Consider the following 57671-nt stretch of genomic DNA (forward strand, 5'->3'; position numbering starts at 1 on the left):
GCACCTGTAGAGTGTGAAGAAGAGGCGCGTGATTTTTATGGGAATAAGATTGGTATGGTAGAAATTCCAAAGCCAGAAGAGTTGAAAAAACGAGGTGGATGTTGGTTTAAATGTGGAAATCAAGAAATCCATATTGGTGTCGAGCGGAACTTTACACCAGCTAAAAAGGCTCATCCAGCTTTTTATGTGAATGAAATTAATGAATTTAAGCAAACACTTATAGAGCAAGGTGTAAAAGTGATTGATGATTATGCACGGCCAGATGTAATTCGATTTTACGTATCAGACCCGTTTGGAAACAGAATTGAATTTATGCAAAATAAAGACTAGGTGTATTCCCACCTAGTCTTTAGCTTCTTCTGAAAAGTCCTAACACTTCTACAGTTTCTGTAATATTAACGAATGCATTCGGGTCAATTTCAGAAATTGTAAGTTTCATACTTGCTAATTCTTCACGAGAAACGACCGTCATAAGTACACGCTTTTTCTCGCTTGAATAAGCGCCTTCGCCATCAAGTAACGTTATTCCACGTACAACAGTTGAAAGAAGCTGTTTTTTCATTTTTTCTGCTTCATTTGTTACAATCATAAGTGTAACTTTACGATGTTTTGTATGAACAGCATCAATTACTTTACCAGTTACATAAATTGAAAGTAAGCTTGTAAGTGCAACATCCCAGGTGAAGAAGAATCCTGCGATTATTACAACGACTGCATTTAAAATAATAAGGAATCCGCCAAGTTTAATGTCTCGCTTGCGGGATAAAAGCATACCGATAATATCAAATCCACCAGTGGATCCATTACAGTTAAAAACAAGACCAATACCAGCTCCGGCGATGACACCTCCGAAGATAGAAGATAACAATGGATCTGTTGCTACGACTTTTACTGGAACGTAGTATAATGCAACAGATAATACAACTACAGAGACAACTGTGTTAAAAATTACTTTTTTTCCAAGACCTATGTACCCTAAAATAAGGATAGGTAAGTTTAATACAAAGTTAATAATGCCTGTGTTTACAGGGGTTACAATCCCTAAAATAATAGCAATTCCGCCAATTCCACTACTTAAAATTTTGTGGGGGATAAGGAAAAGATTAAAGGCAACCGCAATAATAATAGAACCGATAATAACACCAAGGAATCTGACCATTTCTTTCCCGTCCTTCACTGAAAAATTCATATTATTTCAAGATTATATATGATATTGAAAGTTTTGGGTAAAAACAGTTTATTTTGGTAAATTAGATTAATCGAAAGAATTTGAGTATTTTATCATTTGAAAGGGGATACAGTTGTGAAGATAAAAACATATCAACAGAAAAGCCCGTTGAAGCAAGAATGTGAGGATTCTTATTTTTGTAATAAAGATAAAAAGATTTATGGTGTATGTGACGGTGCAACACCACTTGTCCCGTTTCGTGATGAAAATGGACATAATGGAGCATACATCGCTTCGCATTTATTTGCAAATTATTTTACTGCATTAAGAGAGAATCATAGTTTACAATTTGCAGTTGCCAAAGCAAATGAAGCATTACAAAGCAAAATGTTAGAATATGAAGTAGACACGAGAAAAAAAGAGCATTTGTGGTGCACATGTATCGCGGCAGTTCAAATAGTTGGTGAGAAAATTGAATATGCGCAGCTTGGGGACTGTATGATTGTCGCAACTTTTCAAAATGGAACGATGCAAGTATTAACGAAAGACACAGTTGAAGGAATTAGTAAACGAGCAAAAAGGAAGAGGGAAGAAGATCGTAAGAAAGGTTTATCTGTGCCGGAAGAACCTGTTTTTCAAGATGTTCGAGAACAATTAAAGTACAATCGTTATCTTGCAAATATGCCAAATGGTTACTCAGTTGCAAATGGAATGAAAGAAGCGATACATTATTTACAACATGGTGAATTACATATAGATGAAGTGAGTGGAATTTTTATTTGTTCAGACGGGTTATTCCACCCAGATTGGTCATTAGAACAAACTGTTGCATATATAAGAAAGAATAGTATAAACGAATATGTAGCAATCATTGAAAAGCTGGAAGGGGAAAAGAGAATAAAACCAGATGATAAAACGATTATTATGATTGATTTTTAAGAGGAGGCAGTTCAAATGGAAATTAAATATGTCAATCTAACATTTCAAGATGAATTAGTTCCTTTAGAAAAAGTAAATCAACTGATTATCCACCATACAGCTGAAGATGGATGGGACGTGTATAAAACACATGAATTTCATCAAACTGTAAGAGGGTGGAGCGGGATTGGTTACAACTATTTTATCGAAAAGGACGGAACTGTAGTGGAAGGGCGAGGTTTACATATTGGAGCGCACGCGAAAGACCATAACCGTCATACAATTGGAATATGTATGACGGGAAATTTCGATAAATACGATCCAACTCCTGCACAAGTGAATGCATTATATTCTTTATGCAAAATGTTTATGAAGCAATTTGCTATAAAGAAAGAAAATATACTAGGTCATAGAGAGTTAGAAGGAGTTACAAAAAGCTGTCCTGGTAATCGTTTTTCTATGGTAGAGTTAAGGAAGATATTATCTTAAATATAGAGGAGTAACAACGATGATGAATATAAAAATACCAAATGATAAAAAAGAAGAGCTTGTAGCGCAAATTCAGCAATTTTTCGTTGAAGAAGATTTAGATGAAATTGGACGTTTCCAAGCAGAGCGTTTAATAGAAGAAATGGTTAAATTAGTTGGACCATTTGCATACAATCAAGCAATTGGAGATGCAAGAAAGCTTGTAAGTGAGAAATTAACGAATATCGAAGAAGATTTATACGTGTTAGAGAAGAATGAAGGAAAATAAAAAAAGAGCCCATCGGCTCTTTTTTTATTTGATTGATAGCAAAAAAACATAGGGAAAACACGGAAAAGACATTGAAAATACACCTTTTATTTTTAGAATATTCTTAGTTTTAAAATACTTCAGAAAGGAAGATTGTAATGAGATTAACGCCAAGAGAAATTGATAAACTGCTAGTAGTTGTTGCGGCTGATTTAGCTTATCGACGAAAGGAGAGGGGGCTTAAGTTAAACTATCCAGAAAGTATCGCTATTATTACGTATGAAATTTTGGAAGGAGCAAGAGATGGTAAAAATGTAGCGGAATTAATGGAACTTGGAAAAACCATTTTAAGTGCTGAAGATGTTATGGATGGTATTGCAGACATGATATCAGATATTCAAGTTGAGGCAACTTTTCCTGATGGAACAAAATTAGTAACTATTCATCAGCCAATTCATTAAAGGAAGTGAATGTTATGATTCCAGGGCAATATATCCTTGCGAAAGAAGACATAGTATGTAATGGAAATAAAAAAGCAATGAAAGTCAAAGTGATAAATCAGGGAGATAGACCCATTCAAATTGGATCTCATTACCACTTTTATGAAGTGAATGAGGCGTTAAAATTCAATCGCAGTGTAGCAATTGGACAACATTTAAATATTCCAGCAGGTACAGCGGTAAGATTTGAGCCTGGAGATGAAAAAACGATTGAACTAGTTCCATATTCAGGGGAACAAGAAGTATATGGATTTAAAAATAAAGTGGATGGCGATATTCAATCTTACACAAAAAGAGGGAGATAGCATGAGTTTTAAGATGTCACGTAAACAATATGCTGATTTATATGGTCCAACTACAGGAGATTCTATTCGTTTAGCGGATACACAATTATTCGCACATGTTGATCGAAATGCCACTGTATATGGTGATGAAGCTGTCTTTGGTGGAGGAAAATCAATTAGGGATGGTATGGGACAAAATTCACAACTTACAAGAGAACAGGGGGTTGTGGATGTTGTTATTACGAATGCAATTATTATTGATTATACGGGAGTATATAAAGCGGATATTGGTATAAAAGATGGGAAGATTTCAGCAATTGGTAAGAGTGGTAATCCTTCAGTTATGGATAATATTGATATCATCATTGGAACATCAACGGAAGTAATTTCTGGTGAGCGGAAAATCGTTACAGCTGGAGGTATTGATACACATGTGCATTTCATATCCCCACAACAAATTGATACGGCATTGGCTTCAGGTATAACAACTTTAATTGGTGGGGGAACAGGACCGGCAGAAGGGACTAAGGCAACTACAATAACACCTGGATCTTGGAATTTAAGAAAAATGCTAGAAGCAGCAGAAGCTTTTCCTATAAATCTTGGGTTTTTAGGGAAAGGAAATAGTTCAAGTTTACCTGCCCTGGAAGAACAAATATTTGCAGGGGCTATCGGATTGAAAATCCATGAAGATTGGGGAGCAACTTCGTCAGCAATTAATCACTCGTTACAGATTGCTGATAAATATGATATTCAAGTCGCTATTCATACGGATACGTTAAACGAATGTGGTTTTGTGGAAGAAACGATAAAAGCTATTGATAATCGTGTTATTCATACGTACCACACTGAAGGAGCTGGAGGTGGGCATGCACCAGATATTATAAAGATTGCTGCGCTGAATAATATTTTACCATCATCAACGAACCCGACCTTGCCATATACAGTGAATACGCTGGATGAACATTTAGATATGCTCATGGTATGTCATCATTTAAAAGCGAATATTCCAGAAGATGTAATGTTTGCAGATTCAAGGATTCGAAAAGAAACAATCGCGGCAGAGGATATTTTGCAAGATTTAGGGGTTTTCAGCATGATTAGCTCTGACTCACAGGCGATGGGAAGGGTTGGAGAGGTTATTATTCGCAATTGGCAAACCGCCGATAAAATGAAAAAGCAGATTGGTAGTTTAGAGGGAGATAAAGAATATAACGATAATAATAGAATTCAACGTTATATAGCTAAGTATACAATTAATCCAGCTATTACACATGGGATTTCAGAATACGTGGGCTCTATTGAAATAGGAAAGTATGCAGACCTTGTAATATGGGATCCACAATTTTTCGGTGTTAAGCCAGATATGGTTTTGAAAAACGGAATGGTAGTGATGGCATTAATGGGAGACGAGAATGCTTCAATTCCTACCCCACAACCATATTATGAAAAAAAGATGTTTGGTGCATATGGAAAAGCAGTACAGTCAAGTTCGATTACATTTGTATCGAAAGTAGCTTATGAGAATAATATTAAAGAAAAATTAGGTTTAAATAAAGTTGTATTACCTGTTAAAAATACGAGAGAGATTTCGAAGCAAGATATGAAGCTAAATAATGCAACACCAGAAATTGAAGTAGATCCGCAGACATATGAAGTTAAAGTTGATGGACAAGTAATCACATGTGAAGCAGTAGATGTACTACCTATGGCTCAAAGATATTTTTTATTTTGATATAACGGGGGAGATAAAATGATTATTGAAAAAATTAATAACAACGTATGCAATATGAATGATTTCTCAAACACAAAAAAGCATCTTGATAAGATATTAATTTCTAGTGAGCTTTTACTGAAGAGAGTTCAGAAATTATATTCAGAATCTGGTTTTGAAATTGGGGTGTCTTTAGATAGTGGAGAAACATTAAAGAACGGTGATATTTTATATGAAGATGAAAATCGAATTGTGTATATTGAAGTATTACCAGAAGAGGTAATTGTAATTACTCCAACATCAATAAAAGAAATGGGAATTATTGCTCATAACTTAGGGAATAGACATTTACCAGCACAATTCGATGAAGGGTGCATGATTTTGGCGAACGACTACTTAGTAGAAGATTTACTTAAAAAGGAAGGTGTTCCTTATCAAAAAGAAAATAGAGTATTACCAAAACCGTTCAAGCATGCTTCGCACAAACATATTTAACCTACTTAACCTACTCCAAATTAGTGATTCGAACTTCCCAACAGGAAGTTTTAGTCACTCTTTTGGATTAGAAACATTTATTCAAGAGGGACAAGTTACAAATAAAGACGGGTTTTTCAAATGGGTTAATCGATATGTAAAAGTCCAATTAACATACACGGACGGCTTAATTTGCAAATATACTTACGAAGCCATTAAGAATAATGAGGGAGAACAAATTACATTTTTAGATGATTTAATAACAGCACAAACATTGCCTTTTGAATGTAGAAAAGCAAATAGAATGATTAGTAAAAGTACTTCTAAATTATTGTGTGAATTGTTCTCGTTTGTAAATTTAAATATATATAAAGAAAATATTATGGGTAATAAATTACAAGGTCATCCGAGTATTGTATACGGAATATTAGGGGCGGAATTGAAAATGACAATAGAAGAAACGCTCTTAGTTTTCTTATACTCAAGTGTTGGAAGTATAATTCAAAACGGTGTGAGAGCCATTCCTCTTGGACAAACAGATGGTCAAAAACTATTACAAGAATGCCATGAATTAATCTGCGAATCTATTGATAGAATTCAAATACTTTCATTAGAAGATTTTGGATTGAATGATCCTGAATTCGAAATAAATCAAATGCAACATGAAGATGTAAATGTAAGGGTCTTCATGTCATAGGGAGGAAGAATAAAATGATAAAGCCTATTAAAATTGGTATCGGTGGCCCCGTAGGTGCTGGGAAAACCATGTTAGTTGAAAAGTTAACAAAACATCTAAATACAGATTATGAAATTGCAGCAATTACAAACGATATTTATACGAAAGAAGATGCAAAGATTTTATTGAAAACAGGTGTTTTATCAGAAGATAGAATTATTGGTGTAGAGACAGGGGGGTGCCCGCATACAGCAATTCGAGAGGACGCTTCTATGAATTTTGAAGCAATTGAAGAACTCATGATTAGACATAATAATTTAGATATTATTTTTATTGAAAGCGGGGGTGATAATTTAGCTGCCACATTTAGTCCGGAGCTAGTGGATTTTTCAATTTATATTATTGATGTGGCACAGGGAGAAAAGATTCCGCGTAAAGGTGGACAAGGAATGATCAAATCTGATGTATTTGTAATTAATAAAACGGATTTGGCACCTTATGTAGGAGCTAATCTTGGAGTTATGGAGCAGGATACGAAAAATTACCGACATAATAAACCATACTTTTTTACAAATTTGAAGGATGAGGAAGGTTTACAAGAATTAATAAATTGGATGAGACAGAACATTATGTTAGAAGGACTGAAAAAATGAAATCCCCTACAGGTGTCTTAAACATTGATATGATGGAAAAGAGACATAAAACCGTACCTATTAAGGTTTATCATAAAGATGCCTTAAAAGTAACGCAGCCAATATATTTGGATGAGTATGGTAGAGCATATTACTATATTATGAATTCTGGTGGAGGCTATTTAAAAGGAGATTTCTATTCTATAAATATAAATGTTGGTAAAGATGCGAAAACATATATAACAAGCCAATCAGCAACGAAAGTTTACAAGACTCCAAATAGTTATGCTTTGCAAGAATTGAATTTTTATATTGGTGAGAATGCTGTTATGGAGTATTTACCAGACCCGTTAATTATGTACAAGGATGCAGCATATAAGCAAAAAACAAATATATATATGCAAAATAATTCTACATTGATTTTATGCGATTCAGTTACGCCTGGTTGGTCGCCAAATATGGAGAAGTTCACATACCAATATTTTGATTCGTTAACAAAAATATATATGGAAAATAAACTTGTAGTATACGATCATTTATTGCTAAACCCTTTCAAAGAGTCGTTAGATCAAATGGGAATATTAAATCAATATTCCCATTATGGTACTTTCATAGTTATTAATGAGAACATTACAAATGATTTAATTGCAACATTGAAAACATCACTTTCTAACACTAACAATATGAAAATTGGAATATCTTCTACACCATGTAAAGGCTTTGTCATTCGCATACTTAGTCATAATACTGAGGATATGGAGTCTATATTTTTTCAGTGTCATCGTTTTGTTAGAGAGAATTGTCTACATGAAGAATTAACATCCTATCGAAAATATTAAGTAGGAGAAGGGGATACTATGACTAATGTGGGATTATTGTTTGTCGGTGCAGTTCTATTTATGAATTCACTAGCAGCTTTTAAACTTATTGATAGCAAAAGTGTAGGATACTTTAATTTATTTGTAGGGGCATTACAAACTTTGACACCATTATATTTATTATTTACAGGAAGTCAATCCGATGAGTGGACTATCCTATCTAATGGAACTATTTTTTTATTTGGTTTTACTTATTTATATGTTGGTCTTACGAATATATTAAAACTTGATTCTTCAGGTGTAGGTTACTATTCTCTTTGGGTTGCTATCATTGCAACGGTTATGGGAATTGTGAATCAATTACATGAGAGTGGTAGTTTGCAAAGTACAATAATTTGGTTCTTTTGGGCATTCCTTTGGTTTTTATTTTTCCTACAAGATGGATTGAAAAAGAAGATTCATATTTATGTAGGTATTGTTTGCTTCATTGAATCTTGGATTACTGCAACAGTACCAGCTCTGTTAACACTTACAAATCATACCGACGTGTTAAATAATTTTGTAATTATTTTAGCGACTATTATAACGATTTTAGTTTTTATTATGGCACTTTTCTTTTTCAAGAGTATTCAATTTAAAGTAGAAAGGGTTAGTAACTATGTGGAAAAGTGAACTGAAAAAGGCAACCAACTTTTTTGTTATTATTATATTTCTTCATGTGCTTGGAATTTTATTATTATTACCGGCGCTATATAAAGGTAATAGCATAATCGGAATGGCTATTATTGCATATTCTTTAGGGTTGCGTCATGCGTTTGATAGTGATCATATTGTCGCAATTGATAATACTGTTCGGAAATTAATTGAAAAAGGTAAAAACTCACAGGGGGTGGGATTTTACTTCTCATTAGGACACTCTACGGTAGTATTTGCGATGATTGTATTAATTGCTTTAATTGGAAAAACGGCAAAACATGGAATGGAGAGCTTTTCAACTATAGGCGGTATTATCGGTACAATCGTTTCTAGTACATTCCTTATCATTATTGGTCTTACCAATCTGTTGTACCTTATTAAAGTGTTGAGAAGCCACGAGGACAAACAGCCAGAAAATTTAGGGTTTATATATCGTTTCACACAGCGCTTATTTACGTTTATTGATAGTCAGAAGCAATTGTATATAATCGGTTTTTTATTTGGACTTGGTTTTGATACAGCGAGTGAAATTGGATTAATTGCTCTTTCTACAGTAACTGCAACAAGTCAATCTATTCCACTTGTAAGTATATTTGCTTTCCCCGTTTTGTTTGCTGCCGGAATGTCATTGATGGATACATTAGATAGTACATTCATGAATACGAATTATAAGTGGGCAATGGAAAATAGTCGAATAAGAAATTCATATAATGTATTAATTACCTCAATATCTGTTATTACGGCTTTTTTAATAGGGGGATATCAACTATTATCTTTGCTTATTGAAAGCTATAATTTACAGGGCCCGTTTTGGAATCTCATACAAGTAGTTAATTTTGATTATCTGGGTATATGTCTTGTTGCATTCTTTATTATTTCTCTTATTGTTTTTGTTGTATGGAATAGAAATGCCTTTAAAGAACCGCTTACAAAGAGCATAGAGAAATAAAAATATATCATATGTCATTTGGTTCATTATGTATATAAAGTAAAATAAAAAACACGTTAGATGAAAATTCATCCAACGTGTTTTTTATTATTTATGTTCCTTATATTCATGTACTTTTTCTTTCACATTACCAACTGTATCTTTAGCAGTGCCTTTCACCTTATCCCATTTTCCTTCAGCTTGTAATTTCTTATTGTCAGTTACTTTCCCGACAACTTCTTTTACTTCACCTTTTACCTTATCAATGGCACCTTCTACTTTTTCTTTTAAACCATGATCATGTTTAGTCATACATTTCTCCTCCTTGTAGTTTGATTAGAATTCTCTTTTCATAGTGCAAGTTGAATGATGTATCTAGTAATAGCGTAACAAATCTAGTTGGAATATTCAAATGATTAATAGGATAGAAAAGGAATTGTCATAAAATGTTTAAAAATGTAACGGAAGGAGAAAGAAAGTAAATTATAATATGTCTTTTGCGGTCCATATTGATTTTGTATAAGCAATTTTCATGTGGGCACGTTCCATGTTATTTTGACTGCCGCTACCAAAGCGGGCTTGGCCAACTATTAAATGACAATTTGTCGCTATAGCTTTTTCTATTCTTTTTTGAATTAATGCAGTATGACAGCCGTTACGTTGAAATTCTGGCAAAGTAGCAGAAGCAGCTAATGATGCGACACCCTTATTTATATACAGGACACCAATACTAGCAGGGATATTTTGAACTTCAGCTATGAAAAAATGCCATCCTGGTTCATTGTAAAGAATTTCATTATTTTGGCGCACACCATCTGTTGTAAAGGATGGCATATTAAATCCACGTACATAAATGTCTGCAAAAATATCAAAATCATTTTCTTTTAGTTTTCGTATTGTAATATTAGAAGGAAGAAGTGATGAACCCTCTCTCGGTATACTATACAAAGCAGTATGGAAGCTAGATTGATAAAACCCTTTTTGAGATAAGTATTGAAATAATTCAGTTGTACCTTGTGCTGGGGTAATTTCAAAACGACAAGTGATTTGTAGTGATTGATAATAAGAGATAATTTCATCTAACTCATCTGTATTTGTAAATGTAATACCTTTTACCGTATTAAAAGCAGGACCAGCAATTATTTTTGATGAAAAGGCAGTGGCACTACCGAATTTTTTCATTTGCACTTGCATTGGGTTTCCGCTCATTGTTTGTAGTCTCTCTAATTTAGAAGAGAGCATATCAATTTCTGCATTTTCAATTTCTGTTGCCATATCGAGTGTCATAACAGTAGTCATAAAATTCCTCCGTTAATAAATATATTTCATAGTACATATACGATTTTTGTTTTGAGATTCCTGTTGAAATGTGAGAGAATAAGAGGTTTTTTGGAAGGGAAATGGAAGTGAACTGTCGAAGGGAGTAGAAATAGATTAAAGGTGGTGCTCTCATGAAACAAAAAGCCGTGCAGACATGCTCTAATTGTGGTTCTCAAAATATAGGAGAAGGTGAGTTTGTCGGATATGCACAAATACGGAAAAAGGAAACGATGTTCACATCTTCGCCGGTGGATGCTTATATTTGTACAGATTGTGGGAATATCCTTTTATTAAAGGTAAGGAATTATGAAAGGTTTAAACAGAAACCGTTATGATTATTGAGAAGTGGTCATATCCAACTTTGTATACGAAACGACTTATGTTAAGGAAAATGAATATGAGTGATAGTTTACATATATATGAGTATGCTACAGATAAAGAGATGACAACTTTTACTGTATGGGATGCTCATCGATCGTTATGTGACACATATAACTATATAGAAGAAATTGTGGGTCAGTACAATGGAGGGCAAGTAGCACCTCTTGGAATTGTATTAAAAGAGGAAAAAAACTTATAGGCACGTGTGGATTTATAAAATATGATTTGGTCACACATACAGCAGAAATTGCATACGCCTTATCTCGAAAATATTGGGGAAGAGGATTAGCTACGGAGGCTGTGTTAGCTTTTTTCTACTATGGTTTTCATGAATTGCATCTTAATAGTATTGAAGCGGGATGTGATTCAGAAAATGAAGCATCTGAAAAATTAATGAAACGTTTGAATATGGAGTACAAATATACAATTCAGAAGGATATGTTTATTAAAGGTAAGAATCGTGATACAAAAAGGTATTTTATATCTAGAGAAAGATATATGAATCAATGAAATATCTTACATTGAAAACTCCTTTAAATGAATTAAGGAGTTTTTTTATTTTGATAACAACAAATGGACTATTAGGAAGCGCTATTTTTATTAACGTTCTAAGTATAGAAAAAAAACGCTATATAACACAATCGCAACCGCAAGTTGACAAAGTGCAACCGCAGGAAGATAGAGATAAGGGCAATGTTTACATACAATTTAGGTAAGAAAACAAAGGGGGACACACATATGGGATTTGGTGAAAAGCTTTTTAGATTAAGAAAGGAAAAGGGCCTTTCTCAAGAAGCATTAGCTGAAAAATTAAATACCACAAGGCAAGCAGTTAGTAAATGGGAAAACGGTCAAGGTTTTCCTGAAACTGAAAAATTAATAATGATTGGAAATGTATTTGAAGTATCACTCGACTATTTATTAAAAGAAACTGCAGAGCAAAGTAACGAAAAGGAAAATGGTTACTATGTAAGTAAGGAAATGGCAGAAGGGTATGTAGTGTATGGACAAAAAATTTCTAAATATATTGCGTTAGGATTTAGTTTGCTTATTTTATCTACAATACCGTACTTATTATTTAAAGAAAATGCGACAATGTCTACGTTTCTTGTCATTATCATTGCAGTGCTTGGGATTGGAGCAATGATGGCATCTGTAACGATAGAAGAGAGTCGATACAATGTATTGAAAAAGGAAGAACTACTATTTGATCAAAATTTTCTAAAAGAATTGACCAAAAGATATGCGACTATTAAGAAGAAGTATACGGCAGTAGTGATCGTTGGATTTTGTTTTATTGCAGCAGGAGCGATACCGTTTTTATTTGAGAAAAAACGAATTACCTCAGGAGAACTCGTACAGTATTATCCTTATTGTGTTGTACTTATTGCTATCGGAGTTTATCTTTTTGTTCGTGTGTTAGGGGTGTTAGAGACGTATCGGATTTTAGTAGAAAATAAGGAATACAGTAATCGTTTTATTTTTAAATTGAAAAAGAAAGTAAGGAAAAAGGTAGATAGTTTATAAAAAATAAAAAACATGTTTCGAATCAATGTATTCAAAACATGTTTTTTATCGTTCTGAATTATTTCCAAAGAAATAATTCAGAAAATACAGAAAAATATCGTAATCATTTGTAGAAGTCTGTTATAATAAACGGAAAATGAAAACGTTTTAAAGGGGGACATAACCAATATGATGATGAATGTACCGCTAACAATTAGTTCTATGATGGAAAGAGCAGAGAAACTGTTTTCGAAGAAAGAAATTGTTTCACGGACGCATGATACAGTTACAACGTTAACGTATAAGCAATTAGGGGAAAGGACGAGAAGACTTTCCAGTGCGTTGAAAAGGCTTGGAATTAAAGTAGGTGAACGTGTAGGAACATTAGCGTGGAACCATCATCGGCATGTGGAAGCGTATTTTGCTATTCCAGGTATTGCTTCTGTTTTGCACACAATTAACATTCGTTTATCTCCTCAACATATTTCATACATTATTCAGCACGCAGAAGACCGAATTCTACTTATAGATGAAGATCTCGTACCGCTTGTTGAAAATATTCAATCACAATTATCAACTGTACAAGCTTACATTATTATGACTGATAAAGATGAACTCCCAAATACTACGCTGAAGCCTGTATATCATTATGAAAAGCTATTAGAAGAAGGCGATCCAAATTTCCAATTTGTAAAAGATATTGATGAAAATACACCAGCTGGTATGTGTTATACGTCAGCGACTACAGGAAATCCGAAAGGTGTTGTATATACGCATCGTAGTACTGTATTACACTGTATGGCACTCGGTTTAGCTGATACAGCTGCTTTATCGGAAAGTGATGCAGCAATGGCAATCGTCCCGATGTTTCATGTGAACGCTTGGGGACTTCCTTTTGCGGCTACTTGGTTTGGATCAAAACAAGTTCTTCCTGGACCGATGTTTACTCCGAAAATTTTATTAGAAATGATTCAATCAGAAAAAGTGACGTTAGCTGCGGGTGTGCCGACAATTTGGCTCGGCGTATTACAAGAGTTAGAAAATAATAGTTACGATTTATCTAGTATGACGAGAATACTATGCGGAGGTGCAGCGGCGCCGAAAAGTGTTATTAAAGCATTTGAACAGAAACATAATGTTCCGTTCATACATGCATATGGTATGACTGAAACGAGTCCACTCGTAACACTTGCACGTTTAAAAAGTTATGAAACGGAATTATCGTATGAAGAGCAACTAGAAATTCGCTCCAAACAAGGATATCTTGTACCTGGTGTCGAGATGAAAGTAGTCGGTACAAATGGTGAAGTGAAGTGGGATGGTACTGAGATGGGAGAATTATGTTTACGAGCACCTTGGATCGCTGAAAGCTATTATAACGATGATCGTACTGTTGAAGGTTTTCGCGATGGATGGTTATATACTGGTGATGTTGTCACAGTGGATGAGGAAGGTTGCGTGAAAATTGTTGACCGTACGAAGGATGTTATTAAAAGCGGGGGAGAATGGATTTCTTCGGTCGATCTTGAAAATGCTTTAATGGCACATGATGCTATATTTGAAGCGGCTGTCGTTGCAGTTCCTCACCCTCAGTGGCAAGAGCGACCAATTGCCTGCGTTGTTCAAAAGAAAAATAGTACGGTTACAAAAGAAGAAATATATGAGTTTTTAAAACCACAGTTTGCGAAGTGGTGGTTGCCAGACGATATTGTCTTTATGGAAGAAATACCGAAAACATCTGTTGGGAAGTTTTTAAAACAGGCGCTTCGGAAAGAACTGGAGCATTTGCATAGAGAGAAATAAGTGAACTCCTATTTGTAAACTCTAATACGTTAACGGTTGACAAAAGAGGAGTGGAAAGATAATATAATTTTTATGATATGTTACCTAAAAGTAATTTTAAGTTTACAAATAGGAGAAGCAAATATGAATACAAAAAATTTAGTTTTCGTCGCTTTATTTAGTTCTATTATGGGAGTGTTAGGGTTAATACCTCCGATTGCTCTTTCTATTACACCAGTTCCGATTACATTGCAATCACTCGGTGTTATGCTTGCGGGTGGGTTGTTAGGGTCACGCCTTGGTGCATTAAGTCAGCTTATTTTCTTACTTATTGTAGGAGTTGGAGCACCATTACTTGCTGGTGGCCGCGGTGGCCTTGGTGTATTTGTTGGGCCAAGTGCAGGATATTTACTTGGTTACATCATTGGAGCGTTTGTTATTGGTTATTTAATTGAGCGTTTACGTGAAGTTTCTATTATAAAAGTATTATGTATTAATATAATTGGTGGTATTTTCGTAGTTTATGTATTTGGTATTATTGTACAAGCGTTTTTAATGGATGTTTCTGTATGGGAGACAATGAAAGTGAGTGCTGTGTTTTTACCAGGGGATTGTATAAAAGCAATTATTGCGGCAGTTCTCGTAACAAAATTACATCGTTCATTGAAACATATTATTACACCCGCTTTAAAGAATGGAAAATATACAAATGCGGGATGATAAAGGGAAGAAACACGTACATTGCGTGTTTCTTTTTATTATTTTTGTAAAGAAAGGACGTCTCATATGGGTGTTACAAAAAAATACAAAAAGCAAGCCTCTTTACAACCAAATAAAATAGCGATAAAGGAAAATGATAGAGTTTTAACATATAAAGAGTGGTTCGAATCAGTTTGTAAAGTAGCCAACTGGTTGCATGCAACAGAATCAAAAAATAAAACAATAGCAATCCTATTAGAAAATCATATAGAGTTTTTACAACTATTTGCTGGTGCTGCTATGGCCGGGTGGGTTTGTGTTCCGTTAGATATAAAGTGGAAACAAGATGAGCTCAGAGAAAGAATTGAAATCAGTAATCCGGATATGATTGTGACAGAAAGATATAAGGTAAATGATTTACCGCATGAAGAAGGAAGAGTAATTGAAATTGATGAGTGGAAAAGAATGATGGAGAAATATCTTCCTACACATTCCACTGTAGAAAGTTTACGAAATGCTCCCTTTTATATGGGATTTACATCAGGATCAACTGGAAAAGCAAAAGCATTTTTACGCGCACAGCAATCGTGGGTTCATAGTTTTGATTGTAATGTACATGATTTTCATATGAAAATGGAGGATTCAATTTTAATAGCTGGGACGCTCGTTCATTCTCTTTTCTTATACGGGGCAATAAGTGCATTATATGTAGGACAAACGGTGCACATTATGAGAAAGTTCATTCCGAATCAAGTATTAGATAAGTTAGAAACTGAAAATATATCGGTTATGTATACAGTTCCGACAATGCTTGAATCTTTATATAAAGAAAATAGATTAATAGAAAATAAAATGAAAATTATTTCATCAGGAGCGAAATGGGAAGCTGAAGCGAAAGAAAAAATAAAGAATATATTTCCTTATGCGAAAAGATATGAATTTTATGGTGCATCAGAGTTAAGTTTTGTAACAGCACTAGTCGATGCAGAAAGCGAAAGAAGGCTAAATTCAGTAGGAAAACCTTGTCATAATGTGCAAGTTCGAATATGTAATGAAGCAGGCGAAGAAGTACAAAAAGGCGAGATAGGAACTGTTTATGTGAAAAGTGATCAGTTTTTTATGGGATACATAATAGATGGGGTTTTAACACAGGAGTTGAATGCAGAAGGCTGGATGACAGTGCGAGATGTAGGCTATGAAGATGAAGAAGGCTTTATATATATTGTTGGTAGAGAGAAGAATATGATTTTATTTGGAGGAATCAATATTTATCCAGAAGAAATAGAAAGTGTATTACATGAACACCCAGCTGTTGATGAAATAGTTGTAATTGGTGTGAAAGATAGTTACTGGGGTGAAAAGCCCGTCGCGATCGTAAAAGGAAGTGCTACGAAACAACAATTAAAGAGTTTTTGCTTACAACGATTATCCTCGTTTAAAATACCGAAAGAATGGCATTTTGTAGATAGAATACCTTATACAAATAGTGGGAAAATCGCTCGTATGGAAGCAAAAAGTATGATTGAAAACAGGGAGAAAATATATGAATAGAGCAGTTATTGTAGAGGCGAAAAGAACACCTATCGGTAAGAAGAATGGGATGTTAAAAGAGTATGAAGTTCAGCAATTAGCAACGCCGCTTCTTACGTTTTTAAGTAGAGGAATTGAGAGAGAGATAGACGATGTTATATTAGGTAATGTTGTTGGGCCAGGAGGGAATGTTGCGAGACTATCTGCTTTAGCGGCAGGACTTGGCTATCATATTCCTGGTGTAACGATTGATCGGCAATGTGGTGCTGGTTTAGAAGCAATTCGAACTGCGTGTCATCTCATTCAAGGAGGGGCAGGTAAGTGCTATATCGCCGGAGGAGTAGAGAGTACAAGTACGTCACCTTTTCAAAAAAGAGCACGATTTTCACCTGAAACAATTGGTGATCCTGACATGGGAGTAGCGGCTGAATATGTTGCGGAGCGTTATAACATAACGAGAGAAATGCAAGACGAGTACGCTTGTCTTAGTTATAAGCGGACACTGCAAGCGTTAGAAAAAGGCTATATACATGATGAAATATTTTCTTTTAATGGATTATTAGATGAATCTATAAAGCTAGAAATGAATTATGAACGAATCATTAAAAGAACAAAACCCGCATTTTTACAAAATGGAACAGTGACGGCAGGTAATTCATGTGGTGTAAATGATGGGGCATGTGCTGTTCTTGTAATGGAAGAGGGACAAGCCCTAAAGTTAGGTTATAAACCTGTCCTTCGTTTCGTTCGTAGTGCTGTAGTGGGAGTGAATCCAAATCTTCCAGGAACTGGTCCGATATTTGCGGTGAACAAATTATTAAATGAAATGAATGTAAAAATAGAGGACATCGATTATTTTGAAATAAATGAAGCATTCGCCTCAAAAGTTGTTGCTTGCGCAAAAGAGTTACAAATTCCGTATGAAAAATTAAATGTAAATGGTGGGGCAATTGCGCTCGGTCATCCGTACGGTGCATCTGGGGCTATGCTTGTAACACGTTTGTTTTATCAGGCACAAAGAGAGTCTATGAAATATGGAATTGCTACATTAGGAATTGGAGGCGGGATAGGGATTGCGCTATTATTTGAGAAAGTAGAAAATTAGAATGTTTGAAGTGTAGGGCAGGCGTATTCATTTATATCTATCTTATTTTAATTCTCATTGAAAGCCTCTTATCAAATATAGAGAATAATAGGAGGTTTGGATGTTTTATTGTCTACAATTGATATGAAACTGTGATGCAAAATTCACCTTGATGTAGACCAGATCCAGTTGTTATTTGGATACTAGTAAAATTTTTTATTGTAAAATTACTAGTACTTCCAGGTTGAATTATGATTGAGTTTAAGACATTTGTATCTTGAAAGAAAGTAACACCTATTTCTTGAACACCTGTCTCGTATTTGATATATCCAGTTGAAGAAATATGATTTAACAAATTGTTAGTATATATAGTCTGTATTCCCATCTCTCCACCTGTGATAGACCAAGGAATGCAAATTTTATCTTTTATTATTGCTGATGGAGTGCAACAAATAACTTTATTCATGGTATATCCCAGCCTTTCATATAAAGGTATATTTAAATATATGTTGTTGTTTATGAGTATGCTTGTATGTTTTTGCTATATAGGATTATGTCCTTAATTTTAGAAGCTGTATTTGCTAATAAGGAGCATACAAATGGAGAATAAATACTTCTCTTCGTCATTGGAGGAGAAAAAGTTTGGAGAAGATAAAGGACTTAAGGTATTAGAGAAGATATGTGATGAGAAAATGAACAAAGGGAAGGATAGTGCACCGGATAAATCGATTTGTATGATTAGTTATATTGTATATTCACTCCTAAAACATATATATAATGTCCTAGGAGTAAATTTAAAATTTGTTTTAGAATTTGATTTTTAATGAATTCACTCTAGTTTTCTACTTTTTGAGGAACATAAGCATTGCTACCAGGTTTTGTTTTTATTTCATTCCAAGCAGCAATCGCATCAGCTTTTGCTTTTCCTTTATTATTTGGATCTTCGAAAAAGTCCCGAGTAAAGCGATTGTATTCAAATTGCGCGCTGATCGTTGTTTTATAAGTAGGATCTTTTTTTCGTTCGTTTTCTTCATACCAAAATGTTATCGCGTCTTCATATGTTTTTCCAACATTCTCTTTAAAAAACTTTTGAAGAGCTACTGTAAAGCGGAAGTTTGTTCCGATTTTTTCTTTGAAAAAAGCACGAACACCTTCGCTACAGCGGTGATTTTTAGTAATAATCGTTTGAAGAGAAAGGTCTTTATAAGAGAGGGGAGCTTTGCTCACTTTTTGCACAGAGCTGTTTTTTAAGACTTTCCCCGTAGTTAAATAATGTGAGATACGCTCGGTTATTTCGGTCTTAGAGCCACTAGCTGGCAAACCATGCTCGCGACAAAATGTTTGCAGTTCTGCTTTTAACCAATAATAGTTTTGAAAATCTTCAAGTGATATAGATTTTATTAAAGGTGGACGCATGAATATAACAACTTCTTTCTTCCATAATTTTCTTTAATTATAAAACGTATGTTCTCTTTGTGGAAGGATTAATTTGTAAATATAACAGGAAGAGGAGATTACATATGGAAAATGTAATGCAAGTTCGTGTTACGGGAATTTTAATTGAAGATGAAAAAGTATTGCTAGTAAAGCAAAAAGTGGCTAATCGCGATTGGTCTTTACCTGGAGGAAGGGTAGAGAATGGTGAAACGTTAGAAGAAGCGATGATTCGAGAAATGAGAGAAGAAACGGGATTAGAAGTTAAAATTAAGAAGCTACTCTATGTTTGTGATAAACCAGATGCTAGTCCATCTTTGTTACATATTACGTTTCTGCTTGAAAGGATTGAAGGTGAAATTACACTACCTTCTAACGAGTTCGATCATAATCCGATTCATGATGTGCAAATGGTACCGATTAACGAATTAAGTTATTATGGTTTTTCGGAAACTTTTATCAATCTTATAAGTGGCGGTTTTGCAAATGCAGGAAGTTATCAAGGGTTGAAACAACATATAGGCCTGTAAATATAGTTGAAGGATAGCCGTTAGCTATCCTTCATAAACATGTTTTACACTGCTGACTGTAAAGAAGAGACAAGCTGATTTAAAAACTCGTCCCCGTTCATCACCGATTTTCCGCCGCCGCGTGCACTCTTTTTATTTCCGCCACCTTTTCCTTCAATTGCAGGAAGAGCATCTTTTAAAAGAGCATTCATATCGAGCGTTACTGTTTTTCCGCAAGCGAGAATACATTGTAGTTTGTCATCATTTTCGATGACGAAATACGTAATTGCATGCTCTTGTTGTTCTGTAATGATAGCTGATAGTTTTGCAATTTCTTGCATAGAACGATCTGTAAATGCTTTAGAAATAAGTAACCCAGCATGTATTTCGGTGGGCTGTTGCAGTAATTCATTTGCCTCTGCAAATAATAATTTTTCATTCATTGTTTGTATTGTTTTTTCGTTTTCCTTTTGAGAGGTAAGAAGCTGTGCTACTTTTGCTGGGATATCAGTTTCGCTACTGTTTAATTGTTTGGAAACATCTTTCATAATTTGTTGCTGTTGCCCCATTAATTTAAGTGTACGCCAACCAGCGATAAAGGTTAAGCGTATACCACCTTTATTGCGCTCCCATCCTAGTACTTGAATAGAACCAACTTCACCAGTGCATTTCGGATGGGTTCCACCACAGCCATTGTAGTCGTAATTTTCGATAATAACAACACGTATATTCTCTGTCATAGTTGGTTCTTTACGAAGAGGTAATGTTTTTGCTTCTTCTAAGTTCATCCACTCTATACGGATTGGGTGGTTTTCAAAAACGATTTTATTGGCAATTTGTACTGCCTTTTCAACCGTTTCTGCATGCAGATTTTCTGTTTCTAAATCAATTGTTATCGTTTCTTTTCCAAGATGGAATCCAATCGTAGGTATGTTGAAATAGTCCCAAAAAACAGCAGATAAAATGTGCTGAGCTGCATGTTGCTGCATATGATCAAACCGGCGCTCCCAATTGATTTTACCTTCTACGTCTTCTGTGTGTAATTGTTCTGCAATGAAGTGGCGGATTTCTTCGTCGACTTCTTCAACATCAAGTACAGCAATACCATTTAAAGTTCCAGTGTCATGTGGTTGTCCGCCACCAGTCGGATAAAATGCGGTTTCGTTTAAAACAACGTATAAGTTACCGTCTTTATCATAATCTTGCTTTATAATTTTAGTAGTAAATTCTTGCTTATAAGCGTCAGTGTAATATAATTTGTGCTCCAATTTTCTTTCTCCTCTCGCATTAACTAGTTTCATTGTAAAGCAATTGAAATTAGTTTCCTAATATTTCAGAAGAAAGAAACTATTTTTAGAATTTTCTTGCTATAATAAGAAGAAAATGCGGGGGTGGAATAAATATGTTATATGAAAATGGCGTAGATAAACTGCTTAGTTTAAGCAAAAATATTTCTGAATTGTATCGAGAATTAAATGAAATGACCCGGATTTTAACGGATTGTAATCGAGAAAGTGTGAAGTTTGATCGGTTATATGTAAAAGAGTTACTTTGGAAGAAAGAAGATGTAATAGAGAAATATGACCAGCTACTTGTACAACTTTGTATTAACGAATGCTTTGATCTAAAAAGTGTCATTACAGGCGAATATAAGTATACATATGAAGAAGTGGAGAACATCGTTTTACAATTTAATGAGAAGTATAATGTTGCAATATTAATTAAAGATGTTTGTAAAGAATTACAGTTTACATATGGCATAGATATGGATATAACGAGAACAGCGCGGGTATCAACAGCGCAAGTATAAAAAGGGAAAAGAAAGCAGATCCTTTGCTTTCTTTTTTTATGTAAGAACAGGGAGAGTAGGTTTTTAAGATGAAGGGGAAGTTGCAAAATATTCATCCGTTAGGAATGACAATTATAATAGGGACTTTATTTGCGAGGTTCGCCACGTCAATGAGTATTCCTTTTTTAGCAATTTATTTAACGACTGTGAAAGGTGTATCAGCTGGAATGACAGGTGCTATTATCGGAACGAGTGCACTTGTTGGAGTGTTTGCTAGTTTTATCGGAGGGAATTTATCAGATCGATTCGGTCGAAATATGATTATAATATGGTCCATGATCGTTTGGGTCTTTGTATTCATTGGTTTTTCACTTGCAGATCATGTTTTAAGTTTCTTTTTATTAAATGCTTTGAATGGATTATGTAGGTCATTTTTTGAGCCAACATCAAGAGCGTTATTATCAGATTTAACGAAACCTGGGTATCGTTTACTCGTATATAATTTGCGTTACGGTGCAATCAATGTTGGAGTAGCGATTGGCCCACTTGTCGGGTTACAGATTGGAAGCGCAAAATCAACAATTCCGTTTTTAGTAGCAGCTGGAGTATACATTTTATATACAGCTATATTAGCGTTCCAATTTAAGAAGTATCCGATTGAAAAAAAGAAAGTAAATACAGAAAAGCCTGTCACAATGTTAAAGGCAATTCGTATTTTGCGAAAGGATGTCGTATTTTTAGTTGCACTAGTTGGTATTATTTTGAGTAATTGTGGTTTTTCTCATTTAACGACAACAGTATCTCAATATTTTGCAAATGCACATATATTTCAGGATGGAGTGAAATTATTTTCATATATGCTAGCTTTAAATGCGATTGTTGTAGTCGTAATTCAATACCCTGTTATTCAAATTTGTAAAAAGTATACACCGTTAGTATCCATTATGGTGGGAACTTTATTTGTGAGCGGAGGATTATTTGGATTTGGAGTAGTAGAATCTCTGCTAGGTGCTGCCGTTTGTACAATTATTTTTACAATTGGAGAAGTCTTAATGTTTTCAATGACGGATGTATTTATTGATGATATTGCTGTTGCGCATCTAAAAGGAACATACTTCGGTGCGATGGGTTTTTCGGGAATTGGAGCAGTAATAGGTCCGTGGTTTGGAGGAGTACTTCTCGATTACTACGGGTACCAAAATGGGTTTGCAGTATTTTCAGCACTAGCTATATTTTCAACTGTGGCATTTCCTGTGCTTTTAGTTACAAAAGATTTATCGAAAAAAAGATATGATAGAAATTCTAATATAGAGATGCATGCGGAATAACATGAGCCCCAGTACCAACTGGGGCTTATGTTTGTATTATATTGACTCTTAATTTGAAAAAAGAACTTTCTTTTCATGTTTATCAGCAACTTCATTTTTGGAAATATGAATGGCCAAAAAACCATTCTCTAAGCAGGCTAGCATCTTCTTATAAATAACATTAGCGGGTAAAGGAATAGTTCGCTGCAAAGAAATGTTTTTATGAAGTATGCAAATGTTTAGGCCTGTCTCCATCTTTTTAATGACTACATTTTGTTCATTGGCATTTGGTACATCTGTTTCCAAAATGTATTCTTGTTCAGTTTCGCAAAGGTCAATATGAATTTGATTTGGGAAACTAAAGTTACTACAAGAGTCAGAACAAAACTGATCCATCCATTCTTCGAAACCATCAACATGAAAAAGACAATCCTTCTTTTTCTTGCCCATGTAAGACACCCTCCGTAAAATCTCAATTCATACTATGTTATGCATGAATGAAGTAGGGGTGAAGAATAAATGGAAAAATATAAACATTGTATGTGGTAAAGGCAGCTATTGTGAACCTTTTGTTTTACATATCATGATGTGCATGATGTTTTTGGCGTGAATGGTTACGGTTTTTTACTTTATGAGATCCGCTTAATGGTTCAGGTTGTCCCTTTTTTTCTTTTGCTTCACGATTGTTTTTGCTCATTGTATGTGACACCTCCTCTTTCTCTTTAGAATGAGAGAAGTTTGCAAATTTATACGAGAATGTTTTTAGAAAAAAAGGTAAAGATAATTGGGACTAACTATTATGGAAAGGGGATTATATAATGCCATATCATAAAGATAAACAGCAAGCTTTTCAAGCAGCGCAGCAAGGAGTTACACAAGCAGAACATGCATATAACAACATTGTGAAAAATGATCCAAACTACGGTCATGATTTAAAAGAGTTACGCCAAGAGGTTCAGGAGGCGTATGAACAGATTCAAAATGCGTTAGAAGTAGCTTCGGAAACACAACGCCCACAACTTGAGCAATACGAAAATAATCTCCAAAATATTATGCAACATGTAGATCAATTAGAAAAGTAAATGAGGTTGTTGTGTATTTGACAACCTCTTACTTTAATGAACATTATGCGAAAACAGAAAATTTTTCTATTCGTTTTTTCTTTATTATGCGCAGTACATATATTTCAAGTTGAAAAAGTGGAAGCGAAAATGTTGCTCAGAAAAGAGCTAGAACCAACTGGCTATGTAACGTGGGAAGTACCTAATAATGAAAAGATTATTGCCATTACATTTGATGATGGCCCAGATCCAACTTATACACCGCAAGTTTTACATTTATTACGTCAATATAAAGCAGAAGCAACATTTTTTATGATTGGATTTCGAGTGCAGCGCAATCCATATTTAGTGAAACAGGTGTTAAAAGAGGGACATGAAATTGGAAATCATACGATGAATCATTTGTATGCGAGTAATTCATCAGATGAAAAATTAGAAAATGATATTTTAGATGGAAAGAAATTTTTCGAAAAATGGGTGAAAGAACCTTTGCTATTCCGTCCTCCTGGGGGATATATTAACGATGCTGTATTTAAAACAGCTAAAGAAGCTGGTTATCAAACCGTTCTATGGTCGTGGCATCAAGACCCGCGTGATTGGGCAAATCCAGGGGTTGAATCTATCGTAAATCATGTAGTGAAAAATGCTAAAAGTGGCGATATCGTATTGTTACATGATGGAGGAAATGATCGTAGTCAAACAGTAGCAGCGCTAGCAAAAATTTTACCTGAGCTAAAAAAACAAGGATATCGATTTGTAACGGTTTCGGAATTACTACGTTATAAACATTAGAAAAAATCCCAAAAGGAAAATGAACCTTTTGGGATTTTTCGTTACTGATTCTTTTTACGTTTCTTATTATTTTGTCGCTCTGCCGGAGTTAAAGGCTCATTTGCAAACTCTTCGTTATAACCAGCACCTTGTCCTTGTGCGGATGCTGCATTCATTCCTGAAATAGTATGATTTGCTTTTCTTTTACCCATTTTATTTCACCTCTATAACATTTTTTTGTATGTTGAATGATGAGCAGTTCATAGTGTGTATGAACTATAAGTAAAGCGCTAATAGAGCACTTTACTTTATGGTAATAGTATTCATAAGGAGCATAAACACTATTCAAATTTAGAAACATAAAGAAAACTTATGATAATCTATAAGTTTCTTATTATTTACTTATTTAGAAAGTTGTAATAAGATATTATCGTAAGGTATTGAAAAGTTTGTCTACATTTTATATTCAGACAACTTAGTCACGTTTAACAGGGGGGAAACATAATGGTCAAACATAATCCATTTCAATCACGTGCAACTTTTGAAGTAGATGGAAAAACGTATCATTATTATGATTTGAAAGCGCTTGAAAATGCAGGGGTTGGCAACGTATCTCAATTACCATATTCCGTGAAAGTTTTACTTGAATCGGTACTTCGTCAAGTAGACGGACGTGTAATTACAGAAGAGCATGTTACAAATTTAGCGAAATGGGGAACGAAAGATGTGCAAGATATCGATGTTCCATTTAAACCATCTCGTGTAATTTTACAAGATTTCACTGGTGTACCAGCTGTTGTTGATTTGGCTTCGCTTCGTAAAGCAATGGCAGACATGGGTGGAGATCCTGATAAAATCAATCCAGAAATTACTGTAGATCTTGTAATTGATCACTCTGTACAGGTTGATAGAGCGGGTACGGCAGACGCGCTTGCATTCAACATGGACTTAGAGTTTAAACGTAATGAAGAACGTTATAAATTTTTAAGCTGGGCACAAAAATCATTTGATAACTATCGTGCAGTTCCACCAGCTACAGGTATTGTACACCAAGTAAACCTTGAATATTTAGCACCAGTTGTTCATGCTGTGAAAAATGCTGAAGGTGACTTAGTTGCATACCCAGATTCATTAGTTGGAACAGACTCACATACAACAATGATTAACGGTATCGGCGTTCTTGGATGGGGTGTTGGTGGTATTGAAGCAGAAGCAGGAATGCTTGGACAGCCTTCATACTTCCCAGTACCTGAAGTAATCGGTGTGAAATTAACAGGTACACTTCCAAGTGGTACTACAGCAACTGACGTTGCCTTAAAAGTAACGCAAGTATTACGTCAAAAAGGTGTAGTTGGTAAATTCGTTGAGTTCTTCGGTAATGGACTAAAGAGCATGCCTTTAGCTGACCGTGCAACAATTTCAAACATGGCACCAGAATACGGCGCAACTTGTGGATTCTTCCCAATCGATGATATTTCATTAGAATACTTACGTTTAACAGGTAGAGATGAAGAACAAATTCGCGTTGTTGAAGAATACTGTAAAGCGAACGGTTTATTCTATACAGCAGACAGTAAAGATCCAATCTATACTGATCTTGTAGAAATTGATTTAAATACAATCGAATCTAACCTTTCTGGACCGAAACGCCCACAAGATTTAATTCCACTTTCAGATATGAAAGATGCGTTCCACGAAGCTGTTATAGCACCAGTTGGAACACAAGGACTTGGATTTAATGAGCAAGAGTTCGATAAAGAAGTGAAGGTTACATTAGAAGATAAAGAAGTAACGATGAAAACAGGTGCAATTGCAATCGCAGCAATTACAAGCTGTACAAACACATCAAACCCATACGTATTAATTGGAGCAGGTCTAGTTGCGAAGAAAGCAATTGAAAAAGGACTTGTAGTACCTGAGTATGTAAAAACATCATTAGCACCAGGATCTAAAGTTGTTACAGAGTACTTAGATAAGTCTGGTTTAACAACATATTTAGATCAATTAGGTTTCCAAACAGTTGGTTACGGTTGTACGACTTGTATCGGTAACTCTGGTCCATTAGCGCCAGAATTAGAAGAAGCAATCGCAGCAAACGACTTACTAGTAACATCTGTTTTATCTGGTAACCGTAACTTTGAAGGGCGTATCCACCCACTTGTAAAAGCAAACTACTTAGCATCACCACCACTAGTTGTGGCATATGCACTTGCAGGTACTGTTGATATTGACCTGAAAAATGATGAAATCGGTAAAGATGCAAATGGCAATGCTGTTTACTTCAACGATATTTGGCCATCAGCTAAAGAAATTGAAGATGTAGTTCAAAGTGTTGTTACATCTGAACTGTTCAAGAAAGAATATGCACAAGTATTTAACAGCAATGAGCGTTGGAATGAAATCCAAACTTCAAATGAAGCGTTATATACTTGGGATAATGATTCAACATACATTCAAAACCCACCATTCTTTGAAGGATTATCTAAAGAGCCAGGTGAAGTTGAAACATTATCAGGCCTACGCGTAGTTGGTAAATTTGGTGACTCTGTAACGACAGACCACATTTCACCAGCAGGTTCAATCGGTAAGCATACACCAGCTGGACGCTACTTATTAGAAAACGGCGTACAACCAGTTGACTTCAATTCTTACGGTTCTCGTCGTGGTAACCATGAAGTTATGATGCGTGGTACATTCGCGAACATCCGTATTAAGAACCAAATCGCACCAGGAACAGAAGGCGGATATACAACATATTGGCCAACAGGTGAAGTAACGTCTATCTATGATGCTGCTATGAAATATAAAGAAGATGGCACAGGCCTTCTAGTTGTTGCTGGTAAAGATTACGGTATGGGAAGTTCTCGTGACTGGGCTGCGAAAGGAACAAACTTACTAGGTATTAAAGCAGTAATTGCAGAAAGCTTTGAGCGTATTCACCGCAGTAACTTAGTGTTAATGGGTGTACTACCACTTCAATTTAAAGATGGCGAAAGTGCTGAAACGTTAGGTCTTGTTGGTAACGAGTCATTTGAAATTCAAATCGACAAAACAGTTAGACCACGCGATCTTGTGAAAGTAGTTGCAACTGATGCAGATGGCAATGAAAAACAATTTGAAGTAGTAGCTCGTTTCGATAGTGAAGTAGAAATTGACTACTACCGTCACGGTGGTATTCTGCAAATGGTTCTTCGTGAGAAAATTGAAGAGTCTAAAGTGTCGAACTAAATAATTGAAATGAATAATAAGGAAGCTAACAATAGTTAGCTTCCTTATTTTATGGAAAGGGATGAAACCATATGGTTTCATCCCTTTCTTTTTTACTACGAAAAATGGAGGAAACGTCATGAAAGAATATAAAAGAATTTTGTTACCGTTACAGAAAGAAAAAATATTAGTAATAGCAGCTGTATGCAGTGGGCTTTTTGCAGCTATTTTAAATCTCTCCCGTCCACTATTCATGGGACTAATTGTAGATAACCTGATTCAACGAGAGCTGAAAGGAGCGTATCTTTACATTACTTTGTTTACAGCTAGCCGTTTGTTGATGTGGGTGAACAATCTTTCATTTGATTATGTAAGCTCAAAAGCGAGTCAGCGAATATTACGAGAGAAGCGTATAGATGTATTGCGCCAATTTTTCCTATTACCGTTTGAAGAGAGTGAGAAAATCAAACAAGGAGAGTTAGAAACTTTGGTCGTGTCTGATATTCCGAACTGGGTCAGATTATATGGCTCTATATTAATAGAATATATACACGCTATTGCCCAATTTATTGGAGCTTTCATAGCACTACAACATATAGATATACAGTTTATATTGTGGGTAACTCCGTTTTTATTTTTAAGTACAATTGTTCCAATACTGATGGGAGAAAAGGTAAGAGATATTGCAAGCGTTTCTCAAAAAAATCACTCAAGTGTTGTAGAGATGGTGTCACAGTTTGTAAAGGGGATACAAGATTTGCGGAGTTTACAAAAAGAAAAATGGGCAATTCGCTTATTTAAAAGAGTAACGGCACAATCGTATAAATGAGAAGTAAAGAAGACGATGATGCAACATTGCATTGGAGTAGTTGGAACGGTGATTGAAACAGGAGCATATATTGTTGTTCTCATTATAGGTGCACAAAAAATAATGAGGGGAGAAATAGAAGTTGGTTCACTCATTGCAGTGTTAGCGACAATTGAGATGCTCTTTTTCCCTGTCCGTTATGTGGGCGATTTATTAATAATGACACAAGTTGCAGTCGCTTCGGCAAATAGAGCTTTTTGCTTTTTAAATAAACGAGCAGTAGATAGCAATGTAGAAAGAGCGATGGGAATCAGGATAACAAATGTTTCATTTCAGGAGAATGACGAAGAGAAATGCAGAATTCATAATATTGATTTGCAAATTCGTCCTGGTGAACTCGTTATGATTGTGGGAGAAAGCGGTGCAGGAAAAACAACGCTTTTAAAGTTAATAACGGGCTTGTATAAACCATCTAACGGTAGCATTGCTTATTATGGTAATGAAGCTCGTATGACTACAGTGTGGCAAGAACCACGTTTTTTCCGAACGACGGTAACAGAGAATATGTATTTCGGGGAAGAGGGTTTAGAAAATCAGTTAGAAAAAAATAGTGAACTTATAAATGTAACGCCGATTATTAGAGGGTTACCTGAAGGGAGTCAAACTGTGCTACATAAAAGCGGTGAAGAGTTTTCGGGAGGCGAAAGAAAACGTCTTGCATTATTGCGCGCGATTGTATCAAATCCAACTCTTATTATTTTAGATGAACCGACGGCTGGGTTAGATCCGGGCAATCAAGAACTGGTTTGGAATATGATTGAAGGGATAGGAAGAGATGTAACGAGAATTGTGGCAACACATGATGTAGAGAGGGTGGTACTAGCAGATCGTATTGTCATAATGAAAGAAGGAAATATTGTTGCATGTGAGGGTCCAGAAAAATTAATACATAGTCATTCATTTTTTAAGAGATGTGAATAAAGATAAGAGCAATGCTCTAATCTTTATTCAGTGTCATTTAGTTGATACTCGATAGATTCGGAGTGATTTAGATCAACGTTAAAAGTAGCAGTCATAAGGAAAGTGGCAATTCCAAGAATTAAGAAAAGGACGAATGAGACTAGAGAGACGTAGAGACAAATACGTCCTATTTTCTTTTTTTCAAGATCTTTACTAAAGAGTGAAATGATCCATGTAATAATACCGACTGGGTATAAAAGAAAACTAAGAATATATAATGTTGTTTTTTCGAATGAATTCATAAACAATCCCCTTTTGTTGTAGGTTTATAACTATGAGAGGAAAAAGGTGAATGGGTCCATAATTAGATAAGCAACACTTCATCTGCTTTTCTAATTATATGATAAAATTGCACTTTTAATAAGAATATTCTAATTATTTCGATTGTGAATATTTCCAAGCTTGTCCGTATAAGCTAAAATAAGGTATATAGTATTTTGATGAATGTGTTAAAAGAAGATAATACGTTAGGGTGATATAAAATGTGGCGGAAGCTTACGATTATTGTAGTGTTACTTTGTTTAGCGGGATATGCAGCTTATGAACAGTTTGGTCATAAAGAGCAGGCGGTAAAAGTGAAGCAAGAAAAAAGTGAAGCTGCTATGAAAGAGATGATTGCAAGTAATGGTATTGAAATAGGGAAGAGTGCACCAGACTTTACATTAACGAATTTAGATGGAACGAATGTAAAGTTATCAGATTTAAAAGGAAAGAAAGTGATTGTAAACTTTTGGGCAACGTGGTGTGGACCATGTCAGCAAGAAATGCCGGATATGGAAGCTTTCTATAAAGAACATAAAGAGAACGTAGAAATTTTAGCAATAAATTATACGCCTTCAGAAAAAGGTGGGGGAGTAGAAAAGGTAAGCAATTTTGCTAAAGAAAAAGGAATTACTTTTCCTATTTTATTGGACAAGAACATTGATGTGACAACAGCTTATAAAGTAATTACGATTCCAACTTCGTATTTTATAGATACAAAAGGTGTCATTCAAGATAAGTTTATTGGGCCGATGACGCAAAAAGAGATGGAGAAAAGAGTTGCTAAATTAAAATAATGGTGAAAAGGTAGAGGTGGAGAGTTCCCATTTCTGCCTTTTCTTTTTCAAGTAGTAATAACTTCATGATATGATGTAAGAAATATAAACGTTTAGAGATAAAGGAGTGTATGGAGTGGGGAATGTATCCTTACCGTTAGATTATGTTGTAATTGATTTTGAAACAACAGGATTTAACCCTTATAATGATAAAATTATTCAAGTTGCAGCAGTGAAATATCGTAATCATGAATTAGTAGATCAATTTGTTTCATACGTGAATCCAGAGCGGCCAATTCCGGACCGAATAACGAGTTTAACAGGTATTACTAATTATCGCGTTTCAGATGCACCGACGATTGAAGAAGTGTTACCTTTATTTTTAGCATTTTTACATACAAATGTTATTGTGGCCCATAATGCTTCTTTTGATATGCGCTTTTTGAAAAGTAATGTAAATATGCTTGGGTTGCCTGAACCTAAAAATAAAGTAATTGATACTGTATTTTTAGCAAAGAAATACATGAAGCATGCGCCTAATCATAAACTTGAAACGTTAAAACGAATGCTGGGAATTCGTTTAAGCTCTCATAATGCATTTGACGATTGCATTACGTGTGCTGCTGTTTATCAAAAGTGTGCAGCTATTGAAGAAGAAGGGAAACGAAAAGTAAATAAGGCTATGCTTGATGAAACTGCGGTATATGAAGCGGTGAAAGAAATACTTGCATGTAATAAACGTAATGTAGAATGGCTACGTTGTATGAACGTAGGAAGTTATTTAGATATAAAAGCTTTTTATCCAGTTATGAGATTAAAGGTAAAAGGGCGAAAGAAATATGTATTAACAGAGATATTAGAAGAAGATGTGAAAGAAATATGTACAAGTTTAAAATGTGAACCGGCGTTAAAAAGTGAAGTTGGTAATACGAGAATTATGCTTAATAGCTTAGAGGATGTTATGAAATTAGAAAGTTATATTTTAGAGCAGTATGATTTTGTATTACAGGCGCTTCATGATTATAAAGAAAATGAAATGAATGCAGATGAAAAGTTGAAAGAGTATTTAAATATTATGGTATAAAAAACTCCGTGTGCAATATATTGTACACGGAGTTTTTTTAGGAGTACTAAAACATAAAATTTTCTTGCAAATCTGATTAAAGAGTTTTTTGTTTGCTCATACTATGTAATAAGAAAGCGAAGGAGAGAGGGTGAACAACATGAGAAGAAGTCGCCGTAAATCGTTTGAAGAACTTGTAAATGAAAATAAACAACAATTATTAAGCGATCGTGAGGCAATTGATCGCATTGAAGAGCGCATTGAAAAACGTTATGAAATGAAACTTTTTAAGCAAGCTGAATAATTCTTAACACTAGTACGATACTAGTGTTAAGGAGGCGATAGTAATGGGTAATCCGAAAAAAAATTCAAAAGACTTTGCACCGAATCATATTGGAACACAATCAAAAAAAGCTGGTGGAAATAAAGGAAAGCAAATGCAAGATCAAACAGGTAAACAACCGATTGTTGATAATGGTTAAAGAAAAGGAGAATATTACATTCTCCTTTTTTATGTATAAATTTGAGGAAAGATAGGTAATTTAAGATGGTGTGTATATACAATATTAGGAGGGAAGTACATGCCAAATCCAGATAATCGAAGTGACAACGCTGAAAAGTTACAAGAAATGGTGCAAAATACAGTTGATAACTTTAATGAAGCAAAAGAAACAGCGGAACTTTCTAATGAAAAAGATCGTGCTGCTATTGAAGCAAAAAATCAAAGACGTTTAGAAAGTATTGACTCATTAAAAAGTGAAATCAAAGATGAATCTTAACAAAATGTACAAAAAGGGCTGACTTTTGTCAGCCCTTTTTCGTAATCGTAAAGTTTTCAACAAGTAAACGCCAATTTTGTGGAAATGGCAAGCCAATCTTCCAATAACTAATACCGCCAATGCCCTGCTCTTTCATTAAATTGAATTTACTTTGAATAGACCTCGCATCTTCAAACCAAACTTCATGTTGTACGCCATTTTCGTCAAAGTAATTAAAATGTGGAGCTTGAGCTGTGAAATCATAGCGGATAGGAACATTATATTTACGAGCAAGTGCAACAGCTGCGACAGAGCTAACTGCTTTTGCTGGTGGATTCCCTTGTTTGAACGGAAGTTTCCAATCGAATCCGTATAAGTTTTGCCCCATCATAATTTTTTGGGGAGGCATTTGAGATTTTGCGTATTGAAGTACTTCTTTTACAGGACCGATAGGAGAGATTGCCATTGGTGGCCCGCCCTGCCAACCCCAGTCATATGTCATAATGACGACGAAATCAACAATTTGCCCTTGCGCTTTATAATCATGGGCTTCGAAAAATTTTCCCTTTTGATTTGAACTTGTTTTCGGTACGAGAGTTGTGCTTAATGTGTACCCGCTAGGTAAGCGTGTTTTTACATTTCGTAAAAAGCGATTATACGCCTCGCGGTCTTCGGGTGCTATACTCTCGAAATCGAAATGAATGTCTCGCATGCCATATTTTTCAGCTGTTTGCAAAATGTTAGTAATAAATTTGTTTTGAATCGTTGCGTCGCGTAAAATAACCGATGTTAGATCGGCACTGAAATTACCATTTTCAATATTTGTAATAACGAGCATAGGGATTGTTTGCCCTTGCGTTGCAATATTAGCAATTTTAGCTGTTTCAGTAGGTTCTTTTAATGTGCCATCTCTTTTTGCCTCAAAACTAAAATAAGCTAAATATGTTAAAAATGGATTGATGGCACGTGTAGCATTAACTAAACTCTCTTTAATCGGTATAGTGGAAGGTTGTAAATAAGCGATGGATTCTACAGCTCGTTTTGTGCCTTTTGGTACATATAATTGTTGTCCGACATGGAGAATAGATTTTAAAGATAAATTATTAACTTTAGCTAAACTAGCGAGGGGGACATTATATGTTTGAGAAATCCGATAGAGGCTGTCACCAGGCTGTACATAATAATTATTTCCTTTCGTATTAACGATAAGTGCCTGACCAACAACGAGCGTTTCAGCGGGATTTAGTCCATTGTCTTTTACTATTTCGTCAGGTGTTGATCCATATTTTGATGCCAAGCTATATACGCTATCACCGCTACGAACCGTTACAATTTGAATCATATGCTTGCTCCTTTCGGGAAAAGATTCACTATTTTTATTTTATTTTTGATGTCACTGTATTATGATTAAATGTATGCAAGGTAGCAGAAGTGAAAGAAGGCGAATATACATATGTTTGTAGCAGAACATGAAGTTGAAATCCGTTATGCGGAAACAGATCAAATGGGTGTTGTTTACCATTCAAACTACTTAGTGTGGCTTGAGTTAGGTCGCACGAAACTTATACAAGATTTAGGTTTTTCATATGTTGAAATGGAGAAAGAAGGAATTATTTCTCCTGTGTTAGATTTACAAATTTCATACCGTAAAGCGATGCGTTACGGAGAAAAAGCAATCGTAAAAACATGGGTAGATACTGTCAGCCCACTTCGCGTTGTATATGGATATGAAATATATAATGGTGATGGTGAACTTTGTATTACTGCAAGTACGACGAATATTTGTGCGAAAAAAGAAGGGTTCCGCCCTGTATCATTTAAAAAGTTATATCCTGAGTGGTATGCGAAATATGAGGAAATTAAGAAAAAATAAAAAAGCGTGGCAGAAGCCACGTTTTTTTATTTTTCATAATTAAATTGTGGGAAGTCGTCACCTTCGTTAAGTGTAACAGATAAATTATGTCCATCGAAGAACCATTCATCATCGCCTTCAATAAAGAAGTTAATACCTTCTTCTTGAATTTGAACAGCAGGATGTGCAGGATCATCTTTACGAATCCCTAAAGAAAGTCCTTTTTGCACAGTACTGCAACCACCGTATTGTACGAAAAAGCGTAGTGTTTCATTTGATTGTAAGTTTAATTCATTTTTATACCATTGTGCTGCTTCTTTTGTTACGGAAAGATTCATGTATAGTTCCTCCAAATTATGTTGCTTTTTCTTTAGTATAAAAAATAACGCAAAAAGACGCTATTAATATGCTTCACGTTTTCTTTTTGCGTTATGTGGGTTACGATCTTATTTTTGCTTTTTTGAAAAGTTTGCTTTTGGTTCAGTTTTATTTATAATTCGTCCGATATTTGCACGGTGTTTATAAATAACCATACCTGCTAATAAACACATCGCAATAATGAAGATTTTATCCCCGCTAACAATGGATGCAATAACAGCAACAACTGCTGTTACCATAGAAGAAAGTGATACGTATCTTGTTGTAAATAAAAGGGTGAAAAATACAACAGCCAATATTGCAAAAACAACTGGTGAATAGCATAATAGCACCCCAGCAGAAGTTGCAACTGCTTTACCACCGCGGAATTTCGCGAAGATTGGATAGACATGTCCAAGAACAGCCGCTAACCCGAACCATAGTGGATGAATATCTAATCCGAAAATCATTGGTAGACTTGTTGCTAATGTCCCTTTTAAAATGTCAGCAATTGTAACGGTAAAACCTGCTTTTTTCCCTAATGTGCGGAATGTGTTTGTTCCGCCTAGATTACCGCTCCCGTGCTCACGAATATCGATTCCGTAGCCGATTTTTCCAACAACTAGTGCAAATGGAATCGAGCCAAGTAAGTAGGCAACGATAAATAAAAGATATGTAGTAACCATAAGTTCAGTCTCCTTTATTCAAATGTGTTGATAAAGGGTAAAAAGAGTTTTTCCCGTATATTGTACCATACATTTGTAAAGAGCACATTTCTTTTTTGTAAATGAAAAATTCATTATTTCGTGAAAAAAATTTCACAGTAATGTTACATTTCTCACAGAAACAGTAAGACTATATGTAGTAACATTTTAATCAAAAGATAACAACATATTGGTGGAGGGTTATAAATGTTACAAAATAATACACGTGGAGAAGAAGAATTAATGAAAGTGTTCGAGACAATAGTCCACGGCAATGAACAAGATTTAATGCAAGAAAATGCAAATGTAGACGGCCGCTCTCCAATGGGCGTAATGGGAACGTTCGCATCTGAGAGTGCAAAATATTATGCTGTTGAGAATTTATTGTCAGATCAAGTGAAAAAAGCGATAAATGAAAATATATTATATCCACATGATTTAGATTTTTATGCGACAGGAACGACGACTTGTTCACAAATTCCGTTAGCACAAATGCTTGCTAACGGTTTTCATACTGGACATGGACATATGAGACAACCGCAAGACATTAAAAGTGCATTGGCTCTTTCGTCTATTATTTTTCAAGCGAATCAAAATATGCAGCATGGTGGTCAATCGTTTGCACTCTTTGATATTGATTTAGCACCTTATGTACGAAAAACAATTGAGAGACATAAAAAACGATTACAATCATATCCGCTTACGAAAGAACAAATAGAAGAATTTGCATGGAAAGAAACGGAAAATGATACGTATCAAGCGTGTGAGGCTTTCGTTCATAATTCGAATAGTATGCATAGTAGGGGCGGAGGACAAGTACCGTTTATTTCTATTAATTATGGAACCGATACATCAAAAGAAGGAAGAATGTTAATTAAACAACTTTTAAAAGCGACACAAGCTGGACTTGGTAAAGGAGAGACACCGATTTTTCCGATTCAAATTTTCAAGATGAAAAAAGGTGTGAATTTTGAAGAAAGTGATCCGAACTACGATTTATTTGAATTAGCATTAGAGACAACGGCAGAGCGATTATTCCCTAACTTTTCATTTTTAGATGCTCCGTTTAATGCAGTGCATTATGATGGAAGACCGGAAAGTGAAGTATGTTACATGGGATGTCGTACCCGTGTTATGTCTAATATACATGGAGAAGAAACAGCGATTGGTAGAGGGAATTTATCATTTACGTCTATTAATTTAGTGAAATTAGCGTTAATTAGTGGTTCAAAAGAAGCGTTTTTTGAAGCGCTAAACTATTATTTAGATTTAGGAATTAAGCAGCTATTAGAAAGATATGCGTATCAATGTACGAAGCGAGCAAGAGATTTTCAGTTTTTATATTCACAAGGTGTATGGCGTGGTGGAGAAACGTTGCAGCCTGAAGACTCCGTAGCCTCGATTTTAAAACAAGGGACGTTAAGTATTGGTTTTATCGGTCTTGCGGAATGTTTAGTAGCTTTAACAGGAAAGCATCATGGGGAAGATGGAGAATCATGGAAACTTGGGTATGAAATTATTTCCTTTATGAGAGATAGAATGGATAAAGCGACAGAAGAACATCAACTGAATTTCTCAGTAATTGCAACTCCAGCAGAAGGATTATCAGGAAAGTTTGTGAAAAAAGATAGAGAAGAATTTGGCGTGATTAGCGGTATAACGAACCATAATTACTATACGAATTCATTCCATATTCCAGTTTATTATAACATTCAAGCGATAAATAAAATCCGTTTAGAAGGCCCGTTCCATGCTCTCTGTAATGGAGGACACATTACTTATATTGAACTAGATGGAGCAGCAATGCATAACAAAAAGGCATTAAAACAAATTGTACAAGCCATGGCAGAACATGGCATTGGATACGGTTCAATTAATCATCCTGTTGACCGTTGTAAGTGCTGTAGTTATCACGGGGTTATTGGGAATGAATGTCCAAGTTGCGGGAATAAAGATGAGGCTAATATAGAAAGAATTCGCCGTATAACAGGCTATCTTGTAGGAGATATGTCGAAGTGGAATAGTGCGAAACGTAGTGAAGAGATAGATCGGGTGAAACATAAATGAAAGTGATGAATATTATTCATGATAGTGTAGTAGATGGAGAAGGATTGCGGACAGTCGTGTTTTTTGCGGGCTGTCCGCATCGTTGCGTTGGTTGCCATAATCCGAAATCGTGGAATATTTGCAATGGAACGGAAATGACAGTAGAAGAAATTGTGAAAGAGATTGCAAGTAATCCATTAACTGATGTAACATTTTCAGGTGGAGATCCATTTTTTCAAGCTGCTGAAGTGAAAAAGGTAGCAAAAATCGTGAAAGATTTGAAAAAAAACCTATGGATGTATACAGGTTATACGTTAGAAGAGATACAGAGTTCTCAAAATAATGATATGATAGAGTTGTTACATTATGGGGATGTTTTAGTCGATGGAAGGTTTGAAATTGAGAAAAAAGATTTAACACTTCCATTTCGCGGAAGCTCCAATCAACGTATTATTCGATTGAAAGAGTAAAAAGGCGGGATAGATTATATGAACAAAACAGTATTGCTTGTTGAAGATGAAAGAAGATTACGTGAAATTGTTAGTGATTATTTTCGTAATGAAGGCTTTGAAGTAATCGAAGCAGAAGATGGAAAAAAAGCGTTAGAGTTATTTGCAGAGCATGAAATTGATTTAATTATGTTAGATATTATGTTACCGGAAATAGATGGATGGTCTGTTTGTAGAAGAATTAGAAAAGAATCAGCAGTACCAATTATTATGTTGACAGCACGTTCGGATGAGGATGATACATTGCTAGGTTTCGAATTAGGTGCAGACGAGTATGTAACGAAACCATTTAGCCCGAAAGTATTAGTAGCTCGCGCAAAGACGTTATTGAAACGTGCGGATGGTGCGGTAGGAGTAGCGGAAGAAAATGCTATGTCTTTAGCTGGAATAGAAGTAAATCGTCTATCTAGAACTGTTTTAGTAGATGGAGAAGAAATTATATTGACACATAAAGAATTTGAACTTCTTGTGTATTTAATGGAGAACAAAGGAATCGTGTTATCACGTCAACATTTATTAGATCAGTTATGGGGATATGACTATTACGGTGATGACAGAACGGTTGATACCCATATTAAAAAACTTCGAAATAAGCTAGGAGATAAAGCGAAGCATATCGGTACTGTTATTCGAGTTGGTTATAAATTTGAAGAATAATCTAGAACGATTTGTGTAATTTAGCCTAGGGAAATGGCGATTTTATACTCTCTTTTGAAGGTAGAATGTACAAAAAATACTTTTTTTGTCTACAATGTTAGATAGGAGTATTTTTTTAATTAGATTTCACGATGAGTTCACAAGAAGGACACAAAACGTGACTATACTGAAAATACGAATTCACCAGAGAGGGGAAATAAAACATGGGATATTACGACGGACCAAATTTAAATGAAGAGCATAGTGAAACGAGAGAAGTGAGAAAATCAGGTAGTAAAAAAGGCTATTTCTTCACAGGTTTAGTGGGGGCTGTAGTCGGAGCGGTTTCGATTAGTTTTGCAGCACCATATATGCCATGGGCTCAAAATAATGGAGCGCCAGTATCATCATTTAGTTCGGATTCAAAAGTAGAAGGTACTGTAGTTCCTGTTGTAAATAAAGCGAAAAATGAAACTGATTTACCTGGTATGATTGAAGGGGCGAAAGATGTTGTTGTAGGTGTTATTAATATGCAACAAAGTGTTGATCCATTTGCAATGCAACCGACAGGTCAAGAACAACAAGCTGGTTCAGGATCAGGTGTTATTTATAAAAAAGCAGGGAATAAAGCATATATCGTAACAAACAACCATGTAGTGGATGGAGCAAATAAACTTGCTGTGAAGCTGAGCGACGGAAAGCAAGTTGATGCGAAATTAGTTGGTAAGGACCCTTGGTTAGACTTAGCGGTTGTTGAAATTGATGGATCTAATGTAAATAAAGTTGCAACTTTAGGTGATTCTAGTAAAATCCGTGCGGGTGAAAAAGCCATTGCAATCGGTAACCCACTAGGGTTTGATGGAAGTGTAACGGAAGGTATAATTAGTAGTAAAGAACGTGAAATTCCAGTTGATATTGATGGCGATAAACGACCAGATTGGCAAGCACAAGTTATTCAAACAGATGCAGCGATTAACCCTGGTAACAGTGGTGGTGCATTATTTAACCAAAATGGTGAAATAATTGGGATTAACTCAAGTAAAATTGCACAACAAGAAGTTGAAGGAATTGGTTTTGCTATTCCAATTAATATCGCAAAGCCAGTTATTGAATCACTTGAAAAAGACGGAGTAGTGAAACGTCCAGCCCTTGGAGTAGGTGTCGTTTCATTAGAAGACGTGCAAGCTTATGCAGTCAATCAATTGAAAGTACCGAAAGAAGTAACTAATGGTGTTGTATTAGGTAAAATTTACCCAATATCACCGGCTGAAAAAGCTGGTTTAGAGCAATATGATATTGTAGTAGCATTAGATAATCAAAAAGTAGAGAATGCTCTTCAATTCCGTAAATATTTATATGAAAAGAAAAAAGTAGGCGAGAAAGTAGAAGTTACATTCTACCGTAACGGTCAAAAAATGACGAAATCGGCTACTTTAGCAGATAATTCAGCTACAAAGAATCAATAATCGAAATAAAAGAAAGTCTCTTTCATATTGAAAGAGACTTTCTTTATCGGCTATACTAAAGGAATAGGAGGGATTAATTATGACAATTGAAAACCCAACTCGTACGGAAATTGGTGAAGTGTTAAAGAAAAGCAAAACAATTGCGGTTGTTGGATTATCAGATAAGCCAGAACGTACATCGTATATGGTTTCAAAAGCAATGCAAGATGCTGGATACCGCATTATTCCAGTTAATCCAACAGTAGATGAGGTGCTTGGAGAAAAGGCAGTTTCTTCATTAAAGGATATTAAGGAACACGTTGACATAGTAAATGTATTTCGTCGCTCAGAGTTTTTAATGGATGTTGCAAAAGAATTCGTAGAGATTGATGCAGATGTTTTTTGGGCACAATTAGGAGTACAAGATGAGGATACATATAAACTTTTAAAAGAAAAAGACTATACTGTAATAATGGATCGTTGTATTAAAGTAGAACATGCGATGACAAAATAGTATAGATTTAAAGGTAGAAAGATTGATTCAGCCCTCATTATAGATAAGTAGGGCCGATGAACGAGGTGTTCATCATGAGATTTTTTAAAGGCTGTTTTTGGGGATTGTTATTTGTAATCCCATTTTGGATCTTGATCATTTGGATCATAATAAAGGTTTGGAATGTGTAATCTTGGAATACATATCCATTTCTCGTTGACAAACGATTATTTTTCTGAAATAGTAGCCTAGAGGAATCCTTGTGAGAAAACAAGGATTTTTCTATTGAAAATGGTATATAAAAGAGATAAGATAACTTGCCAAAACTATAGTCGAGGCGTTATTCTATAATAGAAACATATGTTCTGATTTTGGATTAGGAAAGGGGCAAGGAGTTTGGCGAAGCATCAGTTCCAATATAATGAAGATGCGATTCAAGTGTTAGAAGGACTTGAAGCCGTTCGAAAACGCCCGGGTATGTATATCGGGAGCACGGACAGCCGTGGATTGCATCATTTAGTATATGAAATAGTAGATAACTCCGTTGACGAAGCGTTAGCGGGATTTGGCGACGAAATTTCAGTCGTAATACATAAAGATAATAGTATTAGCGTTATAGATAAAGGGCGAGGAATGCCTACGGGAATGCATAAACTTGGGAAACCTACACCTGAAGTTATTTTAACTGTACTTCATGCCGGTGGTAAGTTTGGTCAAGGTGGTTACAAAACGAGTGGTGGTTTGCACGGTGTTGGGGCATCGGTTGTAAATGCCTTATCAGAATGGTTAGTCGTAACGATTAAGCGTGACGGAAATATTTACGAACAACGCTTTGAAAATGGCGGTGTTCCTGTAACGACGCTTGAGAAAATCGGGAAGACGAAAGAGTCTGGTACTACGATGCATTTCAAACCAGATACAACGATTTTCAGCACAACAAATTATAATTATGAAACATTATGTGAGAGATTACGTGAATCTGCATTCTTATTAAAAGGAATGAAAATCTCAATAAAAGATGAACGAAATGATTTAGAGGATGTATTTCATTATGAAACGGGAATTGAAGCTTTCGTTTCATATTTAAACGAAGAAAAAGATTCCATTCATCCAGTTGTATATTTCACTGGTGAACAAAATGGAATTGAAGCAGAACTAGCATTTCAATTTAACGATGGCTACTCAGAAAACATTTTATCGTTTGTAAATAACGTACGTACAAAAGATGGTGGAACACACGAAGCTGGATTTAAAACAGCGATGACGCGTGTGTTTAACGAGTATGCTCGTAAAGTAGCACTATTAAAAGAAAAAGATAAAAACTTAGAAGGCACAGATATTCGTGAAGGTGTAGCGGCTATCGTTTCGGTACGTGTACCAGAAGAAGTGCTTCAGTTTGAAGGGCAAACGAAAGGGAAACTAGGTACAAGTGAAGCGCGTTCTTCAATTGATGCCATTGTATCTGAGCATTTAGCATACTTTTTAGAAGAAAATCCTGATGTAGCTACACTTCTTGTGAGAAAAGCAATTAAAGCAGCACAAGCCCGTGAAGCAGCCCGTAAAGCAAGAGAAGAAGCGCGTAGTGGTAAGAAAAAGAAAAAATCAGAAGGTACGTTAAGCGGGAAATTAACACCTGCACAATCACGTAACCCGCAAAAAAATGAACTGTACCTAGTAGAGGGTGACTCTGCCGGTGGTTCTGCGAAACAAGGACGAGACCGACGTTTCCAGGCCGTATTACCGTTACGTGGTAAAGTAATTAATACAGAAAAAGCAAAGCTTGCTGATATCTTTAAAAATGAAGAGATTAATACAATCATTTATGCGATTGGCGGCGGTGTAGGAAATGAATTTGATGTTGAAGATATTAACTACGATAAAGTTGTAATTATGACCGATGCCGATACGGATGGGGCTCATATTCAAGTATTGTTATTAACGTTCTTCTACAGATATATGAAGCCACTTATCGAAGCTGGTAAAGTGTTTATCGCACTTCCTCCTTTATACAAAGTAAGTAAAGGAAAAGGTAAGAGTGAGGTAATTGAATACGCTTGGTCAGATGAGGAATTAGACGGTGTAACGAAAAAAGTTGGAAAAGGCTATATGTTACAACGTTATAAAGGACTTGGTGAAATGAATGCGGATCAATTATGGGAAACAACAATGAATCCTGAAACGCGTACATTAATTCGCGTGAAAATTGATGATGCAGCAAGAGCAGAGCGTCGCGTTACCACATTAATGGGCGATAAAGTAGAACCGCGCCGTAAATGGATTGAACGTAATGTACAGTTTGGTATGCAAGAAGAAGGAAATATTTTAGAAAATGAAATGATTATGGAGACGGAGGTGGAATAACATGCAAGCAGAGAAGTTTCATGACCTCCCGCTTGAAGACGTGTTAGGTGATCGCTTTGCACGTTATAGTAAATATATTATTCAAGATCGTGCACTTCCAGATGCACGTGATGGCTTAAAGCCAGTACAAAGACGTATTTTATATTCTATGTATGTAGAAGGTAATGTACATGATAAAGCGTTTCGTAAATCAGCTAAAACAGTAGGTAATGTTATCGGTAATTATCATCCACATGGAGATTCCTCTGTATATGAAGCAATGGTACGCTTAAGCCAAACTTGGAAAGTACGTAATGTTTTAGTTGAAATGCATGGTAATAACGGTAGTGTTGATGGGGACCCAGCGGCAGCGATGCGTTATACGGAAGCTCGTTTATCACCAATCGCATCTGAATTATTACGTGATCTTGATAAAGAAACAGTTGAATTCGTGTCAAACTTTGATGATACGAGTGAAGAACCGGTTGTATTACCAGCAGCGTTCCCGAATTTATTAGTGAACGGATCTACAGGGATTTCCGCTGGTTATGCAACAGAAATTCCTCCGCATCATCTTGGAGAAGTTATTGATGCTACAATGATGCGTATTGATAAGCCAAATAGTACTGTTGATGATTTATTAACAGTTATGAAAGGACCAGATTTCCCAACAGGCGGTATTATTCAGGGGATTGATGGTATTAAAAAGGCGTATGAAACAGGTAAAGGTAAAATTATTATTCGCGGAAAAGCAGAAGTTGAAACAGTGCGCGGTGGGAAACAACAAATTGTAATCACTGAAATTCCTTACGAAGTGAATAAGGCAAATCTTGTAAAGAAAATGGATGAATTACGTCTAGATAAAAAGTTAGATGGTATTGCTGAAGTGCGTGATGAGACAGATCGTACTGGTTTACGAATTGTTGTTGAATTAAAGAAAGAAGCAAACGCCGAAGGTATTTTAAATTATTTATATAAAAATACAGATTTGCAAATTCCATATAACTTTAATATGGTAGCGATCAATAATCGTCGTCCAACACTTATGACATTACCGAAAATTTTAGATGCTTATATTGGACATCAAAAAGAGGTTATTACGAGACGTTCGCAATATGAATTAAGAAAAGCAGAAAATCGTCAACATATTGTAGAAGGTTTAAAGAAAGCGTTATCGATTTTAGACCAAGTAATTGAAACAATTCGAGCTTCAAAAGATAAACGTAACGCGAAAGATAATTTAAGTGCAAAATTTGGCTTTACAGAAGCACAGGCAGAAGCAATTGTTTCCTTGCAATTATATCGCTTAACGAATACAGACATTACGGCGTTACAAGAAGAAGCAGATGAGCTTAATAAGAAAATTATTGAGCTACAGGCAATTTTACAAAGTGAAAAAAGATTACTTCAAGTAATTAAAACAGATTTAAAGAGAGTTAAGAAAACATATAGTGATGATCGACGCGCAATTATTGAAGATCAAATCGAGGAAATTAAAATCGATGTAGAAGTGATGATCCCACAAGAAGATGTCATCGTTACTGTAACGAAAGAAGGATATGTGAAACGTACTGGATGGCGCTCACATAATGCCTCAAATGGCAAAGACTTCGGTATGAAAGAGGGTGACATCTTACTTGAACGATTCGATACGAATACGACAGAGACAGTCCTCTTATTTACGAATAAAGGCAACTATATATATCTGCCAGTATACGAAATGCCAGATATCCGTTGGAAAGATTTAGGTCAGCACGTTGCTAATATCGTTTCACTCGACCGGGATGAAACAATCATTTGGGCAACGGTTGTACCGAACTTTGAGGAAGAAAAACGATTTATCGTATTTGTAACAAGAAATGGTATGATAAAGAAAACAGAATTAAATCAATATAAAGTTCAGCGTTATTCAAGGGCATTCGTTGCTGTAAACTTGAAAAAAGATGATGAAGTTGTCGATATATTTGCGACAGATGGAACGAGTGATATCGTTCTTGCTACACACGGTGCATATGCACTTATTTTCCATGAAGATGAAGTAAGTCCAGTCGGTGTAAGAGCTGCTGGCGTGAAAGCAATTAATTTAAAAGAAGATGACTATGTCGCTTCTGGTAAACCGTTAAATGGTGACAAAGATCAACTTATTCTCGTAACACAGCGCGGTGCTGTAAAACGTCTAAAAGCATCAGAAATTGAAAAATCAACGAGGGCCAAACGAGGTCTTGTTATTTTCAAAGAATTAAAACGTAATCCGTACCGCATTGTCGGTATTGAAATTGTTCGGGACGATGAATTAGTTTACATGAAGACAGAGAAAAACATTGTAGAAGAGATTGATCCGAAAGCGTATCGAAATAAAGACCGGTATAGTAATGGTAGCCTAGTGCTAGATGTTAATGATACTGGTGAAGTAGTAGAAACGTGGACGAAGAAAAGACCAGAATAAAGAGGGCATCTTGCTATGAATAATAGCAAGATGCTTTTTTCTAGGCAATTTATTATGTAAATAATAATAATCTTGTTATAATAACTGAATGAAATCGTTCTCATAAAGTGAAACTTTAATCAATGGGGATTTTCTTTATCCACACTGATTATTAGTTGAACCAATCGGGCTTTAACAAGCAGTTGATTTCTCACCTAATTCCTTAGCTTTCGCTGAATTTTTGGTTAGGAATCTTACTGCCTGTTAAAGCGGGACAAATGGAGGGGCAACATGAAAAAAATAGGTGTAGGGATTGTAGGATTTGGTTTTTCTAGTACGACATTTCATATCCCACTATTACAAACGATAGAAGAATATGATATTCGTGCTGTATTATCCTCAAAAGAAGAGGTAGTAAAAGAAACATTACCAAATGCTAATGTTGTTAGTACAATTGATGAATTGGTGAAGCGAGCTGATGTTGACTTAGTTGTTATTACATCACCTAATACAACTCATTTTCCATATGTAAAAGAAGCAATTTTAAACGGTAAGCATGTTGTTGTAGAAAAACCATTTGTTGTCTCAATTGAAGAAGGGGAAAAGCTTATTTCATTAGCAGAGCAGCATAATGTAATGTTAAGCGTATATCATAATCGTCGTTTTGATAATGATTTCTTAACAATTAAGAAATTGTTAGGAGAAAACAGAGTAGGGAATGTATACGCATATGAATCGAATTTTGATCGTTTCCGTCCACATGTACGTGATCGATGGAGAGAAAAAAATCTACCAGGCTCCGGTATATTATACGATTTAGGGTCGCATTTAATTGACCAAGCGTTATCAATATTCGGGAAACCAGATGCGATAAGTGCAGATGTAATAAAACAACGACCAGGTGCAGAGGTGGATGATTATTTCCACATAGTACTTCATTACGGAGTTAAACGTGTCATTTTACGTAGTAGCAGTTATGTGAAAAAAGCTGGACCGCATTTTATAGTGCATGGAGAGAAAGGTTCTATCGTGAAGTACGGTATGGATTCGCAGGAAGAGCAATTAAAAAATGGAATGAAGCCAGGTGATAACGGTTATGGAGTAGACGATGAAGAGAATTTTGCTACTTTAGAAACAGAAGAAAACTTAGAGCGTATTCCAACAGAAGTCGGTTGTTATGACAATTATTATAAAGGTGTGCGAGATAGTATATTAAATGGTGAGAAACTACCTGTAACAGCAAAAGAAGGTTTAGATGTTATTAAACTGATTCAATTAGCGATTGAAAGCAGTGAAAAAGGTAGAGTCATTTCTATAAAATAAAAAGACACGAAATTCGTGTCTTTTTTATTAGGAATATGTGAATATGATTAATTATTTAGTTTAGTTTAGTCGTTTATCATACATTAATTGGATTTGTATGCCATAAGGATCTTCAATAATACCATATGCTTCACTAAATATATTTTTTTCTAGCGGAGAGATTATTTTCACATGCTTATCGGAAATTAAATTATTATAAAACCTTTGTATTTCTTCTAAATTAGCGCTTTGAATGCAAAGTGACATGTTATTTCCAACGTTATAACGTTCATTAGTATTCATTGTATCTTCTGCTATCATTAGCTTTGTATTCCCAATTTGTAAAACAGAGTGAGCAATATGTTCTTTATTTTCACTTGTAATTTTAAAAGAACGATCTCTTTTCGCCAGTTCTTCATACGTAACAACCATTAATTTTTTGGCTTCTAAATTACGTGTATAAAAGTTAATTGCCTCCTTTGCTTGCCCATTCATTGAGACAAAAATAGCTATTTCTAATGTCATAAATTCACAACTCCTTTATTAGTTAATAATTATAATATAGACTAAAAAGGTTTCAATACATGACACCTTTCGGGAGGTAAATATGAAAAAAACGGAACGAATAAATGATATGCTTATTTTCTTAAATAATAAAAGAAATTTTAATTTAAAAGATTTAATGGTTAGATATGATATTTCTAAAAGTACAGCTTTACGAGATATTCAATCATTGGAAGAAATAGGTGTACCCATATATTCTGAACTAGGTAGAAATGGAAGTTATAAAATTATAGAAAATAGTGTGTTATCGCCAATTTATTTTAGTGTGGATGAAATGTATGCGTTATACTTTTCGATTCTTACGCTAAATGGATACAAGACAAAACCATTTAATGTAGAAAGTATTGCGCTTGAAAATAAATTTAAACATGTATTACCTGATAATGTGAGTAAAAATATTTCAATTATGGAACGAACGCTTTCCTTTGAAGTAACAAATCATAGTAATTTTAGTCCGTTCTTAAAAGAAATTTTACAGGGGATTTTTGCTGAGCGAGTTTATTATTTAACATATTTAAAAAAAGATGAGGAGAAAGTATTGGTCGCCCAATTTATTCGAATCGAATCTAAATTTGGCCAGTGGTATGCTAAAATCTTTAATTTTGAGACAAATGGTGTTCAAATAATTAGATGTGATAAAATTCTTTCTATTGAGGAAACAAGCAACACGAATTCAAAAAATCTTGAAGAACTATTAAGTTATCTTACAAACTTTCACAGAAAACCTGATGCAATTGATTTTAGCGTCATTGTTAATCAAAAAGGAAAGGATATTTTTGATAAAGAGAATTATCCTTCCATGAGGATGCAAAAGGAAAATGAAAATTATAGTATAACAGGCTATTTTAACAAGCAAGAAGTTGAGTTTATTTCAAGTTATTTTCTAAATTTTGGTGAAACGATTATTTCAATTCAGCCTGTGATGCTAAAAGAGTTAATCTATAATAAGGTGTTATCTATAAAGCAGCATTTAACTTCTTTAAGATAAAGTTAGTTTTAGTCATTTTTTGATATGAAAAAGCCCTTGCGATTTAAATATCCAAAGGGCTTTTTGGTGATTTTATTTGTTCTTTAGAAAAATTACTTTTGTGGAACAGAAAGACCATAGAAGAACATCGTAACGATATCTTTTATATGTTTTTCCCGATCTCCTTCAAGAAGTTGTGCTCCAAATTCATCACCTAATTTTGTAAACATTTGAATGTAAAGTAACATCATTTCTTTAGTAAGGTGTGGATTAATTTCGTTTTTGCGCTGAGCTCGTTCTAATATTTCTAAATACCAGGGTAGGATTTTTTCATTTTGATAACTATAAATAAACTTACGGAGTTCTTCGTCCCTTTGCATCATTTGTAGTAACATATCAGGTTGAAATAATCCGCCAGTATTCATTTTTCTTACAATCATTTTTTGCATCATATCATGAAAAGGTAATTTTTCTTCTGCAAGCTCTTTATAATATTGAAATTCAGATATGATAAATTCTTGTATAAGCTCCCTAAATAACGCATCTTTACTTCCGAAATGATTATAAATTGTAACTTGAGAAACGTTTGCTTCTTTTGCGATATGTTCTATTTTCACTTCATTAAATCCACGTTCTGAAAATAATAAGAATGCTGCTTCTTTAATGGCACGCTTTTTCTTTTCTTTTACTCTTTCAAAGCCGTTCAATGCAATCACCTCACTTAAAATATACAAGAAAAAATAATGGAAAACAATAATTTTGAAATATGGACTGATAAATATTTCAAAAAGTTGTTGCGAATATGAAAGATGAGGAGTACAATAATTTTGAAATATCACATATTAAATATTTCAAAAAATGAGGTGGAATTATGATTTCAGTTCAAGATGTCACAAAACAGTTTTCGAATGGAAAAGGTTTGTTTCATATTACATTTGATGTAAAAGAGGGAGAAGTATTTGGTTATTTAGGACCGAATGGTGCCGGAAAATCAACGACGATTCGTAATTTAATGGGATTTATAAAACCGACAGCTGGTAAAGCGACAATTTTCGGATTAGATTGTTGGAATGAAGCAGCGAAAATTCAAAGGGAAGTTGGTTATCTACCGGGTGAAATTTCTTTTATTGAAGGAATGAACGGATTAGAGTTTTTAAAATTAATGCAAGGAATGCGTGGATTAAAGGATACGAAAAGACGAGATGAACTGATAGAGCGTCTGCAATTTGATGTGAAAACACCGATTCGCAAAATGTCTAAAGGAATGAAGCAAAAAGTAGGGATAGTCGCTGCATTTATGCACGATCCAGAGGTGTTAATTTTAGATGAACCAACATCTGGACTTGATCCACTTATGCAGCAAGTGTTTATAGATTTAATATTAGAGGAAAAGCAAAGAGGAAAAACAATTCTTATGTCTTCGCATATTTTCACTGAAATTGAGAGAACTTGTGACAGAGTAGCTATTATTAAAGATGGTCGACTCGTAACGGTTGAAAATATTCACGATTTACAAAGTATGAGAAGACAAGTGATAGATGTAACAGTATCATCACAAGAAGAGATTGAGTCTCTTACAAAGTGTAATTTGCAATTTGAAGCGGTAAAAGGCAGAGAGGCATCTATCATTGTACAAGGAAACTATCAAACTGTTTTACAAACACTTTCAAACTACAATGTAACGGCACTTCAAACGAGAGCGATGGATTTAGAACATTTATTTATGCATTATTACGATAAGAAAGAAGGGATAACGCATGAATAAGCAATTATTTTTAGCTAGTTTGAAAGAAACACAAAAAAGTATTTTGAGTTATGCGTCTGGTGCAGCTTTATATCTGTGGTTATTAATTTGGATATTCCCGTCAATGGTATCAGCGAAAGGGCTAAATGAATTAATAGGTGCCATGCCTGATAGTGTGAAAAAAATCGTTGGTATGGAAAGTCCGATTCAAAACGTAATGGATTTTCTAGCGGGCGAATACTATAGTTTATTGTTTATTATCATTTTAACAATTTTTTGTGTAACAGTTGCGACACATTTAATTGCTCGTCATGTAGATAAAGGAGCAATGGCATACATGCTAGCAACACCTGTATCTAGAGTGCAAATTGCGATTACACAAGCTGCTGTTCTCATATTGGGACTTCTGATTATTGTATCTGTTACGTATGTAGCTGGGTTAGTAGGTGCAGAATGGTTTTTACAAGATAATAACTTAAATAAGGAGTTATTTTTGAAGATAAATGTAGTCGGAGGGCTCATATTTTTAGTCGTTAGTGCGTATTCATTTTTCTTTTCTTGTATATGTAATGACGAAAGAAAAGCACTAAGTTATTCAGCGAGTTTAACTATCTTATTTTTCTTATTGGATATGGTAGGGAAGTTAAGTGATAAGTTAGAATGGATGAAAAACCTATCATTATTCACGCTGTTTCGTCCGAAAGAAATTGCTGAAGGATCATATAATATATGGCCGGTAAGCATAGGTTTAACTGCTGTAGCGCTTTGTATTTTTATCGTAGCGATTGTAGTATTTAGGAAGAGGGATTTACCGTTATAGAGTAGAAAGTCCACTGAGAAAGTGGGCTTTTTTTATTTGTAAATTTAAACTAGTATGTTTATTGCATCCTTATAAAGGATATTTATCTTTTTAATTACAAAAATATTCAAAAAAGTGAACCTTTTTCTAGGTTCATACGTCTAATACATGTAAAGTTAAATTGGAAGTGATGAAGTGAGGATGAAGCAGGAGGAGCGATTGTGAAAGTAATCCCTTTATATAAAATGGTTATAAAAGAAGAAACGGATGTTTCTTTAGCGAAAAAAGGTGATCATGAAGCCTTTATAGCGCTTATACATACAGAAAAAGTGAAGATGTATCGAATAGCAAAGGCGATGTTACGTGATGAGACAAATATAGAGGATGCGATACAGACAACAATTTTAAAAGCCTATGAAAATATAAAAAAATTAAAAAAAGAAGAATTTTTTCAAACTTGGTTAATTCGAATACTAATAAATGAGTGTAACAATATTATTAGAGCGTATAAAAATGTAATTGTGACAGAAGAGAATGATTACAATATGAGTGCGTGTGATCAGTATGAAGATATAGATTTGTGTAATGCGATTCAATCGTTACATGAAGAATTAAGAGCTGTTACGGTGCTTTATTACTATGAAGACATGAATCAAGAGAGTATAGCAAAGCTGTTAGAAATACCGAAAGGAACAGTGAAATCAAGATTATCACGCGCGAGGGAACAACTACAAAAACGATTAAAGATGGAATAGGGGGTGTAAAGGATGGATAATGAAAAATTATTTGATGAGAAATTAAAAAAGAGAATAAAAGATGAAAATGTTATAGTACCTCCAGAGTTAAATGAAAAGATTAATGGTACGCTACATAATCTTAAGGTAAAAAAGAAGAGTTACAAAATTCATATGATGATAATTAGTGCAGCGGTTTGTATACTTTCAGTGGTATCTATGTCTGAGTTTTCTATACAAAGTTTTGCGCAAAATGGTGGAGTATTTGAATATGTAAAGAAAAAAGCGTTTTCTGATTATGAAAATGAAGAAGAAATAAAATCGAATGTACATTATCCAGAGAAAGAAAAGATTCATCAAAAAATGCTAGATTCTATTGATTATTTTAAAAATATTTCAGGACAATTTGAGGAATATTCTAGCTCATCAAGAATTGCTACAACATATAAGTATGCGATTGATACGGAGAAACAAAGAGGTATCTCTTCGAAAGAAGATAAACTAGCCAAAAAACGAACAATTATATATAACGAGGGCAAGAAAAAAGAGTTTGATGATGAGAAGTATACCTATAAAGAGACAAAATGGAACCCGAAAGAAAGAAACAATGAACTATTAAAATTAAATCCTACGGAAAGGTTAGTGAGAAAATCAGATGAGAAAAAGAGATATGATGATGAATATGTAGGGCTAGCTAAATATAGTATTCAATCAGAATTCGCAGATTTATTAATTCGATATAAAGATTGGAATTATAAAGAAACGAAATATCTTGGATTAGATTGTTACAAAATTGAAGGAGTTATAAACATAGAGATGCCTGTTAGCACCTCTGAAGATTTAAGAGGGAAATTCGAAATGGTTGTGGAGAAAAATACAGGGATTATGTTGAAATTTCTTAGTTTTCAAGAAGGCTTGATTCAATATTCAGTTACGACTGAATGGATACAAATAGATAAGGGATTGAAAGAAAGTATGTTTCAAAAGGATAGCGCTAAATATGAAAAAATGAAAAACATATTGGATCAATAGAAACAGGAGGAGAGTAAATGGGGAATCATTCATCTTTAAGAGAAGAGAAAAATAAGCAAAAATATAAAAAGAAAAAGATAATAAGTTTACTACTGGCGGTATTACTATTTGGTGGAATTGGCTATGGAGCCTATGTATATATGAAAACTTCTAGTCTTGTACAAAAATCTAATTTGAATTTAGCACGAGGTGAAAAATCCAATTTACGTGAGAAATCTGTAAAGCCAATTGCAAATCATGTTTCACTTTTAATTATGGGAATTGATGAAAATCAAGAACGACAAAAGGAATATAATGGTGCATTTCATACAGATGCATTATTGTTAGCGACTTTTAATAAAGACGATAAAACAGTGAAATTAACAAGCATACCGCGTGATACATATACATATGTTCCAGTTGAAAAGAAAAAAGATAAAATAACCCATGCATATGGAAGTGGTTTCGTTAAAAATGGTAAAGATGGAGGACCGCAAGCTTCTGTGGAAGCGGTAGAAAAATTGTTACAGGTGCCTGTTGATTATTTTGTGAAATTTAATTTTGGTTCCTTTACTAAAATTGTTGATGGGTTAGATGGTATTGAAGTGGATGTCCCAGTTGAATTTACGGAGCAAAATAGTAAAGATGAACCTGATGCGATTCATTTGAAAAAAGGATTACAAAAATTAAATGGGGAAGAAGCACTTGCACTAGCAAGAACGCGCCATATTGATAGTGATGCAATGAGAGGACAGCGCCAACAACTTGTTATTGAAGCGATTTTAAGTAAATTAAAAAGTGTAGGATCGATTACGAAGCTAGAAAAAATAGTTGAGGCGGTTGATGGTGATTTTAAAACAAATTTAGTAATGGATGATATTTTATCTTTTTATAAATACGGTTTAAACGGTTCAGTTGAAAAAATACAATTAGCTGGTGATGATTTATACTTACCTAATGGCCCAAACGGGCAACGTGTATATTATTATAATCCTAATAAAAAAGATCTACAGAGTTTGAGTAATACTCTTAGAACACATCTAGGATTAAGTGAAAAGCAAATTGAGGAGAATTAAAGCAGACGAAATGTCTGCTTTTTTATTTTTGTAGAAAAGATGTTTTTACATATATGCATTATTTATTAGAAATAATTAACAAGTATTCAAGCGGTAAATGAGATCGAAGTGATTAAAACAACGAATGTGTATGAATGCAAAATAAGGTTTGAACAACATATGGAATTTTTATGAATATTACTGTAAAAAAAATAATTTTTTAAAAATTTTCAATAATAATACTTTACAAAAATTAAAAAATTAGTAGAATAAGAATTAGTAAGAATCGTCTGATAAATATATAGAGAAAAACAGAATTATCAGAAAATTCTTTAATAGCTATCGTTAAGAATTAGGGAGGGTACAAAATGAAAAAGAAACAAATGAAAAAACTAACAGCAGTTGTAGCACCGGTTTTAGCAATGAGCATGGCGTTAACAGCATGTTCTACATCAGGTGGAGATAAGAAGACAAGCACAAATTCAAGTGGAGATAGCAAGTCAGAGGGAAAATTAGCGGCAAAACAAGTGTTGAATCGAACAGTAAACCAAGAGATTCCAACGATGGATTCTTCTAAATCAACAGATACAGTATCTTCACAAATGCTAGGGAATACGATGGAAGGATTATATCGTCTTGATAAAGATAATAAGCCTATTCCAGCTGCAGCAGAATCTAGCACGAAAAGTGAAGATGGTAAAAAATATACATTTAAACTACGTAAAGATGCAAAATGGTCAAATGGAGATCCAGTAACGGCGAAAGATTTCGTATATGCTTGGCAACGTCTATTAGATCCAAAAACAGCTGCTGAGTATGCATTTATCGCATTCCCGATTAAAAATGCAGAAGTAGTAAATAAAGGAGAAAAACCTGTAACTGAATTAGGAGTAAAAGCAGTAGATGATCTTACGCTTGAAGTTGAGTTAGAGCAAGCAGTACCGTACTTCTTAAACTTAGTAGCATTCCCATCATATTATCCATTAAACGAAAAGTTCGTTAAAGAAAAGGGCGAGAAGTTCGGTATAGAGTCTGATACAACAGTTTATAATGGACCGTTCGTTCTTAAAGATTGGAAGCATGAACAAGGATGGCAATTAAAGAAAAATGATCAATATTGGGATAAAAAGACTGTAAAACTTGAAGAAGTTAACTTCAGTGTTGTTAAAGAACCAGCAACTCTTATCAATTTATATGATAGCGGTCAAGTTGACTTTGCTTTATTAACTGGAGAGTTCGTAGATAAATACAGAAATAAGAAAGATGAATTCGGAACATATTCACAAGTGAGTACGTATTTCATTCGTATGAACCAAAAACGTGATGGACAAGATACACCATTAAAGAGTAAAAAGTTACGTGAAGCAATTGCACTATCAGTTGATAAAAAGAATTTAGCAAACGTAATTTTAAATGATGGATCAAAAGAAGCTGACTTCTTAGTACCAAAAGGTTTAGCAACTGGACCAGACGGTAAAGACTTCCAAGAAACGTTTAAAAATGGTTTAAAACCAAATGCTAAAAAAGCTGCTGCAGCTTGGGAAGAAGCGAAAAAAGAGCTAGGTAAAGACCAAGTTACAATTGAATTCTTAAACTACGATACTGGTAATGCGAAAAAAGTTGGCGAATATATTAAAGATCAGATTGAGAAAAACTTAAAAGGTGTAACAGTTAACATTAAACTTCAACCATTTAAGCAAAAACTAAAATTAGAAACTGAACAACAATATGATATTTCGTATGGCGGATGGAATCCGGATTATGCAGATCCAATGACGTTCTTAGATATGTTTGAGACTGGACATTCTCATAACCAAATGAGCTTCTCTGACCCTAAATATGACGGCATGGTGAAAAAAGCTGGAACGGAATTAATGAGCGATGCGAAAAAACGTTGGGAAGAGTTAGGAAAAGCTGAAAAAACATTACTTGAAGAAGATGTAGCGATTGTACCTTTATATCAACGAGGAGATTCTTATGTTTTACAACCAAATGTAAAGGGAGTAGTAAAACATAATATCAGTCCAGAATTTAGCTTTAAGTGGGCATATGTGACTGAAAAATAATAGAGTTGAAAAAGCATTTAAAAGTGGCTTAGCTACTTTTAAATGCTTTTTTTGTGAGCTTAAAATACTAATTTTTAGTGTGGTTAAATAGAAGAGAATAAGGTGTATAGTATGTACATATAGTAGATGGGGGATAAATCATACTAAATTAAAAAAATCAGAATATTTAAAATTAAACTATTTACAAATACGAAAAAAAGAGTAGAATAACATTAGTTGTAATTTTCTGAAAAACGAATCTTTAGTAAGGGGTCTCTCAAGGATTGGTAATGTACATATAATTAGGGAGGGTATAAAAATGAAGAGAAAAAAGCTGAAAAAGTTAACGGCAGTTGTAGTACCAGTCTTAGCGATGAGTGTTGCATTGACAGCATGTTCTGGGGCAGGTGGGGAAAAGAAAACGACTACTACATCAAATAGTGGGGAAGAAAAAAAATCTGATATTAAATATGCAGCGAAACAAGTATTAAATCGTACGGAAAACCAAGAAATTCCGACGATGGATACTTCTAAATCTACTGATACATTAGGTTCGCAAATTTTAGGGAACACGATGGAAGGCCTATATCGCCTTGATAAAGATAATAAGCCAATTCCTGCTGCGGCAGAGTCTAGTACGAAAAGTGAAGATGGTAAAAAGTATACGTTTAAACTGCGAAAAGATGCAAAATGGTCAAATGGTGATCCTGTAACAGCGAAAGATTTCGTTTTTGCGTGGAAGCGCTTACTTGATAAGAATACTGCAGCAGAATATGCATTTATTGCTTACTATATTAAAAATGCAGAAGCGATTAATAAAGGAGAAAAACCTGTAACTGAATTAGGAGCGAAGGCGGTAGATGATTACACGCTAGAAGTAGAATTAGAAAAACCGGTACCGTATTTCTTAAATTTATTAGCATTCCCATCATACTATCCATTAAATGAAAAATTCGTAAAAGAAAAAGGTGATAAGTACGGTTTAGAAGCAGATACAACTGTGTATAACGGTCCATTCGTTATGTCTTCATGGAAACATGAACAAGGTTGGCAGCTAAAGAAAAATGATAAGTACTGGGATAAAAAGACTGTGAAATTAGAAGAAATTAACTATAGTGTAGTAAAAGAGGTTGCAACGAAAGTAAACTTATATGATACAGGATCAATTGATTTTACATTACTATCAGGAGAGTTTGTAGATAAATATAAATCGAACAAAGAAGAATATGGTGAGTATGCGGAATCAAGTACATTCTTCTTACGTTTAAATCAAAAACGTAACGGACAAGATACGCCTTTAAAGAGCAAAAAACTTCGTGAAGCAATTGCATTATCAGTTGATAAAAAAGGATTGGCGAATGTAATTTTAAATAATGGATCAAAAGCAACAGATCAATTGGTTCCAAAAGGACTTGCGACAGGGCCAGATGGTAAAGATTATCAAGATACATTTAAAAATGGTCTGAAATATAATCCGAAAAAAGGAGCAGCAGCGTGGGAAGAAGCGAAAAAAGAACTTGGAAAAGATCAAGTTACAATTGAATTGCTAAGCTATGATGATGGAACTGCGAAAAAGATTGCTGACTATGTAAAAGATCAAATTGAGAAAAATTTAAAAGGTGTAACGATTAATACGAAAATTCAGCCGTTCAAACAAAAATTAAAATTAGAAACTGCGCAAGATTATGAAATTTCTTATGCAGGTTGGAGTCCAGACTATGCGGATCCAATGACATTTATTGATATGTTTGAATCGAAGAGCCCGTACAACCAAATGAGTTATTCAAATCCAAAATACGATGAAATGGTAGGAAAAGCAGGTAATGAATTAATGAGTGATGCGAAAAAACGCTGGGAAACGTTAGGGAAAGCTGAAAAATTATTCCTTGAAGAAGATGCAGGGTTAGTTCCTTTATATCAAACAGGAAGATCGTATGTAATGAAACCGAATGTAAAAGGAATTGTGAAACATAACATCAGTCCAGAATATAGCTTTAAGTGGGCGTATGTAACTGAGGATGGCGGAAAAAAAT

At 34.7% G+C, this 57671-nt stretch carries 63 protein-coding genes and 2 pseudogenes (2 of these 65 cut by a window edge); 50 read left to right on the top strand and 15 right to left on the bottom strand.

Features of this window, described 5'->3' with window-relative positions; all coding sequences use genetic code 11:
• A protein-coding gene (locus ACTFR8_RS14445; RefSeq protein WP_000800767.1) for a VOC family protein crosses the window boundary here: on the top strand, nt 1–330 show its 3' portion. Its footprint begins 42 nt before the window's first position; only the last 330 of its 372 coding nucleotides appear in the window; its start codon lies off the left edge, out of view; its stop codon occupies nt 328–330.
• Nucleotides 331–349: 19 nt separating this feature from the next.
• Here the strand turns inward: ACTFR8_RS14445 and ACTFR8_RS14450 are convergent, their stop codons facing one another.
• The gene (locus ACTFR8_RS14450; RefSeq protein WP_002005544.1) at nt 350–1189 is read right to left on the bottom strand and encodes a YitT family protein; all 840 of its coding nucleotides are present in this window, start codon (nt 1187–1189) and stop codon (nt 350–352) included.
• A gap of 96 nt (nt 1190–1285) precedes the next feature.
• Here ACTFR8_RS14450 and ACTFR8_RS14455 point away from each other — a divergent pair, with 96 nt between their 5' ends.
• The 12 genes from ACTFR8_RS14455 to ACTFR8_RS14510 all read left to right on the top strand — a co-directional run bounded on the left by ACTFR8_RS14455 (nt 1286) and on the right by ACTFR8_RS14510 (nt 9565).
• Nucleotides 1286–2107 (top strand): protein phosphatase 2C domain-containing protein, encoded by an 822-nt coding sequence (locus ACTFR8_RS14455; protein ID WP_070756886.1) that lies wholly within the window; start codon nt 1286–1288, stop codon nt 2105–2107.
• A gap of 15 nt (nt 2108–2122) precedes the next feature.
• Nucleotides 2123–2575: a peptidoglycan recognition protein family protein gene (locus tag ACTFR8_RS14460; protein ID WP_000404192.1), complete on the top strand. Its 453-nt coding sequence runs from the start codon at nt 2123–2125 to the stop codon at nt 2573–2575.
• A gap of 19 nt (nt 2576–2594) precedes the next feature.
• Nucleotides 2595–2843: a DUF2164 domain-containing protein gene (locus ACTFR8_RS14465; RefSeq protein ID WP_000981075.1), complete on the top strand. Its 249-nt coding sequence runs from the start codon at nt 2595–2597 to the stop codon at nt 2841–2843.
• A gap of 137 nt (nt 2844–2980) precedes the next feature.
• On the top strand, nt 2981–3283 hold the full coding sequence (locus ACTFR8_RS14470; protein WP_001241328.1) for an urease subunit gamma: 303 nt from the start codon (nt 2981–2983) through the stop codon (nt 3281–3283).
• Between the two features lie 14 nt (nt 3284–3297).
• Entirely contained in the window at nt 3298–3627 is a 330-nt protein-coding gene (locus ACTFR8_RS14475; protein WP_000612160.1) for an urease subunit beta, read from the top strand.
• Between the two features lies 1 nt (nt 3628).
• Complete coding sequence (ureC, locus tag ACTFR8_RS14480) at nt 3629–5341, top strand: urease subunit alpha (protein ID WP_000008664.1); 1713 nt, start codon at nt 3629–3631, stop codon at nt 5339–5341.
• 18 nt (nt 5342–5359) lie between these two features.
• Nucleotides 5360–5815 carry an urease accessory protein UreE gene (locus ACTFR8_RS14485; RefSeq protein ID WP_000582806.1) on the top strand — a complete coding sequence of 152 codons (456 nt, stop codon included), beginning with the start codon at nt 5360–5362 and terminating at the stop codon, nt 5813–5815.
• The gene (locus tag ACTFR8_RS14490; RefSeq protein WP_000946573.1) at nt 5793–6491 is read left to right on the top strand and encodes an urease accessory protein UreF; all 699 of its coding nucleotides are present in this window, start codon (nt 5793–5795) and stop codon (nt 6489–6491) included. The genes ACTFR8_RS14485 and ACTFR8_RS14490 overlap by 23 nt, the downstream gene beginning before the upstream one ends.
• 14 nt (nt 6492–6505) lie before the next feature.
• Nucleotides 6506–7123: an urease accessory protein UreG gene (gene ureG / locus ACTFR8_RS14495; RefSeq protein WP_000594928.1), complete on the top strand. Its 618-nt coding sequence runs from the start codon at nt 6506–6508 to the stop codon at nt 7121–7123.
• A complete protein-coding gene (locus ACTFR8_RS14500) occupies nt 7120–7941 on the top strand; it encodes an urease accessory protein UreD (RefSeq protein WP_000841915.1) in 822 nt (273 codons plus the stop codon). Before ureG ends, ACTFR8_RS14500 begins: the two co-directional genes overlap by 4 nt.
• A gap of 18 nt (nt 7942–7959) precedes the next feature.
• On the top strand, nt 7960–8592 hold the full coding sequence (locus tag ACTFR8_RS14505) for an AmiS/UreI family transporter (protein WP_000185993.1): 633 nt from the start codon (nt 7960–7962) through the stop codon (nt 8590–8592).
• Entirely contained in the window at nt 8579–9565 is a 987-nt protein-coding gene (locus ACTFR8_RS14510) for a HoxN/HupN/NixA family nickel/cobalt transporter (protein WP_000265977.1), read from the top strand. The genes ACTFR8_RS14505 and ACTFR8_RS14510 overlap by 14 nt, the downstream gene beginning before the upstream one ends.
• A gap of 87 nt (nt 9566–9652) precedes the next feature.
• On the opposite strand, the gene ACTFR8_RS14515 is transcribed toward ACTFR8_RS14510, so the two are convergent.
• Nucleotides 9653–9856, bottom strand: coding sequence for a CsbD family protein (locus tag ACTFR8_RS14515; RefSeq protein ID WP_000160408.1), 204 nt, complete (start codon nt 9854–9856; stop codon nt 9653–9655).
• Between the two features lie 171 nt (nt 9857–10027).
• Nucleotides 10028–10843 carry a GNAT family N-acetyltransferase gene (locus tag ACTFR8_RS14520; protein WP_000214348.1) on the bottom strand — a complete coding sequence of 272 codons (816 nt, stop codon included), beginning with the start codon at nt 10841–10843 and terminating at the stop codon, nt 10028–10030.
• Nucleotides 10844–10995: 152 nt separating this feature from the next.
• Here ACTFR8_RS14520 and ACTFR8_RS14525 point away from each other — a divergent pair, with 152 nt between their 5' ends.
• The 7 genes and pseudogenes from ACTFR8_RS14525 to ACTFR8_RS14555 all read left to right on the top strand — a co-directional run bounded on the left by ACTFR8_RS14525 (nt 10996) and on the right by ACTFR8_RS14555 (nt 17867).
• Nucleotides 10996–11199 (top strand): hypothetical protein, encoded by a 204-nt coding sequence (locus ACTFR8_RS14525; protein ID WP_000810193.1) that lies wholly within the window; start codon nt 10996–10998, stop codon nt 11197–11199.
• A pseudogene (locus ACTFR8_RS14530) lies at nt 11196–11755 on the top strand (GNAT family N-acetyltransferase). Before ACTFR8_RS14525 ends, ACTFR8_RS14530 begins: the two are co-directional and overlap by 4 nt.
• A gap of 228 nt (nt 11756–11983) precedes the next feature.
• On the top strand, nt 11984–12772 hold the full coding sequence (locus ACTFR8_RS14535; protein ID WP_000505637.1) for a helix-turn-helix domain-containing protein: 789 nt from the start codon (nt 11984–11986) through the stop codon (nt 12770–12772).
• A gap of 168 nt (nt 12773–12940) precedes the next feature.
• On the top strand, nt 12941–14554 hold the full coding sequence (locus tag ACTFR8_RS14540; protein WP_000980211.1) for a long-chain fatty acid--CoA ligase: 1614 nt from the start codon (nt 12941–12943) through the stop codon (nt 14552–14554).
• Nucleotides 14555–14677: 123 nt separating this feature from the next.
• Nucleotides 14678–15253, top strand: a complete 576-nt coding sequence (locus ACTFR8_RS14545; protein WP_001093332.1) for a biotin transporter BioY — start codon at nt 14678–14680, stop codon at nt 15251–15253.
• Nucleotides 15254–15319: 66 nt separating this feature from the next.
• On the top strand, nt 15320–16783 hold the full coding sequence (locus ACTFR8_RS14550; protein WP_000539233.1) for an acyl-CoA synthetase: 1464 nt from the start codon (nt 15320–15322) through the stop codon (nt 16781–16783).
• Nucleotides 16776–17867 carry an acetyl-CoA C-acyltransferase gene (locus ACTFR8_RS14555; protein ID WP_001078002.1) on the top strand — a complete coding sequence of 364 codons (1092 nt, stop codon included), beginning with the start codon at nt 16776–16778 and terminating at the stop codon, nt 17865–17867. Before ACTFR8_RS14550 ends, ACTFR8_RS14555 begins: the two co-directional genes overlap by 8 nt.
• 112 nt (nt 17868–17979) lie before the next feature.
• Here the strand turns inward: ACTFR8_RS14555 and ACTFR8_RS14560 are convergent, their stop codons facing one another.
• Entirely contained in the window at nt 17980–18312 is a 333-nt protein-coding gene (locus tag ACTFR8_RS14560; protein ID WP_080451558.1) for a DUF3992 domain-containing protein, read from the bottom strand.
• 133 nt (nt 18313–18445) lie between these two features.
• Here ACTFR8_RS14560 and ACTFR8_RS14565 point away from each other — a divergent pair, with 133 nt between their 5' ends.
• Nucleotides 18446–18670, top strand: coding sequence for a hypothetical protein (locus ACTFR8_RS14565; protein ID WP_100619795.1), 225 nt, complete (start codon nt 18446–18448; stop codon nt 18668–18670).
• A gap of 10 nt (nt 18671–18680) precedes the next feature.
• On the opposite strand, the gene ACTFR8_RS14570 is transcribed toward ACTFR8_RS14565, so the two are convergent.
• The gene (locus ACTFR8_RS14570) at nt 18681–19262 is read right to left on the bottom strand and encodes a DUF6434 domain-containing protein (RefSeq protein ID WP_001247720.1); all 582 of its coding nucleotides are present in this window, start codon (nt 19260–19262) and stop codon (nt 18681–18683) included.
• Nucleotides 19263–19366: 104 nt separating this feature from the next.
• On the opposite strand from ACTFR8_RS14570, the gene ACTFR8_RS14575 reads away from it, so the two are divergent.
• Nucleotides 19367–19810, top strand: coding sequence for an NUDIX hydrolase (locus ACTFR8_RS14575; protein ID WP_000432562.1), 444 nt, complete (start codon nt 19367–19369; stop codon nt 19808–19810).
• Between the two features lie 44 nt (nt 19811–19854).
• On the opposite strand, the gene ACTFR8_RS14580 is transcribed toward ACTFR8_RS14575, so the two are convergent.
• Nucleotides 19855–21057: a serine-tRNA(Ala) deacylase AlaX gene (locus ACTFR8_RS14580; RefSeq protein WP_000400391.1), complete on the bottom strand. Its 1203-nt coding sequence runs from the start codon at nt 21055–21057 to the stop codon at nt 19855–19857.
• Between the two features lie 134 nt (nt 21058–21191).
• Between ACTFR8_RS14580 and ACTFR8_RS14585 the strand changes: the two genes are divergently transcribed.
• A complete protein-coding gene (locus ACTFR8_RS14585; RefSeq protein WP_000965133.1) occupies nt 21192–21599 on the top strand; it encodes a hypothetical protein in 408 nt (135 codons plus the stop codon).
• 68 nt (nt 21600–21667) lie between these two features.
• Nucleotides 21668–22906, top strand: coding sequence for an MDR family MFS transporter (locus ACTFR8_RS14590; protein WP_100619794.1), 1239 nt, complete (start codon nt 21668–21670; stop codon nt 22904–22906).
• A 48-nt stretch (nt 22907–22954) separates the two neighbouring features.
• On the opposite strand, the gene ACTFR8_RS14595 is transcribed toward ACTFR8_RS14590, so the two are convergent.
• Nucleotides 22955–23335: an Hsp20/alpha crystallin family protein gene (locus tag ACTFR8_RS14595; protein ID WP_000516730.1), complete on the bottom strand. Its 381-nt coding sequence runs from the start codon at nt 23333–23335 to the stop codon at nt 22955–22957.
• Between the two features lie 124 nt (nt 23336–23459).
• Nucleotides 23460–23582, bottom strand: coding sequence for a small acid-soluble spore protein P (locus ACTFR8_RS14600; protein ID WP_000042141.1), 123 nt, complete (start codon nt 23580–23582; stop codon nt 23460–23462).
• A gap of 121 nt (nt 23583–23703) precedes the next feature.
• Between ACTFR8_RS14600 and ACTFR8_RS14605 the strand changes: the two genes are divergently transcribed.
• Nucleotides 23704–23967, top strand: coding sequence for a hypothetical protein (locus tag ACTFR8_RS14605; RefSeq protein ID WP_001146293.1), 264 nt, complete (start codon nt 23704–23706; stop codon nt 23965–23967).
• A 45-nt stretch (nt 23968–24012) separates the two neighbouring features.
• The gene (gene pdaB / locus ACTFR8_RS14610) at nt 24013–24738 is read left to right on the top strand and encodes a polysaccharide deacetylase family sporulation protein PdaB (RefSeq protein ID WP_030027157.1); all 726 of its coding nucleotides are present in this window, start codon (nt 24013–24015) and stop codon (nt 24736–24738) included.
• Between the two features lie 41 nt (nt 24739–24779).
• Here pdaB and sspO read toward each other — a convergent pair whose 3' ends face one another.
• On the bottom strand, nt 24780–24929 hold the full coding sequence (gene sspO, locus ACTFR8_RS14615; RefSeq protein ID WP_000518053.1) for an acid-soluble spore protein SspO: 150 nt from the start codon (nt 24927–24929) through the stop codon (nt 24780–24782).
• 292 nt (nt 24930–25221) lie between these two features.
• Between sspO and acnA the strand changes: the two genes are divergently transcribed.
• Nucleotides 25222–27945: an aconitate hydratase AcnA gene (acnA, locus tag ACTFR8_RS14620; RefSeq protein WP_003315645.1), complete on the top strand. Its 2724-nt coding sequence runs from the start codon at nt 25222–25224 to the stop codon at nt 27943–27945.
• Between the two features lie 118 nt (nt 27946–28063).
• A pseudogene (locus ACTFR8_RS14625) lies at nt 28064–29713 on the top strand (ABC transporter ATP-binding protein).
• A 23-nt stretch (nt 29714–29736) separates the two neighbouring features.
• Here the strand turns inward: ACTFR8_RS14625 and ACTFR8_RS14630 are convergent.
• Nucleotides 29737–29994, bottom strand: coding sequence for a hypothetical protein (locus ACTFR8_RS14630; RefSeq protein WP_001083887.1), 258 nt, complete (start codon nt 29992–29994; stop codon nt 29737–29739).
• A 240-nt stretch (nt 29995–30234) separates the two neighbouring features.
• Between ACTFR8_RS14630 and ACTFR8_RS14635 the strand changes: the two genes are divergently transcribed.
• The 5 genes from ACTFR8_RS14635 (at nt 30235) to tlp (ending at nt 32631) form a co-directional block, all read left to right on the top strand.
• On the top strand, nt 30235–30810 hold the full coding sequence (locus ACTFR8_RS14635) for a peroxiredoxin family protein (RefSeq protein ID WP_000269055.1): 576 nt from the start codon (nt 30235–30237) through the stop codon (nt 30808–30810).
• 115 nt (nt 30811–30925) lie between these two features.
• Nucleotides 30926–31873: a 3'-5' exonuclease gene (locus ACTFR8_RS14640; RefSeq protein ID WP_000528755.1), complete on the top strand. Its 948-nt coding sequence runs from the start codon at nt 30926–30928 to the stop codon at nt 31871–31873.
• 139 nt (nt 31874–32012) lie between these two features.
• Entirely contained in the window at nt 32013–32156 is a 144-nt protein-coding gene (locus ACTFR8_RS14645) for an FbpB family small basic protein (RefSeq protein ID WP_001254703.1), read from the top strand.
• Between the two features lie 43 nt (nt 32157–32199).
• Nucleotides 32200–32334 carry an acid-soluble spore protein SspN gene (gene sspN / locus ACTFR8_RS14650; RefSeq protein WP_000527987.1) on the top strand — a complete coding sequence of 45 codons (135 nt, stop codon included), beginning with the start codon at nt 32200–32202 and terminating at the stop codon, nt 32332–32334.
• A gap of 99 nt (nt 32335–32433) precedes the next feature.
• Nucleotides 32434–32631, top strand: coding sequence for a small acid-soluble spore protein Tlp (tlp, locus tag ACTFR8_RS14655; protein WP_001133511.1), 198 nt, complete (start codon nt 32434–32436; stop codon nt 32629–32631).
• 28 nt (nt 32632–32659) lie between these two features.
• Here tlp and ACTFR8_RS14660 read toward each other — a convergent pair whose 3' ends face one another.
• On the bottom strand, nt 32660–33952 hold the full coding sequence (locus ACTFR8_RS14660; protein WP_000614861.1) for a glycosyl hydrolase family 18 protein: 1293 nt from the start codon (nt 33950–33952) through the stop codon (nt 32660–32662).
• 111 nt (nt 33953–34063) lie between these two features.
• On the opposite strand from ACTFR8_RS14660, the gene ACTFR8_RS14665 reads away from it, so the two are divergent.
• Nucleotides 34064–34483: an acyl-CoA thioesterase gene (locus ACTFR8_RS14665; protein WP_000495812.1), complete on the top strand. Its 420-nt coding sequence runs from the start codon at nt 34064–34066 to the stop codon at nt 34481–34483.
• 26 nt (nt 34484–34509) lie between these two features.
• Here the strand turns inward: ACTFR8_RS14665 and ACTFR8_RS14670 are convergent, their stop codons facing one another.
• Nucleotides 34510–34800, bottom strand: coding sequence for a HesB/YadR/YfhF family protein (locus ACTFR8_RS14670; protein WP_001054453.1), 291 nt, complete (start codon nt 34798–34800; stop codon nt 34510–34512).
• A gap of 108 nt (nt 34801–34908) precedes the next feature.
• Complete coding sequence (gene plsY, locus ACTFR8_RS14675) at nt 34909–35505, bottom strand: glycerol-3-phosphate 1-O-acyltransferase PlsY (RefSeq protein ID WP_000258974.1); 597 nt, start codon at nt 35503–35505, stop codon at nt 34909–34911.
• 225 nt (nt 35506–35730) lie between these two features.
• On the opposite strand from plsY, the gene ACTFR8_RS14680 reads away from it, so the two are divergent.
• From ACTFR8_RS14680 to ACTFR8_RS14715, 8 genes are all read left to right on the top strand, one after another.
• The gene (locus ACTFR8_RS14680) at nt 35731–37590 is read left to right on the top strand and encodes an anaerobic ribonucleoside triphosphate reductase (protein WP_030027129.1); all 1860 of its coding nucleotides are present in this window, start codon (nt 35731–35733) and stop codon (nt 37588–37590) included.
• The gene (gene nrdG, locus ACTFR8_RS14685) at nt 37587–38039 is read left to right on the top strand and encodes an anaerobic ribonucleoside-triphosphate reductase activating protein (protein WP_000867078.1); all 453 of its coding nucleotides are present in this window, start codon (nt 37587–37589) and stop codon (nt 38037–38039) included. Before ACTFR8_RS14680 ends, nrdG begins: the two co-directional genes overlap by 4 nt.
• An 18-nt stretch (nt 38040–38057) precedes the next feature.
• Complete coding sequence (locus tag ACTFR8_RS14690; RefSeq protein WP_001044679.1) at nt 38058–38735, top strand: response regulator transcription factor; 678 nt, start codon at nt 38058–38060, stop codon at nt 38733–38735.
• 203 nt (nt 38736–38938) lie between these two features.
• Nucleotides 38939–40180 (top strand): S1C family serine protease, encoded by a 1242-nt coding sequence (locus tag ACTFR8_RS14695; RefSeq protein WP_030027123.1) that lies wholly within the window; start codon nt 38939–38941, stop codon nt 40178–40180.
• A gap of 79 nt (nt 40181–40259) precedes the next feature.
• Complete coding sequence (locus ACTFR8_RS14700) at nt 40260–40673, top strand: CoA-binding protein (protein ID WP_000151390.1); 414 nt, start codon at nt 40260–40262, stop codon at nt 40671–40673.
• A 375-nt stretch (nt 40674–41048) separates the two neighbouring features.
• A complete protein-coding gene (gene parE, locus ACTFR8_RS14705; protein WP_001062202.1) occupies nt 41049–43013 on the top strand; it encodes a DNA topoisomerase IV subunit B in 1965 nt (654 codons plus the stop codon).
• A gap of 1 nt (nt 43014) precedes the next feature.
• On the top strand, nt 43015–45438 hold the full coding sequence (gene parC, locus ACTFR8_RS14710) for a DNA topoisomerase IV subunit A (RefSeq protein WP_001147463.1): 2424 nt from the start codon (nt 43015–43017) through the stop codon (nt 45436–45438).
• Nucleotides 45439–45708: 270 nt separating this feature from the next.
• The gene (locus tag ACTFR8_RS14715) at nt 45709–46740 is read left to right on the top strand and encodes an oxidoreductase (protein WP_000719773.1); all 1032 of its coding nucleotides are present in this window, start codon (nt 45709–45711) and stop codon (nt 46738–46740) included.
• A 60-nt stretch (nt 46741–46800) separates the two neighbouring features.
• Here ACTFR8_RS14715 and ACTFR8_RS14720 read toward each other — a convergent pair whose 3' ends face one another.
• A complete protein-coding gene (locus ACTFR8_RS14720; protein WP_000171349.1) occupies nt 46801–47244 on the bottom strand; it encodes a VOC family protein in 444 nt (147 codons plus the stop codon).
• An 82-nt stretch (nt 47245–47326) separates the two neighbouring features.
• Between ACTFR8_RS14720 and ACTFR8_RS14725 the strand changes: the two genes are divergently transcribed.
• Nucleotides 47327–48271, top strand: coding sequence for a helix-turn-helix transcriptional regulator (locus ACTFR8_RS14725; protein ID WP_098618786.1), 945 nt, complete (start codon nt 47327–47329; stop codon nt 48269–48271).
• Nucleotides 48272–48363: 92 nt separating this feature from the next.
• On the opposite strand, the gene ACTFR8_RS14730 is transcribed toward ACTFR8_RS14725, so the two are convergent.
• On the bottom strand, nt 48364–48966 hold the full coding sequence (locus ACTFR8_RS14730; protein WP_002005560.1) for a TetR/AcrR family transcriptional regulator: 603 nt from the start codon (nt 48964–48966) through the stop codon (nt 48364–48366).
• Between the two features lie 155 nt (nt 48967–49121).
• Between ACTFR8_RS14730 and ACTFR8_RS14735 the strand changes: the two genes are divergently transcribed.
• The 7 genes from ACTFR8_RS14735 to ACTFR8_RS14765 all read left to right on the top strand — a co-directional run.
• The gene (locus tag ACTFR8_RS14735) at nt 49122–50015 is read left to right on the top strand and encodes an ABC transporter ATP-binding protein (protein WP_000626568.1); all 894 of its coding nucleotides are present in this window, start codon (nt 49122–49124) and stop codon (nt 50013–50015) included.
• Nucleotides 50008–50814 (top strand): ABC transporter permease subunit, encoded by an 807-nt coding sequence (locus tag ACTFR8_RS14740; RefSeq protein WP_001041438.1) that lies wholly within the window; start codon nt 50008–50010, stop codon nt 50812–50814. Before ACTFR8_RS14735 ends, ACTFR8_RS14740 begins: the two co-directional genes overlap by 8 nt.
• Nucleotides 50815–51014: 200 nt before the next feature.
• Nucleotides 51015–51548 (top strand): RNA polymerase sigma factor, encoded by a 534-nt coding sequence (locus ACTFR8_RS14745; RefSeq protein ID WP_016111142.1) that lies wholly within the window; start codon nt 51015–51017, stop codon nt 51546–51548.
• Nucleotides 51549–51560: 12 nt separating this feature from the next.
• Entirely contained in the window at nt 51561–52559 is a 999-nt protein-coding gene (locus ACTFR8_RS14750) for a hypothetical protein (protein WP_000368245.1), read from the top strand.
• Between the two features lie 17 nt (nt 52560–52576).
• Nucleotides 52577–53614 carry an LCP family protein gene (locus ACTFR8_RS14755; RefSeq protein WP_000526726.1) on the top strand — a complete coding sequence of 346 codons (1038 nt, stop codon included), beginning with the start codon at nt 52577–52579 and terminating at the stop codon, nt 53612–53614.
• Nucleotides 53615–53961: 347 nt separating this feature from the next.
• A complete protein-coding gene (locus tag ACTFR8_RS14760) occupies nt 53962–55659 on the top strand; it encodes a peptide ABC transporter substrate-binding protein (RefSeq protein WP_058839934.1) in 1698 nt (565 codons plus the stop codon).
• Between the two features lie 298 nt (nt 55660–55957).
• Nucleotides 55958–57671, top strand: partial view of a peptide ABC transporter substrate-binding protein gene (locus tag ACTFR8_RS14765; RefSeq protein ID WP_000823428.1) — the 5' portion only. Its footprint extends 2 nt past the window's final position; only the first 1714 of its 1716 coding nucleotides appear in the window; the start codon lies at nt 55958–55960; the stop codon is cut by the window's right edge — 1 of its three bases falls inside, at nt 57671.

Source organism: Bacillus cereus group sp. MYBK15-3, from assembly GCF_051916765.1.
GTDB classification, from domain to species: domain Bacteria; phylum Bacillota; class Bacilli; order Bacillales; family Bacillaceae_G; genus Bacillus_A; species Bacillus_A cereus.

Coding starts and splice junctions, on each gene's coding strand:
- ACTFR8_RS14595 (WP_000516730.1), bottom strand. CDS start 23,335: ATGGGCAAGAAAAAGAAGGATTGTCTTTTTCATGTTGATGGTTTCGAA.
- ACTFR8_RS14490 (WP_000946573.1), top strand. CDS start 5,793: ATGCTTCGCACAAACATATTTAACCTACTTAACCTACTCCAAATTAGT.
- ACTFR8_RS14690 (WP_001044679.1), top strand. CDS start 38,058: ATGAACAAAACAGTATTGCTTGTTGAAGATGAAAGAAGATTACGTGAA.
- ureG (WP_000594928.1), top strand. CDS start 6,506: ATGATAAAGCCTATTAAAATTGGTATCGGTGGCCCCGTAGGTGCTGGG.
- ACTFR8_RS14600 (WP_000042141.1), bottom strand. CDS start 23,582: ATGAGCAAAAACAATCGTGAAGCAAAAGAAAAAAAGGGACAACCTGAA.
- ACTFR8_RS14670 (WP_001054453.1), bottom strand. CDS start 34,800: ATGAATCTTTCCGTAACAAAAGAAGCAGCACAATGGTATAAAAATGAA.
- ACTFR8_RS14525 (WP_000810193.1), top strand. CDS start 10,996: ATGAAACAAAAAGCCGTGCAGACATGCTCTAATTGTGGTTCTCAAAAT.
- pdaB (WP_030027157.1), top strand. CDS start 24,013: ATGCGAAAACAGAAAATTTTTCTATTCGTTTTTTCTTTATTATGCGCA.
- ACTFR8_RS14470 (WP_001241328.1), top strand. CDS start 2,981: ATGAGATTAACGCCAAGAGAAATTGATAAACTGCTAGTAGTTGTTGCG.
- ACTFR8_RS14535 (WP_000505637.1), top strand. CDS start 11,984: ATGGGATTTGGTGAAAAGCTTTTTAGATTAAGAAAGGAAAAGGGCCTT.
- ACTFR8_RS14720 (WP_000171349.1), bottom strand. CDS start 47,244: ATGACATTAGAAATAGCTATTTTTGTCTCAATGAATGGGCAAGCAAAG.
- ACTFR8_RS14605 (WP_001146293.1), top strand. CDS start 23,704: ATGCCATATCATAAAGATAAACAGCAAGCTTTTCAAGCAGCGCAGCAA.
- ACTFR8_RS14755 (WP_000526726.1), top strand. CDS start 52,577: ATGGGGAATCATTCATCTTTAAGAGAAGAGAAAAATAAGCAAAAATAT.
- ACTFR8_RS14510 (WP_000265977.1), top strand. CDS start 8,579: ATGTGGAAAAGTGAACTGAAAAAGGCAACCAACTTTTTTGTTATTATT.
- ACTFR8_RS14680 (WP_030027129.1), top strand. CDS start 35,731: ATGTTACAAAATAATACACGTGGAGAAGAAGAATTAATGAAAGTGTTC.
- tlp (WP_001133511.1), top strand. CDS start 32,434: ATGCCAAATCCAGATAATCGAAGTGACAACGCTGAAAAGTTACAAGAA.
- ACTFR8_RS14585 (WP_000965133.1), top strand. CDS start 21,192: ATGTTATATGAAAATGGCGTAGATAAACTGCTTAGTTTAAGCAAAAAT.
- ACTFR8_RS14465 (WP_000981075.1), top strand. CDS start 2,595: ATGATGAATATAAAAATACCAAATGATAAAAAAGAAGAGCTTGTAGCG.
- ACTFR8_RS14725 (WP_098618786.1), top strand. CDS start 47,327: ATGAAAAAAACGGAACGAATAAATGATATGCTTATTTTCTTAAATAAT.
- plsY (WP_000258974.1), bottom strand. CDS start 35,505: ATGGTTACTACATATCTTTTATTTATCGTTGCCTACTTACTTGGCTCG.
- ACTFR8_RS14570 (WP_001247720.1), bottom strand. CDS start 19,262: ATGCGTCCACCTTTAATAAAATCTATATCACTTGAAGATTTTCAAAAC.
- ACTFR8_RS14760 (WP_058839934.1), top strand. CDS start 53,962: ATGAAAAAGAAACAAATGAAAAAACTAACAGCAGTTGTAGCACCGGTT.
- ACTFR8_RS14460 (WP_000404192.1), top strand. CDS start 2,123: ATGGAAATTAAATATGTCAATCTAACATTTCAAGATGAATTAGTTCCT.
- ACTFR8_RS14695 (WP_030027123.1), top strand. CDS start 38,939: ATGGGATATTACGACGGACCAAATTTAAATGAAGAGCATAGTGAAACG.
- ACTFR8_RS14485 (WP_000582806.1), top strand. CDS start 5,360: ATGATTATTGAAAAAATTAATAACAACGTATGCAATATGAATGATTTC.
- ACTFR8_RS14715 (WP_000719773.1), top strand. CDS start 45,709: ATGAAAAAAATAGGTGTAGGGATTGTAGGATTTGGTTTTTCTAGTACG.
- ACTFR8_RS14515 (WP_000160408.1), bottom strand. CDS start 9,856: ATGACTAAACATGATCATGGTTTAAAAGAAAAAGTAGAAGGTGCCATT.
- ACTFR8_RS14735 (WP_000626568.1), top strand. CDS start 49,122: ATGATTTCAGTTCAAGATGTCACAAAACAGTTTTCGAATGGAAAAGGT.
- ACTFR8_RS14505 (WP_000185993.1), top strand. CDS start 7,960: ATGACTAATGTGGGATTATTGTTTGTCGGTGCAGTTCTATTTATGAAT.
- acnA (WP_003315645.1), top strand. CDS start 25,222: ATGGTCAAACATAATCCATTTCAATCACGTGCAACTTTTGAAGTAGAT.
- ureC (WP_000008664.1), top strand. CDS start 3,629: ATGAGTTTTAAGATGTCACGTAAACAATATGCTGATTTATATGGTCCA.
- ACTFR8_RS14630 (WP_001083887.1), bottom strand. CDS start 29,994: ATGAATTCATTCGAAAAAACAACATTATATATTCTTAGTTTTCTTTTA.
- ACTFR8_RS14550 (WP_000539233.1), top strand. CDS start 15,320: ATGGGTGTTACAAAAAAATACAAAAAGCAAGCCTCTTTACAACCAAAT.
- ACTFR8_RS14665 (WP_000495812.1), top strand. CDS start 34,064: ATGTTTGTAGCAGAACATGAAGTTGAAATCCGTTATGCGGAAACAGAT.
- ACTFR8_RS14560 (WP_080451558.1), bottom strand. CDS start 18,312: ATGAATAAAGTTATTTGTTGCACTCCATCAGCAATAATAAAAGATAAA.
- ACTFR8_RS14500 (WP_000841915.1), top strand. CDS start 7,120: ATGAAATCCCCTACAGGTGTCTTAAACATTGATATGATGGAAAAGAGA.
- ACTFR8_RS14645 (WP_001254703.1), top strand. CDS start 32,013: ATGAGAAGAAGTCGCCGTAAATCGTTTGAAGAACTTGTAAATGAAAAT.
- ACTFR8_RS14700 (WP_000151390.1), top strand. CDS start 40,260: ATGACAATTGAAAACCCAACTCGTACGGAAATTGGTGAAGTGTTAAAG.
- sspO (WP_000518053.1), bottom strand. CDS start 24,929: ATGGGTAAAAGAAAAGCAAATCATACTATTTCAGGAATGAATGCAGCA.
- ACTFR8_RS14520 (WP_000214348.1), bottom strand. CDS start 10,843: ATGACTACTGTTATGACACTCGATATGGCAACAGAAATTGAAAATGCA.
- ACTFR8_RS14540 (WP_000980211.1), top strand. CDS start 12,941: ATGATGATGAATGTACCGCTAACAATTAGTTCTATGATGGAAAGAGCA.
- sspN (WP_000527987.1), top strand. CDS start 32,200: ATGGGTAATCCGAAAAAAAATTCAAAAGACTTTGCACCGAATCATATT.
- ACTFR8_RS14475 (WP_000612160.1), top strand. CDS start 3,298: ATGATTCCAGGGCAATATATCCTTGCGAAAGAAGACATAGTATGTAAT.
- ACTFR8_RS14450 (WP_002005544.1), bottom strand. CDS start 1,189: ATGAATTTTTCAGTGAAGGACGGGAAAGAAATGGTCAGATTCCTTGGT.
- ACTFR8_RS14555 (WP_001078002.1), top strand. CDS start 16,776: ATGAATAGAGCAGTTATTGTAGAGGCGAAAAGAACACCTATCGGTAAG.
- ACTFR8_RS14590 (WP_100619794.1), top strand. CDS start 21,668: ATGAAGGGGAAGTTGCAAAATATTCATCCGTTAGGAATGACAATTATA.
- parC (WP_001147463.1), top strand. CDS start 43,015: ATGCAAGCAGAGAAGTTTCATGACCTCCCGCTTGAAGACGTGTTAGGT.
- ACTFR8_RS14545 (WP_001093332.1), top strand. CDS start 14,678: ATGAATACAAAAAATTTAGTTTTCGTCGCTTTATTTAGTTCTATTATG.
- ACTFR8_RS14750 (WP_000368245.1), top strand. CDS start 51,561: ATGGATAATGAAAAATTATTTGATGAGAAATTAAAAAAGAGAATAAAA.
- ACTFR8_RS14660 (WP_000614861.1), bottom strand. CDS start 33,952: ATGATTCAAATTGTAACGGTTCGTAGCGGTGATAGCGTATATAGCTTG.
- ACTFR8_RS14635 (WP_000269055.1), top strand. CDS start 30,235: ATGTGGCGGAAGCTTACGATTATTGTAGTGTTACTTTGTTTAGCGGGA.
- ACTFR8_RS14575 (WP_000432562.1), top strand. CDS start 19,367: ATGGAAAATGTAATGCAAGTTCGTGTTACGGGAATTTTAATTGAAGAT.
- ACTFR8_RS14565 (WP_100619795.1), top strand. CDS start 18,446: ATGGAGAATAAATACTTCTCTTCGTCATTGGAGGAGAAAAAGTTTGGA.
- nrdG (WP_000867078.1), top strand. CDS start 37,587: ATGAAAGTGATGAATATTATTCATGATAGTGTAGTAGATGGAGAAGGA.
- ACTFR8_RS14740 (WP_001041438.1), top strand. CDS start 50,008: ATGAATAAGCAATTATTTTTAGCTAGTTTGAAAGAAACACAAAAAAGT.